The organism is Bradyrhizobium sp. JR4.3 (assembly GCF_040547695.1).
Classification (GTDB): Bacteria; Pseudomonadota; Alphaproteobacteria; order Rhizobiales; family Xanthobacteraceae; genus Bradyrhizobium; species Bradyrhizobium canariense.
Genome location: NZ_JBEPQF010000012.1, coordinates 169,024 through 225,676 on the forward strand (window position 1 = coordinate 169,024; position 56,653 = coordinate 225,676).

51 protein-coding genes and 2 pseudogenes (2 of these 53 running past the window's edge) are annotated in these 56,653 nt (G+C 62.3%); 29 read left to right on the forward strand and 24 right to left on the reverse strand.

Annotation, left to right across the window (positions count from 1 at the left end):
- The 8 genes in view from panB to ABIB91_RS20705 are tightly spaced (at most 26 nt apart) and all read left to right on the forward strand, a layout consistent with a single transcriptional unit that may run on beyond the window.
- Window positions 1-8 carry the 3' portion of a 3-methyl-2-oxobutanoate hydroxymethyltransferase gene (gene panB, locus ABIB91_RS20670; RefSeq protein WP_354165036.1) on the forward strand. 865 nt of this gene lie to the left of the window's left edge, so the window shows 8 of its 873 coding nt (coding positions 866-873); its start codon lies beyond the left edge, outside the window; the stop codon is at window positions 6-8.
- A gap of 12 nt (window positions 9-20) precedes the next feature.
- Entirely contained in the window at window positions 21-860 is an 840-nt protein-coding gene (gene panC, locus ABIB91_RS20675; RefSeq protein WP_354165039.1) for a pantoate--beta-alanine ligase, read from the forward strand.
- A gap of 24 nt (window positions 861-884) precedes the next feature.
- Window positions 885-1,646 (forward strand): energy-coupling factor ABC transporter ATP-binding protein, encoded by a 762-nt coding sequence (locus ABIB91_RS20680; protein ID WP_354165042.1) that lies wholly within the window; start codon window positions 885-887, stop codon window positions 1,644-1,646.
- 4 nt (window positions 1,647-1,650) lie between these two features.
- Window positions 1,651-2,277: a CbiQ family ECF transporter T component gene (locus ABIB91_RS20685; protein ID WP_354165045.1), complete on the forward strand. Its 627-nt coding sequence runs from the start codon at window positions 1,651-1,653 to the stop codon at window positions 2,275-2,277.
- A 10-nt stretch (window positions 2,278-2,287) separates the two neighbouring features.
- The gene (locus ABIB91_RS20690) at window positions 2,288-2,842 is read left to right on the forward strand and encodes a biotin transporter BioY (RefSeq protein ID WP_354165048.1); all 555 of its coding nucleotides are present in this window, start codon (window positions 2,288-2,290) and stop codon (window positions 2,840-2,842) included.
- A complete protein-coding gene (locus ABIB91_RS20695) occupies window positions 2,839-4,347 on the forward strand; it encodes an AMP-binding protein (RefSeq protein ID WP_354165051.1) in 1,509 nt (502 codons plus the stop codon). The genes ABIB91_RS20690 and ABIB91_RS20695 overlap by 4 nt, the downstream gene beginning before the upstream one ends.
- A complete protein-coding gene (locus tag ABIB91_RS20700) occupies window positions 4,344-5,471 on the forward strand; it encodes a thiolase family protein (RefSeq protein ID WP_354165054.1) in 1,128 nt (375 codons plus the stop codon). The genes ABIB91_RS20695 and ABIB91_RS20700 overlap by 4 nt, the downstream gene beginning before the upstream one ends.
- 26 nt (window positions 5,472-5,497) lie before the next feature.
- Window positions 5,498-5,986, forward strand: a complete 489-nt coding sequence (locus ABIB91_RS20705) for a MaoC/PaaZ C-terminal domain-containing protein (RefSeq protein ID WP_354165057.1) — start codon at window positions 5,498-5,500, stop codon at window positions 5,984-5,986.
- Window positions 5,987-7,277: 1,291 nt separating this feature from the next.
- Here ABIB91_RS20705 and ABIB91_RS20710 read toward each other — a convergent pair.
- The 3 genes from ABIB91_RS20710 to ABIB91_RS20720 form a co-directional block, all read right to left on the reverse strand.
- Window positions 7,278-7,469 carry a hypothetical protein gene (locus tag ABIB91_RS20710; RefSeq protein WP_354165060.1) on the reverse strand — a complete coding sequence of 64 codons (192 nt, stop codon included), beginning with the start codon at window positions 7,467-7,469 and terminating at the stop codon, window positions 7,278-7,280.
- On the reverse strand, window positions 7,462-7,956 hold the full coding sequence (locus ABIB91_RS20715; protein WP_354165063.1) for a hypothetical protein: 495 nt from the start codon (window positions 7,954-7,956) through the stop codon (window positions 7,462-7,464). Before ABIB91_RS20715 ends, ABIB91_RS20710 begins: the two co-directional genes overlap by 8 nt.
- Window positions 7,957-8,198: 242 nt before the next feature.
- A complete protein-coding gene (locus tag ABIB91_RS20720) occupies window positions 8,199-9,695 on the reverse strand; it encodes an OpgC domain-containing protein (RefSeq protein ID WP_354165067.1) in 1,497 nt (498 codons plus the stop codon).
- Window positions 9,696-10,252: 557 nt separating this feature from the next.
- Between ABIB91_RS20720 and ABIB91_RS20725 the strand changes: the two genes are divergently transcribed.
- Entirely contained in the window at window positions 10,253-10,915 is a 663-nt protein-coding gene (locus ABIB91_RS20725; RefSeq protein WP_354165070.1) for a response regulator, read from the forward strand.
- On the opposite strand, the gene ABIB91_RS20730 is transcribed toward ABIB91_RS20725, so the two are convergent.
- The 3 genes and pseudogenes from ABIB91_RS20730 to ABIB91_RS20740 form a co-directional block, all read right to left on the reverse strand.
- Window positions 10,910-13,030, reverse strand: a complete 2,121-nt coding sequence (locus ABIB91_RS20730; protein WP_354165073.1) for an MASE1 domain-containing protein — start codon at window positions 13,028-13,030, stop codon at window positions 10,910-10,912. The genes ABIB91_RS20725 and ABIB91_RS20730 overlap by 6 nt on opposite strands.
- A gap of 978 nt (window positions 13,031-14,008) precedes the next feature.
- Window positions 14,009-14,233, reverse strand: coding sequence for a hypothetical protein (locus ABIB91_RS20735; RefSeq protein WP_354165076.1), 225 nt, complete (start codon window positions 14,231-14,233; stop codon window positions 14,009-14,011).
- Between the two features lie 197 nt (window positions 14,234-14,430).
- Window positions 14,431-14,583 (reverse strand): annotated as a pseudogene (locus tag ABIB91_RS20740) (GreA/GreB family elongation factor); the annotation flags it as partial.
- A gap of 71 nt (window positions 14,584-14,654) precedes the next feature.
- Between ABIB91_RS20740 and ABIB91_RS20745 the strand changes: the two are divergent.
- Window positions 14,655-15,020 (forward strand): division plane positioning ATPase MipZ, encoded by a 366-nt coding sequence (locus tag ABIB91_RS20745; protein ID WP_354165079.1) that lies wholly within the window; start codon window positions 14,655-14,657, stop codon window positions 15,018-15,020.
- A 73-nt stretch (window positions 15,021-15,093) separates the two neighbouring features.
- Complete coding sequence (locus ABIB91_RS20750) at window positions 15,094-15,552, forward strand: DUF992 domain-containing protein (RefSeq protein ID WP_354165081.1); 459 nt, start codon at window positions 15,094-15,096, stop codon at window positions 15,550-15,552.
- A 327-nt stretch (window positions 15,553-15,879) separates the two neighbouring features.
- Here ABIB91_RS20750 and ABIB91_RS20755 read toward each other — a convergent pair whose 3' ends face one another.
- The 4 genes from ABIB91_RS20755 to ABIB91_RS20770 all read right to left on the reverse strand — a co-directional run bounded on the left by ABIB91_RS20755 (window position 15,880) and on the right by ABIB91_RS20770 (window position 19,149).
- Entirely contained in the window at window positions 15,880-16,050 is a 171-nt protein-coding gene (locus ABIB91_RS20755; protein ID WP_354165084.1) for a hypothetical protein, read from the reverse strand.
- Window positions 16,051-16,227: 177 nt separating this feature from the next.
- Complete coding sequence (locus tag ABIB91_RS20760; protein ID WP_354165087.1) at window positions 16,228-17,241, reverse strand: SIS domain-containing protein; 1,014 nt, start codon at window positions 17,239-17,241, stop codon at window positions 16,228-16,230.
- Window positions 17,238-18,191: an N-acetylmuramic acid 6-phosphate etherase gene (locus ABIB91_RS20765; protein WP_354165090.1), complete on the reverse strand. Its 954-nt coding sequence runs from the start codon at window positions 18,189-18,191 to the stop codon at window positions 17,238-17,240. Before ABIB91_RS20765 ends, ABIB91_RS20760 begins: the two co-directional genes overlap by 4 nt.
- 19 nt (window positions 18,192-18,210) lie before the next feature.
- Window positions 18,211-19,149, reverse strand: coding sequence for a glucosamine kinase nucleotide-binding domain-containing protein (locus ABIB91_RS20770; protein WP_354165093.1), 939 nt, complete (start codon window positions 19,147-19,149; stop codon window positions 18,211-18,213).
- A gap of 118 nt (window positions 19,150-19,267) precedes the next feature.
- Here ABIB91_RS20770 and nagA point away from each other — a divergent pair, with 118 nt between their 5' ends.
- Window positions 19,268-20,443: an N-acetylglucosamine-6-phosphate deacetylase gene (gene nagA / locus ABIB91_RS20775; RefSeq protein WP_354165095.1), complete on the forward strand. Its 1,176-nt coding sequence runs from the start codon at window positions 19,268-19,270 to the stop codon at window positions 20,441-20,443.
- 510 nt (window positions 20,444-20,953) lie between these two features.
- Here the strand turns inward: nagA and ABIB91_RS20780 are convergent.
- Genes ABIB91_RS20780 through ABIB91_RS20790 form a run of 3 tightly spaced genes read right to left on the reverse strand, consistent with a single transcriptional unit; the run spans window position 20,954 to window position 23,548 of the window.
- The gene (locus ABIB91_RS20780; RefSeq protein WP_354165097.1) at window positions 20,954-21,949 is read right to left on the reverse strand and encodes an ABC transporter substrate-binding protein; all 996 of its coding nucleotides are present in this window, start codon (window positions 21,947-21,949) and stop codon (window positions 20,954-20,956) included.
- A gap of 22 nt (window positions 21,950-21,971) precedes the next feature.
- Window positions 21,972-22,781 (reverse strand): ABC transporter ATP-binding protein, encoded by an 810-nt coding sequence (locus tag ABIB91_RS20785; protein WP_354165100.1) that lies wholly within the window; start codon window positions 22,779-22,781, stop codon window positions 21,972-21,974.
- Complete coding sequence (locus ABIB91_RS20790) at window positions 22,778-23,548, reverse strand: ABC transporter permease (protein WP_354165103.1); 771 nt, start codon at window positions 23,546-23,548, stop codon at window positions 22,778-22,780. Before ABIB91_RS20790 ends, ABIB91_RS20785 begins: the two co-directional genes overlap by 4 nt.
- A gap of 106 nt (window positions 23,549-23,654) precedes the next feature.
- Here ABIB91_RS20790 and ABIB91_RS20795 point away from each other — a divergent pair, with 106 nt between their 5' ends.
- From ABIB91_RS20795 to ABIB91_RS20805, 3 genes are read left to right on the forward strand one after another with little or no spacing between them, the layout of a single operon-like run.
- Entirely contained in the window at window positions 23,655-24,782 is a 1,128-nt protein-coding gene (locus ABIB91_RS20795; protein ID WP_354165106.1) for a mandelate racemase/muconate lactonizing enzyme family protein, read from the forward strand.
- On the forward strand, window positions 24,782-26,377 hold the full coding sequence (locus ABIB91_RS20800) for a GMC family oxidoreductase (RefSeq protein ID WP_354165109.1): 1,596 nt from the start codon (window positions 24,782-24,784) through the stop codon (window positions 26,375-26,377). The genes ABIB91_RS20795 and ABIB91_RS20800 overlap by 1 nt, the downstream gene beginning before the upstream one ends.
- Before the next feature lie 28 nt (window positions 26,378-26,405).
- Window positions 26,406-27,128, forward strand: a complete 723-nt coding sequence (locus ABIB91_RS20805; protein ID WP_354165112.1) for a GntR family transcriptional regulator — start codon at window positions 26,406-26,408, stop codon at window positions 27,126-27,128.
- A gap of 67 nt (window positions 27,129-27,195) precedes the next feature.
- Here ABIB91_RS20805 and ABIB91_RS20810 read toward each other — a convergent pair whose 3' ends face one another.
- The 10 genes from ABIB91_RS20810 to ABIB91_RS20855 form a co-directional block, all read right to left on the reverse strand.
- The gene (locus ABIB91_RS20810; protein ID WP_354165115.1) at window positions 27,196-28,986 is read right to left on the reverse strand and encodes a chloride channel protein; all 1,791 of its coding nucleotides are present in this window, start codon (window positions 28,984-28,986) and stop codon (window positions 27,196-27,198) included.
- Between the two features lies 1 nt (window position 28,987).
- Window positions 28,988-29,962: a formylglycine-generating enzyme family protein gene (locus ABIB91_RS20815; protein ID WP_354165118.1), complete on the reverse strand. Its 975-nt coding sequence runs from the start codon at window positions 29,960-29,962 to the stop codon at window positions 28,988-28,990.
- A gap of 3 nt (window positions 29,963-29,965) precedes the next feature.
- A complete protein-coding gene (locus ABIB91_RS20820) occupies window positions 29,966-31,609 on the reverse strand; it encodes an arylsulfatase (RefSeq protein ID WP_354165121.1) in 1,644 nt (547 codons plus the stop codon).
- A 32-nt stretch (window positions 31,610-31,641) separates the two neighbouring features.
- Window positions 31,642-32,352: a GntR family transcriptional regulator gene (locus ABIB91_RS20825; protein ID WP_354165124.1), complete on the reverse strand. Its 711-nt coding sequence runs from the start codon at window positions 32,350-32,352 to the stop codon at window positions 31,642-31,644.
- A gap of 70 nt (window positions 32,353-32,422) precedes the next feature.
- Window positions 32,423-33,475, reverse strand: coding sequence for an ABC transporter ATP-binding protein (locus ABIB91_RS20830; RefSeq protein ID WP_354165127.1), 1,053 nt, complete (start codon window positions 33,473-33,475; stop codon window positions 32,423-32,425).
- Window positions 33,472-34,311, reverse strand: a complete 840-nt coding sequence (locus ABIB91_RS20835; protein WP_354165130.1) for a carbohydrate ABC transporter permease — start codon at window positions 34,309-34,311, stop codon at window positions 33,472-33,474. Before ABIB91_RS20835 ends, ABIB91_RS20830 begins: the two co-directional genes overlap by 4 nt.
- The gene (locus ABIB91_RS20840; RefSeq protein ID WP_354165132.1) at window positions 34,308-35,243 is read right to left on the reverse strand and encodes a carbohydrate ABC transporter permease; all 936 of its coding nucleotides are present in this window, start codon (window positions 35,241-35,243) and stop codon (window positions 34,308-34,310) included. Before ABIB91_RS20840 ends, ABIB91_RS20835 begins: the two co-directional genes overlap by 4 nt.
- A gap of 3 nt (window positions 35,244-35,246) precedes the next feature.
- Window positions 35,247-36,641, reverse strand: coding sequence for an ABC transporter substrate-binding protein (locus tag ABIB91_RS20845; protein ID WP_354165135.1), 1,395 nt, complete (start codon window positions 36,639-36,641; stop codon window positions 35,247-35,249).
- Window positions 36,642-36,868: 227 nt separating this feature from the next.
- Window positions 36,869-37,603: an SDR family NAD(P)-dependent oxidoreductase gene (locus ABIB91_RS20850; protein ID WP_354165138.1), complete on the reverse strand. Its 735-nt coding sequence runs from the start codon at window positions 37,601-37,603 to the stop codon at window positions 36,869-36,871.
- A 10-nt stretch (window positions 37,604-37,613) separates the two neighbouring features.
- Window positions 37,614-38,654 carry a LacI family DNA-binding transcriptional regulator gene (locus tag ABIB91_RS20855; protein WP_354165141.1) on the reverse strand — a complete coding sequence of 347 codons (1,041 nt, stop codon included), beginning with the start codon at window positions 38,652-38,654 and terminating at the stop codon, window positions 37,614-37,616.
- Between the two features lie 191 nt (window positions 38,655-38,845).
- Between ABIB91_RS20855 and ABIB91_RS20860 the strand changes: the two genes are divergently transcribed.
- The 11 genes and pseudogenes from ABIB91_RS20860 (at window position 38,846) to ABIB91_RS20910 (ending at window position 51,774) form a co-directional block, all read left to right on the forward strand.
- A complete protein-coding gene (locus ABIB91_RS20860; protein WP_354165144.1) occupies window positions 38,846-40,144 on the forward strand; it encodes an ABC transporter substrate-binding protein in 1,299 nt (432 codons plus the stop codon).
- A 61-nt stretch (window positions 40,145-40,205) separates the two neighbouring features.
- Window positions 40,206-41,093 carry a carbohydrate ABC transporter permease gene (locus ABIB91_RS20865; RefSeq protein ID WP_354165147.1) on the forward strand — a complete coding sequence of 296 codons (888 nt, stop codon included), beginning with the start codon at window positions 40,206-40,208 and terminating at the stop codon, window positions 41,091-41,093.
- 4 nt (window positions 41,094-41,097) lie between these two features.
- Window positions 41,098-41,925 carry a carbohydrate ABC transporter permease gene (locus ABIB91_RS20870; protein WP_354165150.1) on the forward strand — a complete coding sequence of 276 codons (828 nt, stop codon included), beginning with the start codon at window positions 41,098-41,100 and terminating at the stop codon, window positions 41,923-41,925.
- Window positions 41,926-41,933: 8 nt separating this feature from the next.
- Window positions 41,934-42,938, forward strand: coding sequence for a zinc-dependent alcohol dehydrogenase family protein (locus ABIB91_RS20875; protein WP_354165153.1), 1,005 nt, complete (start codon window positions 41,934-41,936; stop codon window positions 42,936-42,938).
- Window positions 42,939-42,944: 6 nt separating this feature from the next.
- Complete coding sequence (locus tag ABIB91_RS20880) at window positions 42,945-44,018, forward strand: ABC transporter ATP-binding protein (RefSeq protein ID WP_354165156.1); 1,074 nt, start codon at window positions 42,945-42,947, stop codon at window positions 44,016-44,018.
- Window positions 44,015-44,974: a sugar kinase gene (locus ABIB91_RS20885; RefSeq protein ID WP_354165159.1), complete on the forward strand. Its 960-nt coding sequence runs from the start codon at window positions 44,015-44,017 to the stop codon at window positions 44,972-44,974. The genes ABIB91_RS20880 and ABIB91_RS20885 overlap by 4 nt, the downstream gene beginning before the upstream one ends.
- Entirely contained in the window at window positions 44,971-46,008 is a 1,038-nt protein-coding gene (locus ABIB91_RS20890) for a tagatose 1,6-diphosphate aldolase (RefSeq protein WP_354165162.1), read from the forward strand. The genes ABIB91_RS20885 and ABIB91_RS20890 overlap by 4 nt, the downstream gene beginning before the upstream one ends.
- A gap of 48 nt (window positions 46,009-46,056) precedes the next feature.
- A pseudogene (locus ABIB91_RS20895) lies at window positions 46,057-47,183 on the forward strand (mandelate racemase/muconate lactonizing enzyme family protein).
- Between the two features lie 764 nt (window positions 47,184-47,947).
- On the forward strand, window positions 47,948-49,528 hold the full coding sequence (locus ABIB91_RS20900; RefSeq protein WP_354165165.1) for a sugar ABC transporter ATP-binding protein: 1,581 nt from the start codon (window positions 47,948-47,950) through the stop codon (window positions 49,526-49,528).
- Window positions 49,525-50,517: an ABC transporter permease gene (locus ABIB91_RS20905; RefSeq protein ID WP_354165168.1), complete on the forward strand. Its 993-nt coding sequence runs from the start codon at window positions 49,525-49,527 to the stop codon at window positions 50,515-50,517. The genes ABIB91_RS20900 and ABIB91_RS20905 overlap by 4 nt, the downstream gene beginning before the upstream one ends.
- A 102-nt stretch (window positions 50,518-50,619) precedes the next feature.
- Window positions 50,620-51,774, forward strand: coding sequence for a substrate-binding domain-containing protein (locus tag ABIB91_RS20910; RefSeq protein WP_354165171.1), 1,155 nt, complete (start codon window positions 50,620-50,622; stop codon window positions 51,772-51,774).
- 82 nt (window positions 51,775-51,856) lie between these two features.
- Here the strand turns inward: ABIB91_RS20910 and ABIB91_RS20915 are convergent, their stop codons facing one another.
- Window positions 51,857-52,651 carry a DeoR/GlpR family DNA-binding transcription regulator gene (locus ABIB91_RS20915; RefSeq protein WP_354165174.1) on the reverse strand — a complete coding sequence of 265 codons (795 nt, stop codon included), beginning with the start codon at window positions 52,649-52,651 and terminating at the stop codon, window positions 51,857-51,859.
- Window positions 52,652-52,880: 229 nt separating this feature from the next.
- Here ABIB91_RS20915 and deoC point away from each other — a divergent pair, with 229 nt between their 5' ends.
- From deoC to ABIB91_RS20930, 3 genes are all read left to right on the forward strand, one after another.
- Window positions 52,881-53,909: a deoxyribose-phosphate aldolase gene (deoC, locus tag ABIB91_RS20920; protein ID WP_502917001.1), complete on the forward strand. Its 1,029-nt coding sequence runs from the start codon at window positions 52,881-52,883 to the stop codon at window positions 53,907-53,909.
- Window positions 53,910-53,911: 2 nt separating this feature from the next.
- A complete protein-coding gene (locus ABIB91_RS20925; protein ID WP_354165177.1) occupies window positions 53,912-56,302 on the forward strand; it encodes an aldehyde dehydrogenase family protein in 2,391 nt (796 codons plus the stop codon).
- Window positions 56,303-56,384: 82 nt separating this feature from the next.
- Window positions 56,385-56,653, forward strand: the 5' portion of a protein-coding gene (locus ABIB91_RS20930) for an RbsD/FucU family protein (protein ID WP_014494077.1). It continues 187 nt past the right edge of the window; only the first 269 of its 456 coding nucleotides appear in the window; the start codon lies at window positions 56,385-56,387; the stop codon falls past the right edge of the window.

Below are 56,653 nucleotides of genomic sequence, written 5' to 3' on the forward strand. Positions count from 1 at the left end.
CAACCTGATGTAAAGTAAAGATGCAGACAATCACGACGGTCGCTGAGCTTCGCCGGGCTCTAGCAAAGGATCGCTTGATCGGAAAGCGAATCGGTTTCGTACCGACAATGGGCTATCTACACAACGGCCATATGGCGTTGGTTGAGGCCAGCCGGGCGCAATGCGACATCACCGTGCTTAGCATCTTCGTCAACCCTGCTCAGTTTGGGCCAAACGAGGATCTCACCACCTATCCGCGCGACTTCGCTCGCGACGAGAAACTGTGCCGCGATGCGGATGTTGCGATCGTCTTCGCGCCGGGGGCTGAGGAAATCTATCCAGCTCAATTTGAGTCCTACATTGAACCGGGCGAGCTCGCGAAGCCGCTCTGCGGAGCTTTCAGGCCAGGACATTTTCGCGGGGTCGCGACTGTTGTATGCAAGCTGTTCAATATGGTGCGGCCGGACGTCGCGTTCTTCGGCCAAAAGGACTTCCAGCAGTGCGCGGTCGTGCGTCGCATGGCCACTGATCTCAATCTTCCGATCGAGATCGTCACTGTGCCAACGGTTCGGGACGCGGACGGTCTTGCAATGAGCAGCCGCAACCGGTATCTCAGCGAGGAAGACCGAGGGCGGGCCCTCGCCATCAGCTGTGGGCTACTCGCCGCAGCAGAGGAGTTCCGCTTGGGAGAGCGGAACGTAGACAGGCTGATGGCAATTGCCAAGAAGCATTTGGAAGCGGTCGATCGGCTGCAGTACGTTGCGCTCGTCGACAGCGATACGCTTAAGCCCGGCGTCAGTCCGCTGCGCCGGCCAGCGGCGCTATGCGTGGCAGCCTATGTCGGCTCGACGAGGCTTATCGACAACGTGATACTTGCGTAGCGCGACGGAGGCGAAAGAATCGGCTTGAGTGAAGCTGTCCGACGCGAAGCGCCTCCCGCAAGCCGTCGTCCCCCTTGCGGGGCGGCTGAAGAAATCATCTTCGAACAAGTGCAGCTTCGGCGCGCGGACTGTCAGGTCCTTGCCATTCCCGGGCTTTGCTTGGCTGAGCGCCGGATCGGCCTGATTGGTGACAATGGTTCAGGCAAGAGCACGATGCTGCGGCTTATGAACGGGTTGCTCCCGCCAACACGCGGCCGCGTAGAGGTGGCGGGCCTCGATACGGTACGGCATCGCAAGCACCTTCCAGCAAAGGTCGGCTTCTTGTTTCAAAATCCCGACCACCAGCTCATCTTCCCCACGGTTGTCGAGGAGGTCGCTTTTGGGCCTGCGGAGCGGGGAATGCCAGCGCCACAGGCGCGCCAACAGGCGATGGCACTGCTGGAGCGGCACGGCTGCGCGCAATGGGCGGAACGCAACGTCAATGAGCTATCCGGCGGTCAGAAGCAGCTTGTCTGCATCCTGGCGCTGCTCGCAACGGAGCCGTCGATCCTGCTGATGGACGAGCCGTTCTCCAGTCTCGACTTGCCGACACGATTGCGGATGTATCGCAGGATCACGGCGCTTCCGCAGCGGGTCGTGATGGCGTCTCATGATTTCGAACTGCTCGCGGAGTTCGATCGCATAATCTGGCTGGATGCGGGCCACATTCGCCTCGATGGCCGACCCGACGAGGTGCTGCCTGCCTACCGGGCCCATGCAACGATCGTTGGTCAGGGGACGGCCTAACGTCATGATGACCGGCGGCCTCGCGCCACAGACCTGGTTGCACCGCGTACCAGCCGGCGTCAAGCTTGCGGGGCTTGCTCTGCTCAGCGTACTTCTGCTCCCGGTCGGCGACTGGCGAATTCTGGCGGGCGCCTTGGCGATGATTGCCGTGGTCTATGCTGGCTTCGGCCGCGTCGGCATGGCGCGCCTCAGCTTGCTGCGCCCATTGCTGCCGCTGCTTGTCGTCGTTGGCGGCGTGCAGACCGCATCGGTTAGCTGGAATGCCGGCGCCGTCGTCACCATGCGGCTCCTAGCGATGCTTCTGCTTGCTGATCTCGTCAGCATGACCACCGCGATGAGCGCTCTGATCGAGGCGTTGGCGCCAGTGCTCCGCTTGCTGCGCCCGCTTGGGGTCAATCCTCGCAAGATGGCGCTCGCAGTCGCTCTTGTCCTGCGTTTCGTCCCCGTCCTGATGACGCGGTGGCGCGCCCGCGAGGAGGCCTGGAAGGCACGCACACACCGGCGTATTCCGCCGCGACTGGTGGCCGCTTTCGTCGCCGACATTCTGCAGCTTGCCGACCGTGTCGCGGAAGCGCTCGATGCGCGCGGTTTCGACCGGTCGACCGTCGATCGTCACTCATCCCCGTTGTAGGAGACATCCCGTGGAGTCCCGCGCTATCGTTCGTATCGCCCTGCTGGCGGCCGTCATCGCAGCGCTTGGCATGGTGCCCAGCATCGTCTTGCCGATCGCCGTGGGGGTGCCGATCACGGCCCAGACGCTCGGCGTCATGCTGGCCGGGATCGTTCTCGGCCCTCGCCACGGCGCACTGGCGGTGCTGCTGTTCCTGTTCGTAGTTCTGCTCGGAGCGCCACTGCTGTCAGGCGGACGCGGCGGGCTCGGCGTACTTTTCGGACCGTCCGTTGGCTTCCTGCTGGGCTGGGCTCCCGCTGCTTTTGTGTCGGGTCTCATAATGGCGCGGCTGAAGGCTTTGCCGGTGTTCGCGGCGGCGCTCGTTGCCGCGATCACGGGCGGTATCGTCGTGGAGTATGCTTGCGGTATTCTCGGCCTGATGGCGATGGCAAGGATGAGCTTGCCGCAGGCCTTGGCCGCAACCGCCGTGTTCGTGCCGGGCGATCTTTTGAAGACGCTGGCCACCGCCTCTGTCGCGGAGGCGTCGCACCGGAGCTATCCGGCCGCAATCGTCAGCCGTTCATGACCGTGGCCTCCACCATCACTGCAACGCTGTCGCGGCATGCGCGCAAAACGCCGGACCGATTGGCCGTCGTTTGCGACAATCATGCAGTGAGTTGGAAAGATCTCGATCAGGCGGTGAATCGTTTAGCCGGACATCTGGCGAAGGTGGTGCCGGCCGGCCGCGGGGTCGCCTTGCACCTGCCGAGCGGGCCGGCACTCGTGCTGCTGTTTCTCGCAGCCTGCCGCGCAGGTCGGGAAGCGCAAATTCTTGATCCCTCCTGGCTGACGGAGACGGCGCGGCTTGCGATCACGGCGCTGACGCCGGGGATCGTCGTGAGTGGCGATGCAACATTGGCCGGGGACACAGAGGTGTTCGCGGTTGTCGATCCTTACGGCCCGTTCGAGTCCGTCGCGGACGCCATTGGCGCCGGTCCGTCGCCCGAGGCGATGGTCGAGCCAGATCCGCTGACGCCGTTCTATGTCGGCTTCACCTCGGGATCGACCGGAACGCCGAAAGGATATCGCCGCCACCATCAATCGTGGATCGAGAGTTTTCGGGCGGGGGACCGCGAGTTCGATATCGGCGCCCGCGACATCGTTCTCGCACCGGGCGCGCTGACGCATTCCTTATTCCTCTACGGTCTTGCCCATGGGCTCTATGTCGGTGCGACCGTCATCCTCTGTCGGCATTTCCGGCCCAATCTCGTCAACCGCCTGATCGTTTCGCACCGTGTGAGTGTTATTTACGGCGTACCAACCCAACTCGAAATGATGATCGAGGCCGCCGTGCGCGATGGCCTGCCGCCATTCGTAAGCGTGCGGTGGACGCTGTCATCTGGTGCGAAATGGCAGGGTCGCGCGCTTGCCGAGTTACGGCAGCAATTTCCGTCAGCGCGCTTTGCCGAATTCTACGGCGCCTCAGAGTTGAGCTTCGTGACCGTGGCGAAGGACGACGAGGATGTCCCACCGGACTCCGTGGGGCGTCCATTCGCAGACGTCAGTCTCACCATCCGTGACCATCTCGGGCGACGCCTACCGTCTGGAGAGGCCGGTCAGGTATTCGTGGCAAGTCCGTTCCTCTTCATGGAGTATGCCTGCGGAAGCGAAACGCTGCTGCCACGTCATGGCGACGCGGTGTCAGTCGGCGACATCGGCATGGTCGACGAGCGCGGTTTCCTGCGGCTTGCCGGCCGTGCCAGCCGCATGATCATCACGGCCGGCAAGAATGTGCATCCGGAGGAGATCGAGCGTGTGATCGAGGGACATCCTGCCGTGGTTGCGGCGGGAGTCCTGGGTGCCATCGACGAGCGTCGGGGCGAGCGGCTGGTGGCACTGCTCAGGCTCGGTCCGGATGGGCGCCTGGGGTCTTCCGATCTGATCAGCCATGCTCGCATGAGCTTGCCGCTCTACAAGATCCCGCGACGCTTTGCCGTGCCATCGCGCTGGCCGATGACCTCCTCCGGCAAAACCGATTTCCACGCGCTGCGCCAAATCTGGGAATCCGGTGCCTACGAGTTGTTGCGATGAGGGCCGCATATCTCGTCGCCGCACGCCGCACGGCGGTCGCTCCTCGGGGTGGCGCCTTCAGGGCGGCGGAGGCCGACGAACTTGGCGCGGCGCCGATCCGGGCTGTGCTGGCCGATACCGGCATCGCGGCGGAGGCGATCGACGACGTGATCTTCGGCAACGCGCTGTACGGCGGCGGAAACCCGGCGCGGCTAGCCGCGCTGCGGGCGGGTCTCCCCGATTACGTTCCGGCGCTGACCATCGACAGCCAGTGCTGCGGTGGCCTCGACGCGATTATGCTCGCCGCCGAGCGCATCGCGAGCGGAGGTGCGGACGCGGTCATCGCCGGCGGTCTTGAGAGTTTCAGCCGCGCGCCGCTGCGCGCGCGGCCGCCGCATCACGCCGGCGAAGTGCCGCAACCCTATGACCGTCCTCCGTTCGCCCCGTGGCCGGAGCGGGACCCCGACATGATCGCTGCCGCCGTGACGTTGGCTGAGAGGCTTGGCATTTCGCGTGCACGGCAAGATGAATTTGCGATCGAAAGCCATCGCAAGGCGCTGCAAAATCCCTCCTTGGCGGCCGAGATCGTGCCGCTCGCCCAGCTTTCGCACGATGCCTTTACCCGGGCCCTGACGGGGGCCACCTGCGCACGCCTTCCGCCGCTTGCAGGCAATGCTGCGTTTGGCGTGACGCGCGCGACGGTGGCGGTCGAAGCCGATGCGGCGGCAGCCCTCCTCGTCGTGTCGGAGAGGTTGATCCGACGCCTCAACGCGAGGCGGCCTGTGCGGATAATATCGGCGGTCCGCCGCGGTGGGGATCCGGCTGTGCCGGGTGCGGCACCTATTGCAGCGGCCGAGAGCCTCCTGGCAGCGGAACGGATCGCGCCGACACGGATAGCGGTTAGCGAGGTCATGGAGGCCTTCGCCGTTCAGGCTATCGCATGTGTCGACGGAATCGGGCTGCCGTTGTCGTCGCTTAATCGTAGGGGCGGTGGGCTAGCACGAGGGCATCCGATCGGCGCATCGGGCGCGATCCTGGCGGTACGCCTCTGGCATGAGATGCAATCAGAAACATCCGGAGCGGTCGGGCTGGCGGCTATTGCGGCTGCGGGCGGGCTCGGCAGCGCGCTACTTGCGACGATCTAAGAGAGGGACGGGCCAGGATGATCCAAATGCCAGGGGGCCCCGAACCGCTGACACAGGCGAAGGTGTTTCGTGTCGCGCGGGCAATCGATCTTGCTGCCTTCGTGGGCACGGAACTCGCTCCTGGGCGCTGGCGTTCGGTGACCCAGGAAGAGGTCGATCAGTTCGTCGTGCTGACGGGTGATCGGAACTGGGTTCATACCGATGTTGACCGCGCCATGCACGAACTCGACGGAGGAACGACGATTGTGCCCGGCCAATTGCTCCTGGCGCTCGTACCAGCGCTCTTGCAGGAGGCGTATGTCGTCGTGGGTGCCGCGCAAAGCCGTGCGGCGACTCTCCGCGCAGTTCGATTCCGTTTCCCGGTACGTCCCGGCGATGTGTTCCGGCTACGGGCGCGATTGATCCTCGTGGAGCAACGGCCGCGTTTCGTCCAGGTGGACGCATCGTGTGACCTCGAACTGAAGTCCGGACAACGGGCACTGACGTCTCAACGTACGGACGTCTTTTTCGACTGAGGCAGGCGCCATCCCGCCCTACGGGCGGTCTCGTTCAGACCCTCGCAACGAATTGGGTGAAATGACCGTGAACAAAGCGTGACGGAAACGCCCGTCGTTATCAGTAAAATCAATAGTTTAGAAGGTGGTCACTGCGTTCGAGTGGCAGGGGCGCGCCTCGGTCAGATCGCAACCTGAACCGAATGTCGGTATCGGTGGTTGCGCCTCCGGGATTTGAACCTGTGGGCGCACAGCGTGCCCTGCGAACTGGGCGAGCGACGCATACCGAGCCCGTTGGAACGTCTCCCATTTAGACCAAGGCTGCTGCTATCGTTCTCCCTGAGAACGCCGCAACGAAATCGCAACGAATTGGGTGAAACGACCGTGAACAAAAGGAGACGAAAACACCTGTCACTGCGAGAAAAATCAACAACTTAGAAGATATTCACTGCGTTCGGGACGCCGGGTTCGTAGGACGATCCCGATTCACCATCCATATCCTTCGCAACCTTGACCAGCATCACGTAGCGCGAATGACGCTCGACAAGTGTTGCGACATAACTATTCTATTCCCCGATCCACCGATCAGGTCGCCCAACTTTCTTTCACTTCATTCCCCACGACACGACCGACGCGGACCCGAACAAGCCTCCGCCGCCACCCAAATGGCTGTTGAACGTCACTTACAGCTGGTACCGCGATTTCTACAGCGGCCGAACGTTCGAGCATTTCAACATTGGCCTTACTCTCGGTTACGAGAGCGGCAGGATTGAACAGACTGGGAAGAAGGTGGACCTGACCACGATCAGCCTGAGCGTCAAGAATTAAGATGCGGAAAAACAGAAATTTGACTTGCGCCGTCGGGCAAAACGGTGGTTCATAGGGTGCTGGTGCAATAAAGCCGGAACCAGCCCATGTCAGACGTTGAACCTTCTTCAGAGCTATCGAAAATCGCCAGGTTGAACGGCGACTTTCGCAAGAACTACGGGACGTTCTTAGGCGCGTTCCTGTATTTGCGGTCGATCAGTGCCGCGCGCGGCCGTTCCTGGTTCTTATTTTAAGAGCGGCCACCCGGCGCGGGCCGCGGATCGTCGCGCCGAATGTGCCGTAGGGTTCAAAAGCTGAGGTGAGCACGTCCATCAGCGAGGGTCGCCCTCCGTAAACCGACATCTCGATCGCCGTGCGCTGTCAACTCAGGCGTCAACAGGCAACAAGCATTTCGAAATGAAGGAAGACGCTGTCATTGCGTTCTCTGGCCCGAGCAAATCTGATGCAAACAAAGATCGCTGAAAGAAGAGGGCACCTGAAGCGCCTAGTACTCGTTCCCGTCGCTGTGATGAAGATCAAAAGCTCGATCGTACCTGTCGCGGGCTTCGGTACCTACGCTGTATCGGCCGGGCCACCATGAATGCGGTGGATTGTAGTTGTCGTTCTCAGCGTCTTCCTTGGCCTTTCTGCTTAAATCCTCGGGCGTCCAGAGCGACATTGATTTATCTTTACTCATGCCCAGGTCCTCCGAGTGTGCTGCGGCCTATCGCACCGGCAGCAATTTGAAACGAAGTGCCAGTCGCCCAACAGCATCCCACCAGAACTCTGAATCCATCGCCTACGGTCTCATCGAGGACAATCATGCTGACGGACAGAAAAAAAGCGAGCGCCGCAAAGAAAGTTCCGGCCGCGCTGGCGAGCGCCGCCGCGTCGTCGGCACCGAAGCTCAATTCTTCCGGCCGTTGGAATCTTATTGTGTGTGCAATACGGCTTGGCAGATCGATGCCCATATAGAAACCAAAAGCCCCGTAAAGCACAATCAAAAGGACCATCCATTCATTTCGAAACAACTCGGTTTCCATGCGCATCAGTCCTACGCCCACGTACAGGCCGCCTGCGCCGCCAACCATGGCCAGTCCGGTCCTTTCAAAGATGTGTGCCACCTTAACGACAACGGAACGGCCCAGCCACGTTGCGAGGGTGACGTAAGCGTACTTCGCCAACTGTTTCTCCCTAGTGACAAAGCGCACGGCTCTTGGGGCGAGACTTCGAGACCGCCTCCAATAGAGCCCTGACCAGCTATTGATTTGGTGGCTAGTTCAGCCTGAAATCGGAGTGGCAACTAGGCCGTTATGAGCGGCAGAAGAACGATCGGTTTCTTTGAATCTGATGCGGTTTCGGCAAGGGTGAGATTTGTTGAGGTCCCTTCTGGTGCAAGGGTTGCGGCCCTCTGGCTAGCGCACGGCTACGGGCTGGCCGAGCTGGAAGCGACGACATGTCGGATATGGGACGATCTTTCAGAGCAGCTCTGGTCTTTGGGAAGTGTCCGCACCGACGTGTCAACAGCTATACTACGACTGTAGAACCGTGCGGTTGCATTGTTGGCCACCATGGTTGCAGTCGCCGGCGACGCTGCGATGACATCTGCCTTGAGCGCTACCAATTCGTCTGCGACGCGAAGCACCCCGTGGGATTGCCTCTCCCCGAACCGGCAACCGATGATGACATTCTGGCTGGCGGCCCATGCGAGCTCGCGCGGTCCTCGTCGAAACGCTTCCAGGGGGCGCCAGCCAACAGTGTCGCGCACACCCATAGGCGGGACAGCGGTCGGCTGCGGCCTGGGTTTGATCTTGATCAAGTTCAGCAGCGTCGCCGCCACGATCATCGTTAGGACGCCACCAACGCTGAGCGTGATGTGCATCGCAAGCCCCTCAGATATGTCGAGCAGCGCCAGGAGGCTGACGAGCGTGAGCAGAACGCCGAGGCAGAAGATTGGCAATGAGTGCTTGCCACAGAGGATGGCGCCGCGCATCACCGCAGTCGTCAATGCTTGTCGATTGGGTGGCACGAACCATACCGCTACAACCGCAAGAGCCAAGAAATGCAACAGACGCAACGGATCGAGATTCGATTTGTCCATCGGGTAAGCCAAGTTCGTCAGGCCCTTCGGTATCAACGCTTCCAGCGGCTTGATTCTCCAGCTCAATACGATGGCGAGGCTGAAGACCAGATAAAGAACAGCAGGCACAAGCACCATGCGCGACGTTAGCCAGGGGCGCACTCTTTCGCCCTCGATTATCACCCACGCGCCAAGGACCACGAGCAGTTGCCAGGCCAGTGGATTGAAAGCCCAGTGGCCGTTCGGCCACGCCGGCAAGGACCAGCCGAATATATGCACCAGCGTATAAAGCGCCAGCGAGGCGCCAAGCGTCACGTTCGGCAGTCGCAGCAGCAACCACAGCAACGGCGCGAACAAAAGGTGGAGAAGCACGAAGATCGGCAATACGTCTGTATTGACCGGACGATACTGCAGGATCGCCGCGTGCGCGAGCGTCGCGCCGGGCTGATCCAACAGAATGCGCGTATTGCTCTCGTCAGCAAGGCGTTCCACGCCAGCGATGTGGACTAGAAGGGCGCAGGCGAGCGTGAGCAGCAGAAATGCGATATAGATGTCCCAGCTTCGCCGCAGCGTTCGGCGGATCACGAGACTCCATCCCTCGCACCTCAATACCTTTCCGTAGGCCAGTGCGCAGGTGACGCCCGAGACGAACATGAACAGTTCCGCCGCATCGCTGAAGCCGTAGTTTCGCGGCGTCAGCCAGCTTCCAATGTTATTGGGGACATGATCAAGAAAGATGCACCAGAGCGCGATGCCGCGGCAGGCGTCAATCCGCAGGTCGCGGCCGTTGGCTTTCAGCTCCGGCAGTGCGGCCGCTGATGGCTTCGGGGTGGCGGTTAGCATTGGCTTGCCTCGTCTAGCGTGCGCGCACGCTTAAAGAGGAACGATCGAAAGCGACCGATTTGACCAAAAGCGCGGCCCTGCTCCGGTCGTGACAGCGCCGCAGTCCAGTGTTGCTTCACGTCGACCTGGCCACGACACCAATCGCGACAATGATCATATGGCCGCGCTTGAGTAAAACGCTGGTGGAGAGGGTGACCGTCGACATCATCGTTTAAGTTGCGCAGTGTGTAAATTGGCCGCAGGTCGGTACGAAGAGGTGCCTAGGTCCTATGACGAAGGTACTGTCGGGGCGGCGGCATCTATTTGATACCTTCAACCACGCGATGAGCAATTCATCGCGCGCGTGGACGGTGGGGCAGCGAGGACCGCGCTTCATGTAGTCCTTGCTCATTACGATTGTGTGTCGGTTGCAACCATAACGCACAGCAGCACTCGGCTCCTACTTTGAGTGCCTGACGGCGAACCACTGGACCAGAGATAGAAGGTGAACGGTTTCCAAGGTGGGTGTATGATTTTTTCATTGATCTCCGGGCGGTCATTGGACGGAGAGCATTTTTATGAAGGTTCTTGTTGTTGACGATCACACATTGATCCGCGAGGCGTTGCACGGCGTCCTGAAGCAATTGAAGCGAGAAGCCGTGATATTCGAGGCTTCGAGCAGTCGAGAGGCCATGCGCATCGTCGAGGAGCATCCCGATATCAGCCTCATTTTGCTCGATATCAATTTGCCTGACCGCGACGGCTTCTCTGTCCTTTGCGAACTGCGCCATCGCTATACGACGATTGCTATCATCATTCTCTCGTCCTCCGATGATCAGGACACGGTCAGGCGCGCTTTCAAACTTGGCGCGCTGGGTTTCATTCCGAAAACCACGGAACGTGAAGTGATGCTCAATGCTATTGAGTTGGTGTTCTCCGGCGGAGTTTACATTCCCTCGGAGATGCTGGAGGAAACGGCAGGTCCGCGGTTTGCGGATAAACCATTGGCTCGCGACTCACTCAAGGGGCGAGGATTGACCGATCGTCAGATCGACGTACTTGCGCTCCTGATGAAGGGAAAAAGCAACAAGGTCATTGCCAGGACGCTCAATATGGCAGTGCCGACAGTGAAGAATCACATGACGGTCGTTCTCAAGGCGCTCGGCGTAGCGACCCGCACGGAGGCCGTCATAAAAGTCGGAAAAATGGGCTGGGAATGGCCGCCGAAGTCTGAATCATGACACTGCCCCGGTGCCTCCTCCACCATCATGATCCCTGAGGAGCTCATGCATGACAGCGCGGAGCCGCATCGGGTCGACCGGCTTGTGCAGCAAAATGTAGCCTCTGTCCCTAGCGTCCCGCAGAGGTTCAGCTGCGGTATCGCCGCTGATGAGAATGGCGGGAATTGACGAGCCAAACGCCGCATTGATTTGTTCAATTGCCCGGATGCCGGTCTTCCCGCTTGCGAGATGATAGTCCGAGATTATGAGATCTGGGCGCTGTTCGCGCTCGGCAAGTTGGACAAGTGCAGGTTCGTCGGATCCGGAGGCAAGAACCGAGTATCCCCATTTGCTAAGCAATCCGCCCGTTCCCTCCTGCACGATCGGAGTATCGGCAACAACGAGAATTGCCTTGCCGTCGATTGCGAAGGCACCGGGGTATGGTAAGTCGGCGGGCGCCGCGGACCTGACGCATTGATCGATTTTCGGAACCAGGATCGCAAATCGCGAACCTCGGCCCATAGTCGAAGCCAGGTCGATTTGATGGTGGAGAAGCACGCGAAGCTTGTCGACGATAGCGAGGCCGAGGCCCAGTCCGCCGGACCGGTTCTGTTCGGCGGTGGGGATCTGAAAAAACTCACCAAAGATATTGTGCTTTTGGTCCTCGGGAATGCCAGGACCGGTATCCCATACTTCGATACGCAACATTTCACCACGCCGACGACATCCGACCAGGATACCGCCCCGCAAGGTATAGCGTACCGCATTTGATACGAGATTCAGCATGATGCGTTCGAGCAGCATCGAGTCGCTTCGCACCCATGCGTCACTCGGCCTGACGCGTAGCCGCAGACCCTTTTTTTGCGTCGCCTGGTCAAACGCCGTCTCGATTTTTTGCAACAGGCGCCCGAGCGGGAACTCGGTGATTTGGGGGATAAGCATCCCGGCATCCAGCCTGGAAATGTCCAGGAGCGAATTGAACATTTCGTCCATTTCCTTGCGGGTGGCGTCGATTCGTTCGACCGTTTTTGTCCTTTCTTCCGGTTTGAGCGGCGTGCGCAGCTGGGCGACGAACAACCCCAACGCATGTAAGGGCTGCCGCAAATCATGGCTTGCCATGGCGAGAAAGCGCGATTTCGCTGCGTTGGCGAGCTCCAGTTCCTGCGTACGCTCTGCGACTTTCTGCTCGAGTTCGACGTGCGCGCGGCGCAGGCTTCGTTCCGCTTTCTTGCGGACCTCGACATCAGCGCTCAGCAGCAAGCTTGGAACGGTAATACTGATCAAGAACATCAACACGAGCAGGAATGACGCATTGGGATCTGGCGTCGCGAATGGGCCGCCGCCCGTGTGCGTTCCCCAAATCGTGATACCCGCAAGCACGAGGGCAACCGTTGCGGTATCGCGTGGCCCGCCACGCAGCGCCGCCCATAACATGGGCAGGATGGCGAGAAAACCGAGTGGATCTCGGCCGGGCGTCTGCTCGATCAGGGGGCTGAATGCAATCAGCCCAACAACCGACGCTGTCGTGAGCACGCCGACCGTCTCCAGAAGTTCACGGGAATTGAAGGCATGATAGCGGCTCGATGTCCAAAGCACGATCGCGGGGGCAATGACCAGCGCGCCAGTCACGTCGCCCAGCCACCAGGTGATCCACGCGTCCGCGAAATTCTGCCGTTCGATGTACCCGAAGATTGCCAGACTGGTCAGTCCAATGCTGGCACTGATCGGTGTCGCGATCACGACGCAAATCACAGCAAACTTCGCGACAGAGTCGGGCTTTGAAAACGTGTTACACCCACCCGACCATCGATTAATAAGATAAGCGCCAGTAACTGCTTCGAGAGAGTTACCGGCCGCAATCGCAATTGCGGTGGCAACGGAGCCTGCCGTCGTAACATTAGCGATCATCGCGGCCGCAAAAATTGCTGGCCAGGTCCGATATCCCCGCAACAGCACCGCCGCCAGCGCGACACCCGTCGGTGGCCAAATTGGCGTTGCACTGGGATGAATGGAGGCGAGAGTAAGCCCGCCTTTTGCCAAGACGAGATAGATGGCTCCAATTGCGACCAGATCGATGACGTAGCTGATAGCTCGGCTAGAATTTGTCCTGAGAGCTAATGATCGTGGATCGGACATTGTCGACGCCTGGACCAGGCAATTGGCTCGTCCATCGAGACTGACTTTTGATCGCTGGTCGAAGATCAAAGATCACAAGGTCGATACGGCAGATGCGCTCCGATCGAATTGATCACCGCGGTCTGCTGGCGGACTAAGAGACGGCGCGTGCGATGGAGCATTTGGCCGACTTGCTGTTTAATCCCGCGAATTGCCTCAGAACCAGTGGGACGTTGCGCCCCCGAATTCGCGTCGTCTCCCCCCGAGCTTTGGGGGGACGCATCGTACGACGAAGATAGGCTCTCCGAAAGTCCGGATTGGGATCGGGATCAGGTCGGTCTCTACGTCGAGAGCCCTATCTCTCGTTGGAGTCTCGGGACTGAACTACTTGCACGATAAGTCTGCGTACGGCGCGACGAGGGCGCGCAAGCTTCACTCAAAAATGGAAGCATCGGAGGCGTAGCATGACGCTGCCGCCCCGGTCCGCTTGTAGTTCAGCCCCAGCGGGGCGCCTGTCAGGAACCTTCGCATTAAAGGTGCGAGCGTCTCGAGTGATTCCGTTGGCAAGGAGAGGAATAATCGGCCGGGTCACGGCAGAAATCTTCGAAATTGAATGTGCTTAAGTTCGAGAGGCGTTGTGGCCACGGATCGTCGCACCACTGAAGCGCCTGCGCGGCGGTCGAGAATACGGGATGGCGTGTCCGTGGCTCCATTGCCAGCAGGGCACGAACGCGGTTTGTAATGCTATCGCTGCGGAGTAAATCTAGATGCTTCTTGAGCGCCTCGTGATCGCCAATCAATGCGGAAATCGCGGCGTGGGATCCTTCGTGACGAGTGCGATCCTTTGCGCGGTAACGATCACGTCGGCGGCACGTTTCGGTAATAGGCGCTTTCAGCACTCGTAGCTCTGCGCAGCAAGCATCTTCCTCGAGCACAATAAGCACTTTGCGCGCCTGCCGGTTGGCCCGGGGCCAGGCCATGATGGTCGACAGATAAAGTTCAGTAAGGGAAGGCGCCAATCGCCGGCGACTTGCAGACCGTCGTGACGAGATCGATCTCCGACATCCTCAGCCTAAGAGCCGCCACCAGAGGCAGGCGGACCGCGATGCGATCTTCGAGGGCAGGCCGCTTCGGTTCGTGACGGCGCCAGGAGACGTGGGAAGACAAGCGCGCGATGAAGTCGTTCACGCGCGACGAGAGGCGCCGGCCGATGACGCGGTTCACGTGAATCGGCTGATCCAAGAACTTCGGAACGAGGGAGTATTGGTTGTACAAAGAGGGATGGTCACGCTGAACGATGCGGCGCGGGTGGAGGAGATCAGCGGCTTCGACAAACTACCTTCACCCGCTCGAATGAAATGGAGATGCGCGGATCCAGCCGAGGCCATTACTTGTTCCCGCCATATGGGCCGGCACTCAGCTTAACGCCATTCCACGCTGGTGATCCTGTAGGCCTTCGCCCCGCGAGGCGAAAGAACCTCTACAGTGGCTTCTTTCGTCTTTCCGATGAGCGCGCGAGCAAGCGACGAGAAGACAGAGATCTTGCCCTGTTCTGCATCGGCCTCGGGCTCGCCGGTCGACGTGCTGGGGAAGCTCGATGCCGTGACGCTGGGCGTCGTTGGCGTATGGGGAGCTGGTCCGCGAAATGCGTCGCCATCGCCGGTCTGTCGATGGCACGCTCATCGACTGGGTCGTGCTGCGCAACCGGTTTTCCCCCGATCCGGTCTCAGCTAAAGCGGTGCTCTCTGAAAGCTTGAACGAACTGGGGTTGACGCTGGGCTTTCGAACCAGCGCCGGGCTGCCTGAGCGTCCGGTTTACCGGAATCTCTTTCCCCGCGGCCTTTCGGGGCTGGACGGCAATACGCCCGGTATCGACGCCGATGCGGCGCATCCGGTCGCTGAGCGCGAGGTGCAGAGCGTCGTAGATGCATTGAGATCAGCGTTTCGTGATCAGGCGAGGGATCGACCAGACGGTCTTGCATCTCTTGCAAGGTGTCCGCCTCCGTCGTAGGCACGTTGAGCGAAACAGGTCCGTTCGCTTTTATGGGATCATTAGGGATCCTTGAAGGCCCTGACGCTCACACTTGGCATGGTGCCGGCAGCTGCCCAGGGACGCAGCGCGAACGCGAGTCGGTACGCTCACCTGTAGCCTGTCGCCCGGAGTCGGAATGATTGTCGCAGGACAGCGGCAACTGAGCTGCAAGTACAAGTCGGCGAAAGGCAGGGCCCGCGAGGCTTATGTCGGGACCGTTACTGCACTGGGCCTCGATATCAGCGCCACGTCCGGTGGCCAGCTCACTTGGGCCGTTTTTGCGCCGACCACGCTGGGCCGGGCGGCATTAGCCGGAACCTATACTGGTGCGACCGCCGGTAGCACCGTGGGGGTCGGAGTTGGTGCCAACATCCTGATGGGAGGCTCGAATCCTACAATCGCCCTGCAGCCGATGTCCTTGCAGGCGCAGACCGGTATGAACATTGCCGCGGGTGTATCCACGATGGAGCTGCAGCCGACCACTGCCCCTCCAAGTCGCGGAGCTCAGTGAGTTGCGCAGATCGGATCGGCGAACGGGCTTCTGCATCACGCAGCCCGTGCACTTTCTCCGGGTCTTGCAAAGGAAGCCGTGCCGCCGTCAAGATCGATCAGCGCATCAATGGCTTCATTGAGCTCCGAGGCCGCACCCGACTGCATGCCTTGCTTTGCGGGCGCTACGAGGCGGTATGCGTCTAACGCCCACCGGCGGAGCAGATCTCGCTTCTGCTCCTCGCATGATGTCGGGGCACGCAGAACCTCGCCTGGTCGGGGTAGCCAAAGCGCGCCAGCGTTATCGATCTTGCGGTCAAATGTTCAAGGCGAATTTCGGAAGCCGCGGTCAGCGGCGCTTCTTTTCCTGCTTTCGCTTGGCCTTCAGCACGTCCGCTTGACTGCGATACGCCCCTGCCAGGTTCAAGAAGTTTTCCGAGATTTCCGGGTCGGCGGTTGCTTTCGCCATTCGCTCGGCCTGGTCAGCGTGCTTTCGCAAAGGTTTGGTTTCCTTTGCCATAGTGCACCCCGCATCGTGATGAACCCTCAAGCTCTGATATGGTTCAACATTCATGATCGCACCAGAAAGATCGGCGAGCCGCTTCCCGTAACCGGCCCGAGCCGATCCAAGCCAGCCCACCACCCGGCTCGAATTGTGCGAAGTGCTTTCGGTGGCCCGCTATCGATTGGTCAGCCGTCAGAAGGTTTCGGTAATCTTGCTCAGGCGAGGGGGATGATCTGGGTCAAACCCGCAGGCCCGCGCCGTCTGCTCGATCATCCGATAGGCCGGAACCAGCATGGTGATCGGGTCGGTGGCGGGGTCATCCTCGGCCAACCAGGGTAGGGAGCCATGCGGTCCGCCGCATAGATGTAGCGCGATGTTTTGTTCGCGCAATTCGTCTGCCAGCGCGTCCACTGTGGCCGCCGTTTCATCCAAGAGGCGCATCATGATAACCGGCGTGCGCGACGATAACGCAGCGCGTGGCCCATGCTGCAGCTCGGCGGCGCTCAGACCAATGGAAGGAAGGCGCAAGATTTCCGACAGTTTGAGCGCGATCTCTCGCGCCGAGCCCAGGCCCAGGCCCCGCGCCGCCACAAACACAGCTGACGCCTTGGCGAGACCATCGGCAATCCCGGACCAGTCGAGTGCCAGCGCGCGGTGCAGGCGCTCGGGCAGTCTGTCGAGGCTTGACCGCAGCGCTTGATCTCCCGCCAGCTCAGCAACAAGTTCGGCGCCGGCGGCCATCGAGCCGATCACGGTCTTGGTCGCCGCTACGGAGTGCTCCTGGCCGGCCTCGATCGGAACGACGAATTCCGCTTCGTCAGCCACCGGCGACGACGTCGCATTGACGATGGCGATGGTGCGGGCGCCCGCGGCGCGCGCCGACCTGGTCGCCGCGACAAGATCCGGGCTGCGCCCGGATTGCGAGATCACGATGAACAGCGCATGGCGCAGCATCAACGGCGTGCGAAAAGCCGTGATCACCGAAGGAGCGCTGGCTGAAACGGGAAGGCGAAGCCGCGTCTCGACAAGGTATCTCAAGTAAACCCCGGCATGCCCCGAGCTGCCCCGGCCGCACACGACGCACAGGGGCGCACAGCCAATCCCAATTCGCCGCGCGATGTCGCGCGTGGCCGGGCGATTACCAAGGCTTTTGGCAACAACATCCGCGCTTTCCCCTATTTCGCTCGCCATCGCGGATGTCGTCACGGCTCGCGCGCTCCGCCTTGCTTCCGCGCCGCTTGCTTGGGATGCCGGTCAGGATGCGAGTCACGATCCCCGGCGAGCTCGGCAAACACGCGCCGAAGATTGCCGTCACATTTTTTCAGGATGGTCTCGGCATCGACCCTGTCGACACCCAACGCCAGCAGGCCAGCCGTCTTGATGTCTCCCTCGGCCTGCTCAAGCCAGTGTGCCGCGTGCGACGGATCACAGTGCGCGATTTGCGCCACCATGGCCTCGGCGCGCCGCTTCAGCTTGGCATTCGTCGGCTGCATGTTCACCATCATGCCGCGGTACACCCGGCCAAGGCGCAGCATGATTCCTGAGGAGATCAGGTTCAGCACGACCTTTTGCGCGGTGCCCGCCTTCATCCGCGTGGAGCCGGCGATCAGTTCGCGGCCGGTCGCGATCAGCACCGGAAACGTTGCCGACGCCAGCAGTACGGTGCCAGGATTGTTTGCAACGCCGATCGTCACTGTACCAAAAGAGCCTGCCTGCTGCAGCGCCGCGACCGTGAATGGCGTTGTTCCGCTGGCGGCAACGGCGATCACAACGTCGTGCGGGGTGAGCCGCGCGGCATTGATCTGTGTGACCGCGTCATCGATATCGTCCTCAGCACCTTCGATGCTCGTGACGAACGCGCTGTCTCCGCCGGCGACGATGAAGTGAACGCGCTGGCTGGGCCATGCGAAGGTCGGCATCAACTCGGCGCCGTCCTGGACCGCCACGCGGGCCGAGGTGCCGGCGCCGACATACACAATGCGTCCATGATCACCCAGCGCCGCTTTGGCGGCCTCGGTCGCTGCAGTAATCGCGGGAAGGGCATGGCCGATCGTCGCGACTGCCGCAAGCTGGCCCTCCCACATCGCTTCCATCGCTGACGCGAGCTGCCATGCATCAAGATCGGCAAAGCGGGGATCGACTTCTTCGGTGGCCATATAATTGATCCATGCTCCATCAAACGCGGAACTTTGAAGCCTGCTCCTGGTCAGCTTCTCTCTTGGGCAGGTCTTTGTTGGGCACCTCAAGCCGCCCTCGCGCCACCAGTAATGCGCCGGCCGCCGCGTCGGCATCAGGACACCTCAGGCGCGCGCGCAGGTCTGGCGTCAGCCACGGCGTAATGGCATCCGCGAGCCCGCCTACGAGCGAAAGCTGGTCAATTCCTCTCGCCAGGAAAAGATCAAGCAGATCGCCAATGGCATCGGCCGCGCGTTCGACAATGCGACGGCCGACCGGATCGCCCTGATTAGCGTGCCGCATCACGATCGGCGCGAACGCTGCGTAGTCTGTGGCCCTGGCTTCTTCAGACCAGGCCACCGCCTGATAGGGATCATGATCGAAGGCGCCCAGCACCTCTGAAAGCAATGGGGTCAGCTCGCCGCGGCGATCCGCGGCCCGCAGCGCCAGTCGAACAACCTGCAGGCCGATGTCGGCACCGCTGCCTTCGTCCGACACGGGAAAGCCGTAACCGGCGAGACGGACTTCGCGGCCGTCGATCAGGCCGACACCCACCGAGCCCGTGCCGGCTACCACGATGGCCCCGTCCGCACCGCTATGGGCGCCGAGACAGGCCGCCAGGCCGTCGCTGATGAAGATGACCGATGCAAAGGGATGCGCGATCTTGTTGAGCGCCGCTTCCGCACCGCGGCGACCGAGACCGGCAAGGCCAATTCCGGCGTGCATCCGCGCGAAATCCTCGCGCGTCAGTCCGGCCTGTGCGGCTGCCGCTTCAGTGGCTTCCATGATGGACCGCCAAGCATTGTCAAAGCCAATCCGCGTCGTGGCAGGCCCCGCGCTTGCTCCACCGAGTACCCTGCTGCTTTCGTCCTCGATCCGGGCGCGGCAGCGGGTTCCGCCGCCATCAATGCCGAGATACGTGGTACCTTTTGTTCCCATGGAAAGTTAACGCGGAGGTTTCTTTCCAGGTCCCGCCGAAGCTGCCTGGTGTACATTTGAGGGCCTTCTACGGGACTCGCCTCACGAGTCCGTGACTGCCCTTCTCGGGTCAATACAGATGGGCAACGCTGGTTATTCCGCTCCCACGATTTCCGCGCAGCACATCTTTGATGGTGCCGACATGCGCGGGCCGGGGTCGGTCAGAATCTCGCAGGGGCGGATTGAAAGCATCACCTTCGGCGAGCCGGAGGCGCGCGCCTCAATCCAACTTCCCGCAGACGCGATCCTTGCACCCGGATTCATCGACATCCAGGTCAACGGAGGCGGCGGCGTTCTTCTCAACGACCAGCCTACGGAGGCTGGCGTTCGACGCATCGTGGAGGCGCACCGCAAGGCGGGGACCACGGGCTGCTTGCCGACCTTCATCACCGATCGCAGCGAGGTCATCGAGCGATTGGCTGCAGTCGGCCAGGCTTGCCTGACGATTCCCGGCGTTCTCGGCTTTCATCTGGAAGGACCGGCCCTCAACAGGTCTCGCAAGGGCATTCATCCGGAAGCCGAGATACGCGTGCCGGACCGGCGCGATCTCGCGGCAATCAAAAGTTTTGGGGGGTGCGGCCGCTCCATGGTGACCTTGGCCCCGGAATGCGTGCCCGCATCCATTATTGATGAATTGATCGACGCCGGATTGCGTATCGCGGCCGGCCACAGCGACGCCACCGCAGCCGAAATCGGGCAGGCGGTCGATCGCGGTGTCTCGGGGGCGACCCATCTGTTCAACGCCATGTCGCAGTTGAACCCCCGGGAGCCGGGCCTGGTCGGCGCCGCGCTTGACGATGACCGGCTGTTTGCAGGGATCATCTGCGACGGCATCCACGTTGATCCGGCCTGCTTGCGCGTTGCGTTCCGCTGCAAGGGGCGTGATCGATTGATGCTGGTCACCGATGCCATGTCATTGGCGGGCACCGACGACCGGCAATTCATGCTGCAAGGAAGGCAGGTCACGTTGCACGAAAATCGCCTGACGGGCCCCGATGGCACACTCGCTGGCGCTCACCTCACCATGATCGAGGCGCTGCGCAACGCTGTTAAGCTGCTCGAAATCTCCCTTGTCGATGCCCTCATCATGGCTTCTCGGACTCCCGCGGTATTTCTGGGCCTTGAGTCCGCGCTTGGACGGATCGCGCCCGGATACCGCGCGGACCTTGTCGCCTTCAATCCGAACTTTGAAATCGTCGGCACATGGATAGGCGGTGTCGGTTCGACGGGCAGAGAACTTCACGCTGAAGATTGAAGGAGAGGACGCAAGTCGGCGGCCCGGTTCATAGCGGACCACCGACTCGCAACCGCGACACTGAAGCGGGCGATGTCGGCATCTCTTCCGCTGGTGCTTGGGAGAGCCTCCAAGAGACCTGTCAGGCAACAGTGGCGGCCGTTCTCTCTCAGAACTCCGCAACGAAATCGCAACGAATTGGGTGAAACAACCGTGAACAAAACGGCATGGAAACGCCTGCCACAGCGAGAAAGATCAATTACTTTGAAGAGGTGCACTGCGTTCGGGGCGCAATGGTCCAGTCTGCGGAGTTTCTCCGAGAAGCTTTCAATGCTATCAATTCTGATAGCGCGACATGAGACGGATCCAGTAGACAGCCCCTAACAGCATTTCGGTGAGCGCTAAGTGGAACCGCGGGCCGTACCGCCACATCATCGAGATTAACTTCCACACGCAAGCTTATTCCATGATTTAGAGAGCGCGGGCGTGGTGACGTCTTTGCAGCGGAGCCGCCAGCCTACGCGATCAAGGTCATACAATTGTTTTTAGATATAGGGTGGAGTCAAAATATTTACTTGCTGGCGTAGAGTCCTTGATGCCGGCATTAGCCATGAAAAAATCTGTCGATTGCTGCAGCCAGTTGGTGACCGTCCCGTCTGAATACATGCGTTTCCAATCCTTGGACGTGAACATCTTCTGGGCCTTGAATGACTCGTTGATGTCGGCCAGCGGTGTTTGGCTATAGTGGCCCTTCTGTAGTTTATCCATCGCTTCGGTGCTGTTCGCGACGATGTAGTCGTTGGCATCCGCCCAACCACGGATGAGCTTCGCCAGCGTTTCCTTGTTTGGTTCGTAGTAATCGTTGGCCGCCGCCCAGCCGCCGATGATGGCGGCCTTTGGATAGTAGGCTGATGCATCGGCGAGCTTGACCGCGCCTGGCACCTTGTCGCGAACCGTGACGTTGAAGGGTACCCAGAGAGCGACGGCCGGGACCGCGCCGGAGATAAAGGCGGTCACGGCGGCCGGCATGGTCTGGTTGACGAGTTCGACCTCCTTTGGATCGACCTTGTTGGCGCGAAGCGCGGTATCCAGGAACACATGCGCGGTGGTACCGGTCGCGGTGGCGATCCGCTTGCCCTTCAGGTCCTCGAACGACTTGATGCCCTGGTCGCCGCGAACCCAGAGCTGTGCGGTCGCGACCTCAATGTCGTTGATCAGGAACACTTTGCCCTGGCCCCGAGCCGGGAAGTTCGAGAGCACGGCGCCGGTGGCCAGCACGTCGAGGCTGCCGCCGATCAGCGCCTGGAAGATCTCCAGGCCGGTGTTGAACTGCCGCAGCTCAAGGTCGAGCCCCTGTTTCTCGAAGGAGCCGCGATCCATGCCTGTCCAGATCTGGCCATCGACGGCGACGGTGTGGAGATAGCCGACCCGTACCTTGGTTTTCGCCTGCGCGATCGCGGGCGCTGCGAGCGTGAGAGATCCCAGAGCAAGGCCCGCGGTGGTTGTCAGAAATTGTCTGCGATCCATGGTGTATCCTCCGTTTTGCTTGTTATTCCGAGAATGATGCTGGACGCATTTGCGCCTGCTGGGCGCGGTACTCGTCCATGACGAGTTGCCTGATGTAGCTTCGCAGCTCGCCGAATTCGGGCCGCTCCTGGATCGATTCATCGCGCGGATAAGCGAACGGCACGTCGATGATCTCCCTGATCCGTGCCGGCTGCGCGGTCACCACCACGATGCGGGAGGCGAGATAGATCGCCTCTTCCACGGAGTGGGTGATGAGCATGACCGTCTTGCCTTCGGTCTCCAGCACCTTGAGCAGCAGGTTCTGCATGTTGGAGCGTGTCTGGGCGTCGAGCGCGCCGAACGGCTCATCCATCAGCAGGAATTGCGGCTTGACCGCATAGGCCCGTGCAATCGCGAGCCGTTGCCGCATGCCGCCGGACAGATGTTTCGGATAGGAGTTGGCGAAGTCGGACAGGCCCATCAAGCCAAGATAGTGATCGCAGATCGCGTCGCGCTCGGCGGTCGGAACACGGTTGGCGTTGAGCGTCAGGCCGAAGGCGATGTTCTGCTTCACGGTCAACCACGGGAATACGCCATATTCCTGGAAGATGACACCGCGCTCGGGGCCGGGGCCGGCGACGGGACTTCCGTCGAACAGGACCTTGCCAGTCGTCGGCTTCTGGAAGCCCGCGAGCATGCTCATCATCGTGGTCTTGCCGCAGCCGGACGGGCCGATCACGGCAATGAAGTCGCCGTCGTTGATGTCGTAGCTGATGTCCTCGACGACGTTGAGGCGGCCCTTCGCAGTCTCGAAGGACAGGCAAACGTTTTCGAACTGCGCACGCTTCGTCATGCGATGGCCCGATCCTGCCACACCAGCAATCGCGCCGTGATCTTGCGCAGGATCATGTCCATGATCAGGGCGATCAGGCCGATGCAGATGATGCCGACATAGATGACGTCGAGCAGGAAATAGGTCGAGGCATTCTGGATCATCGCACCAAGTCCGCGCTGGGCCGCGATCAGTTCGGACGCCACCAGAGTCGCCCAGGCCACACCCAATGCCACCCGCAACGCGGTGAGGATATGCGGGACGGTGAGGGGAATGATGACCTTGCGGAAGATTTCCGCCTGATTGGCGCCGAGCGTCTGCGCTACGCGGATGTAGAGAGGCGTGATTTGCGAGACCCCCTCATACATCACGATCACGCCGGAGAAGAATGATGCGTAGACCAGGATGACGAGTTTCGCGACCTCGTCCACGCCGAAATAGACGATCACCAGCGGGATCAGCGCGATTGGTGGCAGCGCGCGGAAGAAGTTGATCATTGGATCGGCGAAGGTGCGGGCCGGGCGATACCAGCCGAGCAGGAAACCCACCGGCACCGCGGCGAGAATCCCGAGCGCGACGCCGAAGAAGACGCGTCTGGTCGAGACGAAGATGTCGACGAGGAGGCCTTCTTTCGTGAGAAGCTCGAAGAACTTGGCGGCGACCTGGTGCGGGGCGGGGATCAGCGAGACATTGACGAAGCCGCTCCAGCGCACCGTGTACCAGAGCAGGATTGCACCGATCCACGGTATCAATCCGAGACCAAAGCGTCTCACGCCAGCTCCGTTCATTCGACGCGTCCACCCAGATTGCGGTTGATGTTTTTCGAACTCATATTATAAATAGGATGACCAGACAAGAGCGCCTTTGGTCATAGGCATCGCAGGCCTTCCGCGCATGACATCGCCGCCCTTCACCATTCGCAGCGTCCAGGCTTTCGGCTATCGCTATCCGTTGACGACACACGTCATCACCTCGTTCGGGCGGATGGCGGATCGGCCAGCCGTTTTCGTTCGAGTCGAGGATACGGATGGTCACCTGGGTTGGGGCGAAGTGTGGTGCAATTTTCCAGCGCCGGGCGCCGAGCATCGTGTCCGGCTGGTCAACGAGGTGCTCGCGCCGGCCCTTGTCGGATTTAAGGCGCAGGAGCCGCCGGCCGCTTTCGAGCGCCTGACGCAGGGAACCTCGGTGCTCGCACTGCAATCCGGCGAAGCGGGTCCGTTCGCGCAGGCGATCGCCGGCATCGATCTTGCTATCTGGGATCTCCACGCGCGCCGCCAGAACGTTGCGCTGTGGAAGCTGCTCGGCGGATCCGGGAGCAAGATCAAGGTGTACGCCAGCGGCATCAACCCAGCCGGCTCAGAGCGAGCCGCAGAGGCAGCCCTCGCGCGCGGCTACCGCGCCTTGAAGCTGAAGATAGGATTTGATCCGTTGGCCGACCGTGCCAATCTGGCGGCCCTACGGCGGCTTGTTGGCGAAGGCCTGCTCGCCGCTGACGTTAACCAAGGCTGGACCATCGCGCAGGCGCTTGAGCTTGCTCCGCAGCTGGAGGCGTTCGGCCTTGGCTGGCTCGAGGAGCCGATCCGCGCCGACCGCCCGCGGCAGGAGTGGAAGCAGCTCCGCCAGATAATCAGCTTTCCGCTCGCGGCCGGCGAGAACATCGCCAGCCACGCCGGATTTGCCGAGGTGCTGAGTGAGCCGGTTCTCGGCGTTGTCCAGCCGGACATCGCAAAATGGGGTGGACTCTCGGCTTGCTCGGGCATCGCCCGCGATATCCTGCAGTCAGGCAAGATGTTCTGTCCACATTATCTTGGTGCCGGCATCGGACTTCTCGCATCGGCCCATCTTCTGGCTGGCATCGGTGGCGACGGGCTGCTGGAAGTCGATTGCAATGAGAACCCGCTGCGCGATCGCTTCTGTGGCCCCGTGCTTGATGTCCGGGACGGTGCGATCGAACTCGGCGACGGGCCAGGTCTTGGGCTCACGCCTGATCTTGCGTCGATCGAACAGTACCGGGCCGCGTGATGTCATCGCAGGGCTACGATTACATTATCGTCGGCGCGGGCTCGGCGGGCTGCGTGGTCGCAAACCGGCTGTCGGCCGATCCCGCCTGCCGCGTGCTGCTGCTGGAAGCCGGTGGATCGGACCGGAATTTTTGGCTCAGGCTTCCGGTCGGGTACTATCGGACCATCTACAACGAACGTTTCTCGCGCCTGTTCAGGACGGAGCCGTCGGAAGGCAGCGGCGGCCGCGCGATCGTGTGGCCGCGCGGCCGTGTGCTCGGCGGATCCTCGTCGATTAATGGCCTGATCTTCATCCGCGGCCAGCACGCGGATTTCGACGACTGGGAACGCCTTGGCGCCGATGGCTGGAGCTATCGTGACGTCCTGCCGTATTTTCGCCGCTACGAACGCTACCGCGGCGGCGAGAGCCAGTTTCACGGCGGCCTCGGCGAGTTCGAGGTCTCCGATCTCCGCAATGACAATCCGGCATCCAGGGCCTGGGTCGAGGCGGGCGCGCAGTTCGGCCTGCCACGCAATCCGGACTTCAATGGCGCAACCACGCTTGGCGTCGGCACTTACCAGCTCGGAATCGGGCGCCACTGGCGGACCAGCTCCGCCTCTGCGTTTCTGCAACCGGTTGCCGGCCGTCGGAACCTCTCCGTCATTACCCATGCGCACGTCAGCAAGGTCGTTTTTAACGGTAACGTCGCGACCGGCGTCGAATGGGTCAGCAAGGGACAGGTGCACCGCGCGACAGCCGATCGCGAGGTGATCCTGTCGGGCGGGGCGCTGCAGTCGCCGCAGATCCTCCAGCTCTCCGGCGTCGGTCCGGCTGATCTACTGCGCAAGCTAGGCATTCCCGTCGTTGCCGATGCTCCGGAAGTCGGCGCCAATCTTCAGGACCATTATCAGGCCCGGCTGATCGTCCGACTGAAGGAGCGGATCTCGCTCAACGATCAGGTCCGAAATCCGGTCGAGCTTGCGAGGATGGGCCTGCAATGGATGCTGGCAGGCAGCGGCCCGTTAACTGTTGGCGCAGGGCAGGTGGGCGGCGCAGCCTGCACCGAATACGCGGTCGGCGACCGACCGGATGTGCAGTTCAACGTGATGCCGCTGTCGGTCGACAAGCCTGGTGAGCCCCTTCACACCTATTCCGGATTCACGGCTTCGGTCTGGCAATGCCACGGAAAGTCGCGCGGCCGGCTTGCGATCAGCTCAACCGATCCATTCGAGCAGCCGCGGATCGCGCCGAACTACTTCGCCGAGGAAATCGATCGCAAGACCATCGTTGCGGGCCTGAAGATTTTGCGCGAAATCTATCAACAGAAGGCGTTTCGTCCGCTGTGGGACGTCGAGGTGGTACCAGGAGACGCAGCAAGAGATGATGCCGGGCTGTGGGATTTTGCGCGCACCACGGGTGGCACGGTGTTCCACTGTGTCGGGACCTGTCGTATGGGCCGGGACGAGCGAGCGGTGCTCGATCCGCAGCTGCGCGTGCGCGGCGTCGAGCGGCTCCGCGTGATCGACGCCTCGGTGATGCCGCAGATCACTTCGGCCAACACCAATGCAGCCAGCTTGATGATCGGCGAACGTGGCGCTGCGCTGGTCATGGCCTGATGGCGCGGCTCTGAATCGGGAGGACGAGATGGAATTGAGTTCCGACAGTCACGTCCCCAAATACGCGCAGATCGCCGACATCTTCCGCCAGCGGATCGCGCGCGGCGCCTGGACCCATGGCTTTCGCCTGCCAGCCAACGAAGACCTTGCGGCCGAGTTCGGCGTGTCGCGTGTCACGATCCGTCAGGCGGTCGAGCTGCTTGCCCGCGACGGCGTCATCGAGGCCCAGCAGGGACGAGGCACGTTTGTCACGGGCACCGTGCGGCAGGATCGCTGGCTCAAGGTCGAGACTACGCTGTCCGATCTTGCGGACATGTACCGCGACACCTCGCCGGAGATCATCAACATCTCGGAGAGCCGCAGTAATGCGCCGCTGCTTCCCGAAGACGGCAAGCCGGCCGAGAAATACGTCTTCATGCGCCGCCTGCACTCACGCCGGAAGCTGCCTTACTGCGTCATTTCCATCTATCTCGACGAGAAGATCTTTCGCAGGTCGCCAAAGCGTTTCCGCAATGAGACCGTGATCCCGATCCTCAACGATCTCAGGGATCCCGCGATCGCCAGCGCCCGTCAGACGCTGACGATCGGCACCGCGGATCTCGAGGCGGCGCGGCTGCTGCGCGTGCCGCTGAACTCGCCCGTGGCCGAAGTCCGTCGTGTCTTCACAACGAGCGACCGCACCGTGATCTATCTCGGCGAGGTCACCTATCGCGGTGATTTCGTGCGTATCGACATGGACCTGCGGCCGTAGAGCCTAATCCGCAAGAGCGCGGAGCGGCTTTCGGGCAAAGTCATGCTCAAACCCGGACTTTGACCGTCTACCGGGAAAACAATTCCTGGTTCCGACGTTCAAGTTCTTCGCCATAGGTCCGCAGCACGTGGGATTCGCTTAGCGTTCCGATCGCTGTCCGACTGTCAGCGCGGTCAACGACTGCAAGGACATCTGCCTCGCTGCGTTCGAAGGCTTTCAGGATCTCGCGAACCGACGTAGTCGGAAACAGGCATTCATCCTGTTGCTGCGCCAGCAATCCGAGCGGCTCGTCATCTCTGTTGGCGGCCGAATGCAGCGTGGCGGCCGGAACGATGCCGGCATAAGTCTCGTTGGGATCACGCAGCACGATCTGGCGTACCAGTGCCGGAGAAAACAGCCTTTGTGCCTCGCCGATCGGCATTGTCGTCGGGGCGTTCTCGAAGTCCGTCCGCATCAAGGAGGCAGCGCTCATTTGCCTGGCCCAGCCGATGTCTTGGGGGCCACGGATGACCTCGCCCCGCAAATGGAAGCGCCACGTCGCAAAGCTGTAGCCGAAAAGCTCGCGGACAATGAGCGCGCAGACGGATGATGCGACTACCGCACCAACGGTGACGGAGAAGTCGCCGGTGATTTCGAGCGCGAGACAGACCATGCTGAACGGCGCGCCCAGTACGCCGGTGCCCAGTGCAGCCAGCGCGGCAATGGCAGCGGTACCCGGTTGCAGGGCGAGCGTAGGAAAGAGGCCAGTCAGCACGATGCTGTAGAGTTGCCCGATCAACGCGCCGAGCAGCAGCGAAGCGAAGAAAAGTCCGCCACGAAACCCAGAACCGAGCGAGATGGCTGAGGCCAGGATCTTGAACACGATGGTCGTGGTGAGCAGGAGCCAGGTCGGATTGCTGACAAGCAGGATCTGCATCGCGCCGTGGCCGGCGCCCAGCACGGTCGGCGTCAGCAGAGCAAAACCGCCGAGCAGCAAGCCTCCGAGGATCGGCCGCATAAACCCCTTGAATGCCGCGATGCGCTGAAAGCACCGCTCTGAGAACGCGACTGCGAGCATGACGAGGATGCTGGCAAAAGCGCAGATGACGCCGATCAGCACGGTTTGCCCAATCATCTCGACGGACACCGGCGAGGGGAAGCCGGGCACCATCAGGAACGATTGGTGCGTCAATTGCCGCGCGACCAGCCACGCAGTAACAGCGCTTGCGGTAACGGGAACGAGTGCGGCGGAGGTATACGCGCCCAGCACGACCTCGAAGGCGTAGAAGGCGCCAGCCAGAGGTGCAGAGAATGCGGCGCTGATCGCGCCGGCGGCGCCGCAGGCGACCAGGAGCCGCATGTCGTTACGTCGGGCGGCCAGGCGCTGGCCGATATGAGAGCCGAACATCGCGCAGATCTGGGTATAGCCAGCTTCCAGTCCGACCGACCCGCCGAAGCCGTTGGAGAGCAGGGTCTGGACCGAGATTAGCAAGCTGCCGCGAAACGATACCCGGCCGCCATAGAGCGCGTTCGCCTCGATCGCGTCGGCGAGCTGCTGGCCCTTCACGCGCCGGGCGAAGTACAGCCCGATCAGCGCGAGCACCAGGCCGCCGAGCATTGGGATCAGCAGCGTTCGCTGCCAGGAAATCACACCGGTGGCGCTGAGATGTGCGTCGAAGGGAATATCGAACAGCAGCGCATGTGAAACCTGGCTGAGGCCCGAGATTGTGGCGACGAGAACGCCGCTGAGCAGTCCGACGACAATGGCGACCAGCACAAGGCCGGTCTCGCGATTGCGCACGAAGTTGCGCAGAAAGAGCGGCAGCAAACGGGTGCCGGGAGCTTGAGCCGGCTTAGCGGCATGTGGGGCTGGCGCCATCCTATACCGGATCCCGCGGCGGTTCAGCGCGCACGACACGGAAGCCGATGTTACTCGATGACGAATCGGGTGAATTGGAACTTCGCGCCGCGACGCGGTAGCGGTTGCAGTAGGATGCGTGGCAAAGGAAGGATCCGCCGCGCATCGAGCGGTTCGGGGCTAGTTCGCGGTTCAAGGGATCGTGAGATGTTGTGAGGCGGTGAGAACTCGGCGAAAAATAGTCCTCACACCATTCCCAGACATTTCCGGCGACATTGTGCAGGCCATACCCGTTCGGCGCAAAGGCGTGGACGGGCGACGTGCCGAGGTAGCCGTCGTCCAGAGTGTTGCGGCTCGGAAAATCGCCCTGCCAGATGTTGCAGCGGTGCTCGCCGCCGGGCTGAAGCTCATTGCCCCATGGAAAGGTCGCGCTGTCGAGGCCGCCACGCGCGGCCATCTCCCATTCCGCTTCGGTCGGAAGCCGCGTGCACGACCACGCACAATAGGCCTGAGCGTCATTCCAGGAGACATGGACGACCGGATGATCGAGCCGGTCCAGAATGTTGCTCGACGGGCCCTCCGGTTGCGCCCAGTAAGCATGCAACACCCGAATCCACCAGGGCGTTTCGCGAATGCGCGCCGTTTGCGCCGTGTGCGTCTCTTCCGGCAGGAGCCCCTCGAAGACGAAACTCCAGCCGTAGCGTTCGGCTTCGGTTGTGTAGCCTGTGGCACGGACGAAGTCGCCGAACTGCAGGTTACTTACGGCGTGACAGGCAATAGCGAACGGCGACAGCGTGACGGGCCGCACCGGGCCTTCGCCATCTTCAACGAAGCCCCGGTCGGCAGATCCCATGTGGAAGGTCCCCCCAATCGGTGAGCTCCAGCGGCGCGGAATCGCAGTTGAACTCGGAACGATCGCCGGTTGTGCATCATCGGCCGACGCCGGGCCTTTGCCGGTGGCGCCTTGCGGGCAGCAATGCGAGCGGTCCTTCGTCATGTCCTACGTCTGCTTTTCTTCCTCCCAGAAGGCCGTGCCGCCCTCGGCCTTCATCAGTTCGAGAATCTTCTCGCGCGGGATCACGCCACAGCGATTGGCCCATTGCTGATACTGCGCCGCCATCTCGCGGACGCGATCCGGATGCTGCGCAGCCAGATCGTTCATCTCGGTGCGATCGGTTTCCATGTCGTAGAGTTCCCAGGGGCCGGGATATTTCCGCACCAGCTTCCACTTGCCGACGCGCACGGCCGCATTGCCTTCATGCTCCCAGAACAGCGGGCCGCGATTGCCATAGGCCGCCGCGAAAGATGGCACCAGGCTCTCGCCCTCGCAGGGCAAAATAGTGTTGCCGTTGTATTCACTGGGGTAGGTGGCACCGGTGACGTCGAGGATGGTCGCCATCACATCGGTGAGCTGGCTTGGATTGTGCCGCAGGCCGCCCTTCTCGGAGATGCCGCGCGGCCAGTGCACAATGAACGGCGTGGCGATACCGCCCTCGTGGACCCAGTGCTTGTAGAGCCGGAACGGGCTGTTGGAGAGATTGGCCCAGGCGGTGCCGTAACTCTGGTAGGTGTCTTCGCCGCCAGGCATAAGGCTTGGATCGTTGCCGAAGCGCACCGGCCTGCCGTCGCGGGTCTTTGCCTGAGCGATCATGAGCTGGTCGACCAGCTCCTTCGCGGTGACGCCTTCCGGAATGTCTTCGGCGCACGCGCCATTGTCCGAGAGGAAGATGATCAGCGTGTTGTCGATCTGGTCGGTCTCTTCCAGCGCCTTCAGGATTCGCCCGATGCCCTGGTCCATCCGGTCGATCTGGGCCGCGTAAACCTCCATGCAGCGCAGCGTCCATTCGCGCTGCTCGGCGTCGGTCCACGCGGGCTGGGTCGGATCGCGGTCCGTCAGGCGCCAGTTCGGATGGATGATGCCGTCCTCGACGAGGCGCTTGAGGCGTTCCTCGCGCAGCTTGTCCCAGCCGGCGTCGAAGCGGCCCTTGTATTTTGCTATGTCCTCGTCATGGGCGTGGAGCGGCCAGTGCGGGGCGGTGTAGGCGACGTACTGGAAGAACGGCGCGTTGGGCTTTTCCGCCTTGTGCTGACGGATGAAGGCGGCAGCCTGGTCGCTGATCGCATCCGTATAGAAGAACGACGGGTCCTTGACGGCCTCGTGCTCGATATTGTCGTTGCCGCGGGTCAGCGTATTCGGGTGATAGAAGCTGCCGGCGCCGATGATGGTGCCATAGAAATGGTCGAAGCCACGCTGCATCGGCCAGGCATCGGTCGGAGCGGTGAGGCTGCTTGCGATATGCCACTTGCCGCTGAGATAGCTCGTGTAGTTCTTGCTCTTGAGCGCTTCCGCGATTGTCACGCAACTCTTGTTCAGATTGCCCGCATAGCCTTCCGGACCGTTGCTATAGGTGAGGATACCGATGCCGGTCTGGTGCGGATGCAGGCCGGTGAGCAGCGAGGCGCGAGACGGGCTGCAGCGCGCGGTGTTGTAGAATTGTGAGTAACGCAACCCGTTCGCCGCAAGACGATCGAGGTTCGGCGTCTGGATCTCGCCGCCGTAACAGCCGATGTCCGAAAAGCCCATGTCGTCGTTGAGGATGAGCAGGATGTTGGGGCTGTCGGGAGTTTTGGCGCCATTCGGCATGTTTGTATCCTCGTTAGTGACGTTTGGCTTCGTCAGGAATGGCGGCGCGTCAGGCTGATGCTGAGGCTGAAATATTTCGGCAGATAAACGGCGCGGAGAAGCTCCAGTGCCCGTTCGTCCTTGCCGAAGGTGACGCGCTCGATCGCGAGCAGGGGCGAGCCGACCTTCACGCCGAGCAGTTTTGCGCTGCTGGCATCAGCGAGATCGGCGCTGATGGTCTGCTGTGCGTCCTTAATGGCGAAGCCGAGTTCGTCCTCGAAAACGCGATACATAATGATCGATATCAGATCCCGCTTCTCGAGCTCGAGACCGATGTCCGGCGGATAGAAGGCGTGCTCGATCGCGATCGGTATGTCATCCGCGAACCGCAAGCGCCTGAGTTGCCAGACGGCGCGCTCGCGCAGCTGCTCGCGAACGGCGGGATCATGGCGGTTGGTCATGCCCTGCTGCAGGATCTTTGCACCGGCCTGGTAGCCAGCGTCGCGGATGGTTTCCGAAAAACCCATGAGGTGGCCGACCCAGTTTTCGGGCTGGTTCGAGCGCAGAAAAGTACCGCGACCGCGCGAGCGGTCGAACATGCCTTCGTTCACCAGGGGAGCGATCGCATTGCGGATGGTGATGCGGCTGACGCCGAAGTGACGGCCGAGCTCGGCTTCGGTCATCAGGCGTCCGGCCGCGTCGATCAGCTTGCCGTCGCGCACCTGGCTGCGGATGGATTCGCGGATCCGGATGTGCAGGGGCATCGATGCCTCTGTGGCCACATCGCTGCCGAGCGGAGCGGGTTTCTTCTTGCGCGTTTGAACAGCCATGGTGTCAGAGCCGCATGCGGGTCGTGGGATCGAACAAGTGAATGTCCTGGGGACGGGCGGTGATCGAGATCGTGTCGCCCTCGCCGGGAATGTTGCCGTCGCTGACGCGCATGCGGATCATGGTGCCGGCGCAGTCGAGATCGAGCACGGCGGTATCGCCGAGATCCTCGATCAGGTCGACGCGTGCACCTAGTCCGCCTTCCGTCATACGCAAGGCGCCCGGACGAATGCCCACGACCACATCGCGCTCTCCGGAAATTCTGGCCGTAGTCTTGAGACGATGCCCGGCAATGATCACGTCGCCGTCGACATATCGGGCAGGAACGAGGTTCATCGGGGGATTGCCGATGAACCCGGCGATATCGATCGAGTTCGGACAGGCGAACACTTCTGCGGGCGTGCCGACCTGTTGTATTTCGCCACTCATGAACACCGCCATGCGGTCGGCGAGCGTCATGGCTTCTTCTTGGTCGTGGGTGACGTAGACGGCAGTCACGCCAAGCGAGCGTTGCAGCTTCTTCAGTTCGGCACGGGTCTCCAGCCGAAGCTTGGCGTCGAGATTAGAGAGGGGCTCGTCGAGCAGGAACAGGCGCGCCTTGCGCACGATCGCGCGAGCGAGCGCGCAGCGCTGCTGCTGGCCGCCCGAGAGCTGACCCGGCTTGCGATCCAACAAATGATCGATCTTCACTTTTCGCGCGGCATCCTTGACCGCGGGGGCGATCTCGGACTTCGGCAGCTTCGACATCTCCAGCGGAAAGGCGATGTTTTGGGCGACCGTCATGTGCGGGTAGAGCGCGTAGCTCTGGAATACCATAGCTATGTCGCGGTCGCGCGCATCGGTCGAGGTGACGTCCTTGTCGTCGATCAGCACGTGGCCGGCGGTTGGCGCATCTAAACCGGCGAGAATACGCAGGGTCGTGCTCTTGCCCGAGCCGGAGGGACCGAGCAGGGCGAAAAATTCCCCCGGCTTGATGTCGAAGTTTACGCCCTTGAGCGCGGTAAATTCGCCATGCATCTTGACGATGTTACGAAAACTGACCTGACCCTGGCCGCTCATCGGCGCCCTCCGCCTTTGACTGCACCGACCGTCAGGCCCTTCACGATATGCTTCTGCGCGACCACGCCAAGCACGACGACCGGAAGCATGGCGAGGACCGAGACCGCTGCGAGCTTGGCCCACAGCGTCTGCTCGACGGAGACGAAATTGAACATGGCGACCGTGACGGGACGCACCGTGTTGCCGCTCAGCACAACGGCGAACAGGAATTCATTCCACGCATTGAGGAATACGAACACGACGGTCACGGCTATGCCGCCGCGTACCTGCGGGATGATGATCCGCCACAGGGTTTTTAGCCGGCTGGCACCGTCTAGGTAGGCGGCCTCTTCCATCTCGAAGGGAATGTCTTCAAAATAGGAGACCAAGAGCCAGATCGCGAAGGGCAGGGAGAACGACAGATAGATCAGGATGATGCCCTGATAGGTGTCGATCCAGCCGATGTTTCGCAGCACCAGAAAGTAGGGGATAATGATGCCGACCGGCGGCAGCATCTGCGTCGCCAGGACATAGAAGCCCGCGAATTTCTTGCGGCGAAAGCGCAGGCGCGCCAGCGCATAGGCCGCAGGCACCGCCATCAGCATGGTGACGATGGTGGTGCCGACTGCGATGATTGTGCTGGAAAGCAGGTTCGGCAGGATCGATCCCGAGCCGAACAGTACATCGCGATAGGCGTCTAGCTTCGGCGTGAACACCAGCTTGGGCGGGTAGGCGAGCACATCGGAATCGGTCTTGAGCGAATTGAGCACGCTCCAGATGATCGGGAAGGCCCAGGCCAGCAGGAAGACCATGGAAATCGCGAGCAGGGCGATAATGCGAAGGCGCTTTGCCGTCACTTCGCCCTCCGCATCGCAAATAGGATACCGGAGATGATGATGGTCACGATCAGCAGCGCCACCGCGAGCGCCGAGCCGTAACCGATCGACAGCTCGGTGAAGGATTTGCGGTAGGCGTAGAGATTGAGGATCTCGGTCGCTGTGCCGGGGCCGCCAGCGGTCACGGTAAAGATCGCAGCAAACGCAGTCAGCGCCACCATGGTTCGCATGATGATGACCATCACGATCGCCGGACGGAGCAAGGGCAGGGTGATGCGGCGGAACCGCTGCCAAGCCGAGGCACGATCGAGCCGCGCGGCCTCATAGATGTCCTCGGGCAGTGACGCCAACGAGGCCAGCAGCACCATGAACGCAAACGGCGTCCATTGCCAAGTATGGATCGCGATCACCGAGACCATCGCAAGCGTGGGATCGCCGAGCCAGTTCTTGCTGCCGAGACCGGAGTTGATGGCGAGGTAATCGATAATGCCGAACTCCGGTGCCAGCATGAAGGTACGCCAGATCATGCCGACCACGGCCGGCGACAGCACGACGGGCAGGATCGCGATGACTCTGAACCAGCCTTGCCCGCGCTTCATGTCCATGACCAGCAGCGCCAGCGCCAGCCCGATGACGACCTGGAACGCCACGGTCGCCCCGGTGTAGACGAGGCTCACCAGCAGTGACGACCAGAAGCGCTCGTCGGAGAGCAGCACCTGATAGTTCTCGAATCCGACGAAGCCGTTGGTGAACGGCATCGCGAGATCCATCCGGAACGTGCTGGTATAAACCAGAAAGATCAGCGGAAACGTCGTCGTGGCGAGCAGCGCGAGAAATGCCGGCGCGAGCAAGGCTGCTGCAAACCGGCGCTCCCGCTGCTCGAGCACGCGGCCGTAATCGCTGCGAGGCGCATCGCTTGCAATATCGGCCGATGTCACCGCGGACGACGTCATGGCTCAGCCGCGCATCATCGGTTCGATGCGGCGTTGCGCATCGTCAAGTGCAGCCTTGATCGTGGCCTGGCCGGAGAGGGCCGACTGGATCGCGGTCGCCATGGTGTCGCCAATCGCCGGCCATTGCGGCACGCGCGGACGCCAGTCGACGTCGGTGTCGTCCTGCAGAGCGCCCATCGTGGCTTCGACAAAATTTTCGCCAAAGCCGTTCATCAGCTTGATGTAGTCCGGATCCTTCCAGACCGAGGTGCGGTTGACGCCAGAGCGCTTGGTCGGACCTGCAAAACGATGCGCGGTGCGCGCCTGGGTCTCGGCGCTCGCAGCCCACTGGATGAAAAACCATGTCGCCTTTCGCTTCTTCTCCGGCAGCGCAGAATTGATCGGAAAACCCCAGTTCCAGATCGACGTAGTGCGCTTGCCCGAGGGGCCCTTCGGCCAGCGCGCATAGGCGACCTTGCCAATGACCTTCGACTTCTCGGGATTGTTGATGACCGAGGCCGAGGAATGCGCGTCGATGTAGCTGGCAACAGTGCCTTGCGAGAAGGCGTCGGCAATGTCGGGCCAGTTCCAGTTCGCGGCCGCCGTCGGGGCGTACTTTTTCAGGAGATCGACGTACCAGGCCAGCGCCGTCTCGGCCTCGGGGCCGTTGACGGTGAGCTTGCCGCCCTTCATCCAGTCGCCGCCGAACTCGCGGAAGATCGACGGATAGATGTACATGTTCTGGCCGGCACCGGCGACGCCGCGCAGCGCCGCGCCCCACACGCGATCGTTCGGCGTGTTCAATGCCGCTGCGTTGGACATGTAGGCCTCGAGCGTGTCGGCGGGCTTCAGGCCTTTGGCGTCATAGAGGTCCTTGCGATAGACCTGAATCGTAACTTCGCCGTCATAGGGCATGCCATAGAGTTTGCCGTCGATGCCGTTGGCGCTGCGCCAGGCCGGAATGATGTCGTCGAGCTTGAACCAGGCCGGATCGGTCAGCGACTTGTCGGCGAGATAAGTATCGAGCGGCTCCACCCATTTGTTCGCGGCATAGAGTGCGTAATACATGGGATCCGCGGCATGGGTCGCGTAGGTGCCGGTTTTCGAAGTCAGGTCGATGACGCTCTTCTGCCGGATCTGCGCCGGTGGGATTTTCTCAAAGCGAACGTCGATTCCGGTCAGCGCCTTGAACTGTGGCGCCAGCGCGATCAAGTTCTCAAAATAGCTCGCCGGGATCACGGCGACCGTGATGGTCTCGCCAGAGACCTGCTGCCAATCGATCTGCGCGGATTTGTAGGGCGCGAGCTCAGCGTCCTGTGCGGACGCGTGCTTCAAAATGCCGGGCCCAAACGTCGCCAGCGCCGCAGCCGCGGTTCCGGTCTTGAGTAGCGTTCGTCGTGTCGGCTTGCATGACGTCATCGCTGTCCTCCCGAAAATCCGGATTCTGGGTTCCGGTTAGTTAGGACTTTTGCGGAAATGTTATAACAAGTCAACTGCGGCAAAGTTGCCGCGCGTCGTTGCCATTGGAACGTCATCTTGCGTGCCTCGGAACTCCGGCGCTCGCCTCCTGACCAGAGATGGTTTGAAGCCGACGATGCGCCGCTTGACGTATTCGTCGATGTCCAGCCGCCGGTGCTCGCGCAACGTCAACCTGCTAGAAACCCGCCATCCACAGCAAAGACGCTACCAGTCGCATATTGCGACGCCGGCATGCACAGGAACGCGACCGCGCCGGCAATATCTTCCGGCTGTCCCCACCGCTTGAACGCGGTGCGGTCGGCGATGCGCTGGTAGTGCGCGAGATCAGTCCGGCCGGCGGCGTTGATCGCGGTCTCGATATAGCCGGGCGCAACGGCATTGACGCGGATGCCCTCTTCGGCCCACTTCAAGGCCAGTGCTTTGGTCAACATCACGACGCCACCCTTGCTGGCGCAATAGGCGGGGATACGCGGCAGCGCCAAAGTCGCGTTCATCGACGCGATGTTGACGATCGATCCCTTCGCCTCCGCAAGCAACGCGCGAAAAGCCATGCAGGTCCGGAAGGTGCCGGTGAGATTGACGTCGAGAACCTTCATGAAGGTCTCGATCTCGAATTCCTTGTCGCGCGCCAGGATGCCAGCGCAATTCACCAGCGCGTCCACGCGCTTGTGCTGCCGGGCAAAGGCCGCGACGGCCCCGTCATCGGTGACATCGAGCGTGGCGAGCGTGAGACCCGCGCGCGGCTTGAGCAGTGTGCGCGCGAGATCCGCCTCGTTCGCGCCGGTTGCGGTCACTGTCGCGCCGAGATCGCAGAACTGGTTGCTGATCGCAGCGCCAATGTCGCCGACCCCGCCGATCACAACGGTATGAAAGTCGGCTGCGAGGGAAAAATTCGAACTCATCAGGAGGGTCTCACTTCGGGGATTTCGGAGGCGGAGCCGTGGATTCACGGACCACCAGCGAGAAGTCGATCTCGCGATGCATGATGGTCTGCTCGCCGGCGAGGCTCCGCACCAGATATTCTCCGGCGCGCTGCCAAGTCTCTCCGGTCGGAACGTGGATCGTGGTCAGGCTGGGCCGCAAATGGCGACTCCAGTCGAGGTCGTCGAAGCCGATGACCGATAGATCGCGCGGCACCGTAAAGCCGCTGCGCTCCGCTTCGAGCAGCACGCCGTAGGCAATGACGTCGTTGCCGCACACCACGGCCGTTGGACGGTCCTTGAGACTGAGGAGATAACGCGCCGCCTCGCGCGCGTCGTCCAGCGTATAGGGCACTTCGACATGCCATTGCGCGGGAAGTTCGAGATTGTTCTCGCCCAGTGCGCGGCGAAAGCCCGCCACGCGGGCACTGGCGCGGTCGTTGTTGCGCTGGAGTGCCGAGACGATCCCGATCCGGCGATGGCCGAGCTCGATGACATGGGCGGCGGCGCGATGGGCGGCGGCTTCGTTATCCGTTCCGACGCAGGGGTAGGGCCTGTCCGGTTGGTAGATGCCGACGTTGATGAACGGCACCGCGTTGTCCGCGAGCAGCTTGCGCAGCCCGTCATGATGGCAATCGCCACGCAGCACGAGGCCGTCGACACCGCGACTGATCAGATTGCGCGCCTGCTGCAACTCGATCTCGAGGTCATATCCACTCGTGGTGAGGAACAGCATGTATCCGACCGACGACAGATATTGTTGCAGCGACGCGATGCCGCGCGCGAACATCGTGTTGTCGATCGTCGGCACGATTGCGCCCAGGGTACGCGAGCGGCGCGACGACAGGATGCGCGCCGGCGCATGCGGGATGTAGCCGAGCGCGTCGATGGCCCGCTCGATGCGGGCGCGCAGAGACGGGCTCACCGCATCGGGATTGTTGAGGACGCGGGAGACCGATGCCGTCGAAACGCCGGCGCGGGCGGCCACCGCGCGGATACCCTGTTTCACAGATTTGGCGTCGGTCAGCCGCATGAATGTAACGTTACAAGTTGCCGCGCGAGCCGCGTGGTAGCGGCCAGTCGTAAATCTGCCGTAGATTTCGCGGCTTGTCCACCGCTTGACACGGCGGACGCGAGGTCTATTTTGTAACCGTTTTCATATGGTGCTCAGACGTGTTCAAAATGGTCCGCCAGCTTAAGGCGGCCGGCCGGGAGGAGAGTTCGATGAAGGCCAGGATGCTCGCGACGCACGTCGCGTTGTCCGTTCTTGCGATTGCCGTCAGTGCGCAGGCGCATGCCGCCGATTTTGACTGGATGAAGTTCAAGGGCAAGACCGTCACCTTTCTCGCCAACAACAATCCGGTTTCGCAGGCTCTGCTGACCTACAAGGCCGATTTCGAGAAGCTGACCGGCATGACCCTGAAGGTTGACGGTTATCAGGAACAGCAGATGCGCCAGCGTCTGGTCACCGTCATGAATGCGAACAGCGATGAGGTGGACGTGTTCATGACGCTGCCCTCGCGCGAGGGCGAGCAGTTCGCCGCCGCCGGCTGGTACGGCGATCTCACGGCGATGGCCAGGAACGAGGTCGCTAAGGAATACGACCCGGCCGGGCTGAGCCAGGCCTTGCTGAAGGCCGCGACCTTCAATGGCAAGCTCACCAGCATGCCGATGAACATCGAGGGTCCGATCCTCTATTACCGCACCGACATCTTCAAGAAGTGCGGTCTCGAGGCGCCGAAGACCATCAAGGACGTCGAGGCCGCCGCCGAGAAGATCAAGACCTGCGACAGTGCGGTGACGCCGTTCGTCTCGCGCGGCCTCAAGCCCGCGGTCGCCTACACCTTCAGCAACATGCTGCACAATGTCGGCGGCACCTATATCGCCAACGGCAAGTCCAATCTTTGTTCGGCCAAGGGCAAGGAGGCGCTCGACACCTATAGCCGGCTGCTGCGCGACTTCGGTCCGCCCGGCGTCGTCAATTACAGCTTCCAGCAGATTTCAGCGCTGTACCGCAGCGGCCGTGCCGCGATGGCGTTCGAATCCTCCAACGAGCTACGTACCGTCATGGACGGCGGCGCGCGCCTCAAGGACACCGGCCTGTTGCCGTTCCCGGCGGGCGAGGCCGGCCAGGTGCCGACCACGATCGGCTGGGGCATGGCGGTGTCCTCGCACAGCAAGCAGCCGGATGCCGCCTGGTATTTCGTGCAGTGGGCGACCAGCCCGGAAGTGCAGAAGAACATGGCGCTGCAGGGCATCGCGCCGCCGCGCCCGTCGGTCGCCAAGGATCCTGAATATCGCAAGTGGATCGATGAGGAGCCGGTGCGCAAGGAATGGCAGGCCGCGCTCGACGTGCTCGCCACCAAGGGCTCCTCCGAAGTCGGCTACCCCATCGTTGCCAATCCGCAGTCGCGCGAATTCATCGGGCAGGCGGTGCAGGATCTGATCCTGAAGCAAAAGCCGATCGATCAGGCCTGCGCAGATGCCGACCAGGCGCTGGACGCGCTGATCGCGCTGAACTGACCACCCGGTGCCGGCTGGCTCGCGGCCTGCCGGCACCTCACCCGATCGAGGACAGGAACGCATGTCTGATACGGCTGCGCCACTCACGCAGGACCGGCAGAAGCCGGAGATGGCGGCGCTCTCGGCGCCGGCCGTGTTCTTCACGGTCGCGATGATCGCGTTTCCGGTCGTCTATACGATCTGGCTCGGCTTTCAAACGTTCTCCTCGACCGGCAAGCAATCCTTCGCCGGCCTCGCCAATTATTCCAAGCTGATCTCCGATTACGAATTCTGGCACGGGCTGTGGATCACCATTGCGCTGTTCGTGCTGTCGCTGGTGCTGCAGCTCGTCTTCGGCATCTGGCTCGCGATGGTCCTGTTCAGTGCCAAGCGCCTGCCGGGCATCGTGCGCTCGCTGTTCATCTCGCCCTTCATGATGCCGCCTGTCGTGGCGGGCATGATGTGGTTGGTGATCCTCGATCCGTCGCTAGGTGCCGCCAACTATATCCTGCAATCGTTCGGCCTGCCGCCCTCGGACTGGCTGGCTTCGCCGACATGGGTAATTCCGACGGTTGCGCTGATCGATAGCTGGCAGTGGACGCCGTACGTCGCCTTGATCGTGCTGGGCGGCCTGCAATCCCTGCCGCCGAGCGTCTACGAGGCCGCGCAGATCGACGGCGCATCCGCGTTCAAGACCTTCCAGCGCATCACGCTGCCACTGCTGCTGCCGACCATTGTCACTGCCGCGATCCTGCGCAGCGTCGATCTCCTGCGCTTCTTCGACATCATCTACATCACCACCCAGGGCGGCCCCGGCAACGCCTCGAACACGCTCAACATCTACGGCTTCCGGGTTGGCTTCGAGTTCTTCAACATCGGCTATGCCAGCGCGCTGATGCTGACCTTGACCGCGATCGTGTTCGGCGCCGTGCTCGCCTTCAACCGCCTCCGCGGCGCAGTGGCGTGGTGATGCCATGAACGATGCCGTCAATACCGACCGCTGGATCCGCTGGCTCAACACGGTGCAACTCGTGATCGCCGGTGTGCTCATCATGGCGCCGACGGTCTGGATGGTGCTGTCATCGTTCAAGCCGTCCTTCGAGGTCACTGCCTATCCGCCGACGCTAGTCTTCTCGCCGACGCTGGCGAACTACGCCGAGCTGACAAGGACCACGCCGTTCCTGAGCTACGCGCTCAACAGTCTCATCGTCACCGTCGGTTCGACCGCGCTTGGGTTACTGTTCGGGATTCCCGCCGCCTTCGCCGTCTCCTGGACGCGGATCACGTGGCCCGCGATCCTGACGCTGGCGGCGCGCATGGCGCCCGGCACGCTGTTCCTGCTGCCCTGGTACGTCATGTTCCGGCAAGTCGGCATGATCGGCTCCTACACCGCGCTGATCCTCAGCCACGCCGTCATCACGCTGCCGATCGTGATCTGGGTTCTGCTGCCGTCGTTCGACGCCATTCCGCGCAGCGTGTTTGAGGCCGCGCAGGTCGACGGATGCAGCGTCACGCGCATCCTCTGGCGCATCGCGCTGCCGCTGGTGGCCTCCGGCGTCGCGGTCTCGGCGATCCTCGCCTTCGTATTCTCGTGGAACTACTTCCTGTTTGCGCTGGTGCTCTCCAATGGCGACACCAAGACGCTGATCGCTGCGGCCTTCAACTTCATCGGCGAAGGCTCGACGCAATGGGGCGCCCTCATGGCCGCGGCGACGCTGATCGCATTGCCGCCGCTGGTTCTGGCGGCCCTGGTTCAGCGCTGGCTGGTGTCCGGGCTGACGCTCGGTGCGGTGAAAGGCTAGGTATTTTGATGAATGTATCCCCCCGCCCGAACTCGATCATGCAGGCCGCGGTCTTCCACGGCAACGACTGCATCACCATCGAGCGCGTGGCGATGCCCGATGTCGGCGCCGGCGAGGTGCTGGTCCGTGTCTCGCGCACCGCGTTGTGCGGCTCCGACTTCAAGCTCTGGCACAAGGGCGCTGGATTCACCGCCGGCCATGAAATCTTTGGTGTCGTCGAGCAGCCCGGCCATCGCCTGCATGGCCGCCGTTGCGCCGTCTATATCCCTTTGCATTGCGACCACTGCGCCGCCTGCAAGCGCGGCGATACCCAGATGTGCCTGGAAGTCTCCAGCCTGATCGGCTGGAACAGACCGGGCGGCTATGCCGAATACGTGCCGGTGCCGGAAAACTGTCTGCTGCCGGTCCCCGATGATATCGAGAACAGCCTCGCGCCGCTGCTGCTCGACACCATCGGCACCTCAGGCCATGCCGTACGCTTCGTCAGTCGCGTCGTGCCGCCAACCGAAGCCGGGCCGGTGCTCGTGATGGGCGCAGGGCCCGTCGGTCTCGGCGTCGTGCTCGCGCTTCGCGCGCTCGGCTACGACGACATCCATGTCGCCGATCCCAATGCAGCGCGCTTGAAGATCGCGCGATCCTTCGGCGCCAAGGCGCATCCCGTCGGCGATACCTCGAAGCGCTTTGCCCTGATCATGGAATGCTCGGGCGCCCACGCAGCGCGCAACCTCGGCATCGAGCTGGTGCTGCCGCGCGGCGCCTTGGTGCTGGTCGGCGAAAACGCCGCGCCCTGGACCATCGAGGAAGGCAAGGTCTTCCGCCGCAAGGATTTTTACATGATCCGGACCTTCTACTTCCCGGTCTCCGATTTCGAGCCGAATGTCGAGTTGCTGCGCAAGTACAAGGAGGAATACCGCGTCCTCGTCGACGGCGAGTTCGGCCTGTCGGCTCTCCCTGCGAATTTCGCCCGCTTCGCCAAGGGCGAGTTGATCAAGCCTGTGCTGGCGCTGGACTGAGTGAACATGGCCTCGATCTCGATCCGCAACCTCACCAAACGCTACGGCAATTTCACCGTGATCCCCGATCTCAATCTGGAGATCGCGGACCATGAATTCGTCGTGTTCGTCGGCCCGTCCGGTTGCGGCAAGTCCACTCTGCTGCGCATCATCGCCGGCCTCGAGCCGATTTCGGGGGGAGACCTCTATATCGGCGACAGGCGCGTCAACGGCGTGCAGGCCGCGCAGCGCGACATCGCGATGGTGTTCCAGGATTACGCGCTCTATCCGCACATGCGCGTCTACGACAACATGTCGTTTGCGCTGGAGCTACGCGGCACACCGAAGGCGGAGATCGACGCGCGGGTGAAGCGCGCCGCTGCGCTGCTGCACATCGAGCCCTATCTGGACCGCAAGCCCAAGGAGCTGTCCGGCGGGCAGCGCCAGCGCGTCGCCATGGGCCGCGCCATCGTGCGCAATCCCAAGGCGTTCCTGTTCGACGAGCCGCTGTCAAATCTCGATGCGAAGCTGCGCGGGCAGGTTCGTGCGGAGATCAAGGCACTGTCGCAGCAGCTCAAGACCACCATGGTCTTCGTGACGCATGACCAGATCGAAGCCATGACCATGGCCGACCGGATCGTGGTGCTCCAGAGCGGTACGATCCAGCAATACGACACGCCGGAGACGGTCTACGAGCGGCCGGCCAACCAGTTCGTCGCCGGCTTCATCGGCTCGCCCGCTATGAACTTCTTCCCGATCGAATGGCGTCAGGAGCGGGCAGTTCTCTCGCAAGGCGGAACGGTGGTGCCGCTTGACGGTGAGGCCGCGAGTCATCTGAGCAAGGCCGGCAACGCCGTGCTCGGCATTCGCCCCGAACATTTCGTTGTCGCCGTGGATGCGGCCGACGGCATTCCCATCAACGTCAAGCTGGTCGAGCCTTTGGGCTCAGATACGCTAATTCATTTCGATCTCGCCGGCGCGTCCTCGATCGCGCGAGTCGATCCGTCGCTCCGGCCGAAGGTCGGCGATCGCCTCACGCTGCGTCCGCAATCGGGCAAGACGCATCTGTTCGATGCCGCCAACGGACAGGTCTTGCGGTGAGCGCGTCGGTCAATGTCGGCGATCTCTCGGCGCTGGCGGACGTCGCGTCCAAAGCCAAGCTCGTGCACGTGATCTGCCTCGGCCTATCGGCGCTCGACCAGGTCTGGCGCGTCGATCGGCCGTTTGCGGGCGGAAGCGAAAAGATCAAGGCCGTCGAGTACGGGACGCTCGGCGGCGGCATGGCCGCCAATGCGAGCGTCGCGGTCGCAAAGCTCGGTGCGTCCGTCGCGTTCTGGGGGCGGGCGGGGAATGATGCCGCGGGCCACGAGATGCGATCGGCGTTCGCCGCCGAAGGCGTCGATGTCAAGAATTTCCGGCTGTTTCCCGATGGCCGCTCGTCCGTCTCCGGGATTATCGTCGATAGTTTTGGTGAGCGGCAGATCGTGAACTTCCGGGGCGCCTATCCCGAGGCCGCGGATTGGCTTCCGCTCGAAACCGTCGCGCGCGCATCGTCCGTTCTGGCGGATCCGCGCTGGGTCGAGGGTGCCGCGACGCTGTTCGGGGAAGCACGAGTGCGTGGCATTGCGACGGTGCTCGACGGCGATGTGGCCGATGCCGCGGTGTTCGAGCGACTGTTGCCGCTGACCGACCACGCGATCTTCTCCGAGCCCGCGCTCACGGCCTTTGCCGGCTCGGCCGAAGATCAATCTCTGGCCGGTCTTTCGTGCTTCGGCTGCCGCGTCATCGCCGTCACGCACGGCGAGGGCGGCGTCAGCTGGTACGAGAACGGCGGCCTGCACCGGCAGGCCGCTTACGCCGTCGATGTCGTCGACACCACGGGCGCGGGCGACGTCTTCCACGGCGCCTATGCGCTCGCGATCGGCGCCGGGCTCGAGGTGCGCACCGCCATCGCGTTTTCGGCAGCGACGGCCGCGATGAAATGCCGCCACGCCGGCGGCCGCAACGGTATCCCCGGTATCAACGAGTGTCTTGCATTCATGAGGACGAAGCCATGAGAACGATTGGAAAAAACCGCGGCCTGGCACGGCTTGCTGACGCGGACGGCCATTTTCGCATGGTCGCGCTGGACCAGCGGCCGCCGCTGTTCGATGCCATCGCGAAGGCCAAAGGCATCACGCGGGAGCAAGTCGAATATTCCGACGTCACGGCGGCCAAGCGCCTCCTCGTCGAAAATCTCGCGCCGCATTGTAGCTCGATGCTGTTCGACCCGAATTTCGCAGTGCCTGCCGCGATCGATCTGTTGCCGCCGCGCTGCGGCCTGATCATGACGCTGGAAGAGCACCGCGTCGAGGAAACCATGGGCGGCCGCAAGTCGCGCGCGATCACCAACTGGAGCGTGGAGAAGATCCGCGCGATGGGTGGCGACGCCGTCAAGGTGCTGGCCTGGTACCGGCCGGACGCCGATGCCGCGGTGAACGAGCATCAGAAGCGCTTCGTGCGCGAGATCGGCGAGGACTGCGCCCGCCACGACATTCCCTACGTCCTCGAATTGCTGGTCTATCCATTCCTCGGCAGCGCCAATCACACCGCCGATTATGTGGAATCGCCGGGCAAGCTCCCAGGTCTCGTCATCGGCAGCGTGCGCGAATTTGCCAAGCCCGAATACGGCGTTGATCTCCTGAAGCTGGAAAGCCCACTAGCGGCCAACAGCCTGCCGGCCCGCGACGGCAGTGCCGAGGCACAAACCGCGCAGAGGGAATTCGATGCGATCGGCGATATCTGCCGCGAACGGAGTATCCCCTGGGTGCTGCTGTCGGGCGGCGCGGCGCCGGAAAAGTTCGAGCGCGTCCTCGATTACTCCTATGCCGCAGGCGCGAGCGGCTTCCTCGCCGGCCGCACCATTTGGCTCGATGCCGTCTTGAAGAATTTCCCCGATCGCGCGGCGGTTTCGGCAAGCTTGCGCAGGGATGGCCTTAACGTGCTCGAACGGCTCAACGAGTTGACCACGGCCAAGGGGACGCCATGGAAGGCGCGCTTTCCGGCGTTCGCTGATATCAAGCAGGAAGGTGACTTCGCGCGCGCCTACTGAGATGGTGGCGGCTCCGCGTGGTCCAGGATTGATCGCAGGATCTGCAAAATGACGACTGACAACTTCATCATCCGCTCGATCGAGGCGTTCTGCTATCGCTATCCACTGGCAACGCCGGTGGTGACGTCGTTCGGCAAGATGCTCAATCGTCCCGCCGTCATCGTTCGCGTCGTCGACGAAGAGGGGGTCGAAGGATGGGGTGAGGCCTGGTCGAACTTTCCTGCTCCAGGCGCGGAGCATCGTGCCCGGCTCGTCAACGAGGTGCTGGCGCCGCGTCTTGTCGGGCGCAAATTCGATGGTCCTGCTCAGGCGTTCGAGGTCCTGACCGAGGGCACCGAGGTGCTGGCGCTTCAATGCGGTGAACCCGTCCGTTTGCGCAGGCGATTTCGGGCATCGATCTCGCTCTGTGGGACATCTCAGCGCGCCGTCAGCGGGTGCCGCTGTGGCAACTCCTCGGCGGCCAGTCGAACAAGATCAAGGTCTATCCGAGCGGCATCAATCCCGGCGGGGCCACGCGGACGGCGGAAGCCGCGCTCAAGCGCGGCCATCGCGCGCTGAAGCTGAAGGTCGGCTTCGGCACCGAGACCGATCTCGCCAATTTGGCCGCGCTACGCGGGCTCGTCGGCGCCGGCATGCTCGCCAGCGATGCCAATCAGGGCTGGTCAGTCGCGCAGGCGATGGAGATGCTGCCGCGGCTTGCCGAATTCGATCTGCGCTGGCTGGAGGAGCCGATCCGCGCCGATCGCCCGCGCGAGGAATGGCGCAGGCTGCACGTCCTGGCGAAGATGCCAATTGCCGCCGGCGAAAACATTTCGAGCCTCGAGGTCTTCAAGGACGTTCTGGTCGAAGGTGTCATCGGTGTGGTTCAGCCGGATATCGCGAAATGGGGCGGCCTCAGCGTCTGTGCCCGGCTGGCTCGCGACATCCTGAAAGCGGGCAAGACGTTCTGTCCGCACTATCTCGGTGGAGGCATCGGCTTGCTTGCGTCCGCGCATCTGCTTGCCAGTGTCGGAGGCGATGGCTGGCTGGAGGTCGATGCCAATGACAACCCGTTGCGCGATCTGTTTTGTGGTCCGATTCTCAATGTGAGGGAGGGCATGGTTGAGTTGAACCAAGCCCCAGGACTCGGAATAGCGCCTGATCTTTCATATATCGAGCGCTATCGCAGCATCTAGTCTTGTGGGGAGGCCTGTCGGCTTCTGATCGCTGTGGGTCGCGCTTGATTGACCTCGATCTCCTTGGCTACGACTGGCTCAATTTGGCCCATAATGGATTGGAGCGGTTCAATATTTTCAGTCGATTAGAGGGCGGCGTGTGCACGATGTGTGTGCCCGGGGTTCAAAATCTCATGACAGCCGATAGGAGCGGGCTCTGGTAAGCCGCGGCTCGCGCGAGGTGGGTGCTTTTATCGAGAGCGATCAGCCCGCGCCATAGGAGTAGGTAGCGCTGCCATATCGCCTCCTGACGGGCTGATCTGTGTTCCGCTGCGATTTCCCAGGCGGGCTAGTCACGCCTCCGCCAAGCGATGCGGGCGGCAGTTATGCAGGGGACCCACAATTGCGAATTACTTGCGGAAGTTAGCCATTATCTTGGCAATTCGCTCGCTTTGGGGAGCGTAATCTCCGCCCGTATGATCTGGCAAACCATTCTTCTCAAGCATGGGCGATCGGGTGCTTGCCACCTCGGACGGGGCGGAGCGTGTCGTGAGCTCGGGTCGTCCTTGATGTTGAGCAGATCCCCCGCTGGGAACGCCGGCTCTCCGACTCGCGTTCGCGACCGCACGAAGTGTGGTGGGCTGGCGGTCATTCGAACCGGCTGCTCCAACGTGATCTGCCATTGACAGCCTGCCCAATGTGATAGAATTATAACAACGTAAGTTGCAAAAGTAACAATATGTCACCATCGTACCAGCGTCTTGCAGGGCCGGCGGGAGGAAAGCTTGGAATTGTCCGGTTCGGTTTCAGCAGAACCTCGGCCGCCGACCTCGCTTGTGACGGTCAGCGGTATCAACAAGCGCTTTGGCGGCGTGCGGGCGCTACGCGACGTTGACCTCGAGGTCCGGGCCGGCGAGGTGCACGCGCTACTCGGCGAGAACGGCGCGGGAAAATCCACGCTGATCAAGATCCTCAGCGGTGTTCATACTCTCGACAGCGGCACGATCGAGATCGCCGGAAGGTCGGTGGAATTCGACAGCCCGGCGAAGTCGCGCGAAGCGGGGATCGCGGTCGTCTATCAGGACCTCAGCCTCGTTGAATCCTTGAGCGTTGCCGACAATCTGTTGCTCGGTCGCGAGCCGCGCGCAGCTCTAGGCTTTGTCCGGCAACGCGCGCTGATGGCCAGGGCCGAGGCGTTCCTGAAAGAACTCGGCATTCCCCTGGATACGAGAGCGACCGTCGGCTCGCTGCCGTTCGCCTATCGCCAAATGACGGAGATTGCAAAGGCGTTGATGGGCGAGGTTCGGCTCCTGATCCTCGACGAGCCGACCTCCTCGCTGACATCTGATGAGGTCCGGATCCTGTTCGACGCGATCGGGAAGGCGACGCGCCGCGGAGTCGGTGTGATCTATGTGACCCACCGGCTCAATGAGGTCTTCGAGATCTCGCAGCGCGTCACGGTGCTGCGCGATGGCGCCAACGCCGGCACGTTTGTCACCGCCGAGACCGACATGAAGCGGCTCGTGAACGCGATCGTCGGAACGGATCGATCGGCAGCCACGGGCCCGCGCACCGAACCTGCTGCGAAGCGTGAACTGGATCCGTCGCCGGTCTTGTCGCTGTCGGATGCGTCCAACGACCGGCTTCGTGCCGTCGATCTGTCCGTGCTGAAGGGCGAGATCCATGGGCTCGCCGGGTTGATCGGCAGCGGACGCACAGAGATTCTGGAGACTGTGTTTGGCCTCAGGCCGCTCGAGAGCGGCGCAATCGAGATCGAGGGCCGGCGATGGCTGCCGAGTGGGCCTGCCGATGCGATAGAGCAGGGCATCGCGCTGGTGCCGGAAGACCGGCACGTGCAGGGTCTGGTCCTGGACCATTCGATCGAACGAAACGTCACCTTGCCGCGAATTCCCCACTTCTCGCGTTGGGGCTGGATGCAGCAACGCGCCGCCGCCAGGCGTGCGGAAACCGCGGTCGCCAGGCTTTCGGTGAAAGCGCCCGGCGCGTTCAGCCTGGTCAGAACACTCTCCGGCGGCAACCAGCAAAAAGTCGTGTTCGGAAAATGGAATGACCCGCGGCCGCGCGTGCTGCTCCTGGACGAACCGACGGTCGGCGTCGACGTGGGCGCACGCGAGGAAATCTATGCCGTGATCCGGAACGCCGTCCGCGACGGCAGCGGGGTCCTGGTCGTTTCGTCCGACCTCGTCGAATTGATCGAGCTCTGCGACCGCATCTCCGTGATCGTCAACGGGCGCGTGGCTCGTACGCTTTCGCGCGGCGAGATCGATGATGCCGAAGAGCTGCATCATCTCCTCCAGATGTACCAGGCCTCCGGGCCCGGCCACTTGCAAGAGCTTCCCGCATGACCGAACTGACCGCTCCCAACGTGGTCGCCTCGTCGACCCGATCCGATCGCCGCCGCAAGATTCTCCAGAATCTGCTGCGGGGCGAGCGGCCGTACATGCTGTACATCGCCTTTCTGATCCTGTTGGTCGTGTTCAGCCTGTCCTCGCCCTGGTTCCTCTCGGTCGACAATTTCCTGAACATCGGGCGCCAGACCACGCTGGTGTCGATCATCGCCGTCGGCATGACCTTCACTATCATCGCGCGTCAGATCGATCTGTCGGTTGCCTCGACATTGGCGCTATCAGGCATGGCGGCCGCTCTCGCGATGAGCCAGATCAATAACAGCTGGATCATGGGCGCCGTGGCCGGGCTCGGCACCGGCGCGCTGGTGGGGCTGCTCAATGGCGTCCTGACCACGCAGCTCTCGATCCCGTCGTTCCTGGTGACGCTAGGCTCGCTGAGCATGGCGCGGGGACTGGCGATGATGGTGACCAACACCAAGCCGGTGATCATCACTAACGAGACCTATTTCGCGATCTTTGGCGAAGGCACGTTCCTCGGCATACCTGTTCCGATCGCCTGGACGTTGGCGGCGATGATCGTCGGCATCCTGCTGCTGCACTACAACGTGTTCGGCCGGCGCATCTATGCGGTCGGCGGCAATCCGACTGCGGCGCTCTATTCCGGCATCAATACCAAACGGATCACGACAGCGGCCTTTGTCCTGACCGGCACGCTGGCGGGACTCGCGGCCCTGGTGCTGTCGGCGCGTTCACACGCCGCGCGTCCGGATGTCGTGCAGGGCATGGAGCTCGACGTCATTGCCGCGGTGATCCTCGGCGGCTGCAGCCTGTTCGGCGGGCGCGGCTACATCCTGGGGACGCTGTTCGGCAGCTTGATCATCGGCACGCTCAACAACGGCCTTGTTCTGCTCGGCGTGAGCTCGCCGATGCAGCTCGTGATCAAGGGCGCGATCATCGTTGCCGCGGTTGCTTTCACGAAACGCTAGTCGAAGTCAGGCGCTGCGAATGAGGGTCAGTTTGATCGCGCCGCGTGGGTAGGGGCAAGGTCGCTGGCCCTCCGGAATCGGCGACCAAAAATGGAGGAAACAATGAAATCAATCTTGCGACAAGCCGTGCCTTTGACTGTGTTGATGGCTGCCGCTGCGGCCGTCTCGATCGTCCCCTCGGCTCGCGCCGAAGTGCCCGCGACCTGCGTCAAGGGTGTCAATCTCGCAACGCTCGGGCCGAAATCGATCGTCGGCCAGGGACCCCACGGCGAGAAGGCGGCTTCCCCCGAGGTGCTTGCGCTGTCGGAGGCCGATGCCGCCAAGGTCAAAGAGAAGCATTTCAAGGTCGGCATCTCCATGCAGACGGTCAATCTCGACTGGTCGCAGCTCCAGATCCAGGGCATCACCGATACGCTGAAGAAGTACGGCGTGACGGTGACGGGCGTTGCATCCGCCGAGTATCAGGTGGACAAGCAGATCGCCGATATCGAGAACACCATCCAGCAGCATCCGGACGGCATCATTTCGATCCCGGTCGATTTCACCGCGACCGCTCCGACCTACAAGAAGATCGCCAAAGCCGGCATCAAGCTCGTGCTGATGGACAGCATCCCGACCGGCCTGAAGCATCCCGAGGAATACGCGACGATGGTCTCGGCCGATAGCCAGGGCAATGGCCAGATCGCGGCACAGATCCTGGCGTCCTGCGTGGCGCAGGGCGGCACCATCGGTCTCGTCAATTTCGGCGTCGACTATTTCAGCACCAACGAGCGCACCAAGGGCGTGCGGGAGTGGATGAAAGCAAACCGGCCCGACATCAAGATGAAGCAGGTCGATTTCACCGATCCGCCGAAGGTCTCACAGATCGCGGGCGACTTCCTGACCGGCAATCCCGACGTCAAGGGACTGTACGCGGTGTGGGATCAACCGGCGCTCGACACGCTGAGCTCGATGCGGGCTCAGGGCATCGATATTCCCATGACGACGGTCGACCTCGGCCTGCAATCGGCGATCGAAATTGCCAAGGGCGGTCCGCTGAAGGCGACCGGCTCGCAGCGTCCTTACGACCAGGGCGTTGCCGAGGCGTTGGCGATGATGAATGCGCTGCTGGGTAAGGAAACGCCCGGCTGGGTCGGTGTGCAGTCGTTGCCGGTGACGCAGTCGAATGTGCTGGAGTCCTACAAGACCGTGTTCAAGAAGGATCCGCCGGCCGAGCTGACGGATGCCTGCAACAAGGCGAAGCCCGCCTGCAACTGAGCCTGTCATACCGATGCGCGGTTCCGCGGGACCGCGCATCGTTTCGGCCCACCTGATCCGGGCGAACCAGCCCCCGTCCGGATCAGGCCGCGCTGGTGACGTATTCGACGGGAAGGCTGCGGAAGTGCTTGCGCGTGTCTGCCGACACGGAGCCACCGACGATGATCCGCGAGAACGAGCTGACGTCGGAGAAAGACGCCGGCTTGAGGCTGCCGAGCTTGCTGGCGTCGACCACGAGGATGCTTTCCATAGCGGTCGCGATGACGGCCTGCTTGATGGCGACTTCGTGAAAATTGGAGCAGCTGGCGCCTCGGGTCCAGTGCAGGCCGCCGGCCGAGACGAAAGCCTTGTTGACCCCGAGCCGCCGCAAATAGGACAGGCCGTCATCCGACGAGAACGATTGCGATGACGGATGGTAGAGCCCGCCCATCAGCATCACCTGCGTCGCCGGACGGTGGGTGACGATCGAGGCGACGTTCAGCGAATAGCAGATCACCGAGAGAGGCATGTCCTCAGGCAGGCAATCCGCCAGCGACTGCATCGTGGTGCCGCAATCGATGAAGATGGTGTCACCTTCTTTGATCGAGGCGGCTGCTGATCGGCAGGCGAGGAGCTTGTCCTGCGTATGCTGGTCGATTTCCTGTTCGAATGTGTACTTGATCCCGGTCGGCGACGCCGCGTTGACGACGTAGCCGCCGAGCAAAGCGAGCGCCGCCTCGGGTCCGGCAAGGTCGCGCCTGACCGTCATCTCCGACACCTTCAGCAGCTCTGCGGCGTCCTTCAGATGCAGTGCGCCGCTCGTCTCGACGGCGCGTCGCAGCCGTTGCAGTCGCTGGACGCGGGTCTCGCTGGGGCGTGCGGTCGGTGTTTCAGTCATTTTCGTCACCGAGCTTGCTTATCCGGTTGACAATGATCTTACAATGATGTGAGTTTAGCAACGTCAATCTGTTACAATAATAACATCTGGCCTGAAGGACGTTTCGCTGTCCGCGATAGCAGGCAGCAGAAGCTCCAGCCGGCAAGAGATGGGAGGATCGCATGTTGCAATCGGCACATTCAGTCTATCTGCCGTCTCAGTCGATTCGCTAGCATTGCGCGGCGTACCGATGGCGCAGGGCGTCTTGATATCGAATCCATCCGCAGTGCCGGCGCAGCCACCTGCGCGGGATCACAATCATCCGCATCCGATCGCGCGCAACTGCGGCCGCGCGCTCGAGATGGATTGGCTCGATGAGATCAGGATCAATCTATCCGCTGCCGAGCGCCGGGTTGCCAGCCTGCCGGGCCGGCGTACCGTGAAGAAGGACGCGCAGGCGGCGTGGTTGCTGAAGGCGATCGCCTGCATCGACCTGACGACACTCAACGGCGACGATACAGCCGAGCGGGTGAAGCGCCTTTGCGCCAAGGCGAGGGCGCCGATCCGAAACGACCTTCTCGAGGCGCTCGGCTTTGCCGGGCGCGGGCTGCACACGGGCGCGATCTGCGTCTATCACCGCTTCGTCGCAACCGCGGTCGAAGCGCTCGATGGGCATGACATTCCCGTCGCTGCGGTCTCGACCGGATTTCCTGCGGGTCTCGTGCCGCACGATCTGAAACTCAAGGAGATCGAGGCGTCCGTCAGGGACGGTGCGCAGGAGATCGACATCGTCATCACGCGTGAGCATGTGCTGACCGGAGACTGGCGCGCTCTTTACGCCGAAGTCCGGGATTTCCGCGCGGCCTGCGGTGACGCGCATCTGAAGACGATCCTGGCAACCGGCGACCTCAAAACGCTGCGCAACGTCGCCAAGGCGTCGATGGTCTGCATGATGGCCGGCGCCGACTTCATCAAGACCTCCACTGGTAAGGAAGGCGTCAATGCCACGCTGCCGGTGACGCTGGCGATGCTGCGCATGATCAGGGTCTATCAGGAGCGCACCGGCTTCAAGATCGGCTTCAAGCCGGCCGGTGGAATCTCGACGGCGAAGGATGTGCTCAACTACCAGTTCCTGATGAAGGAGGAGTTGGGTCGCGATTGGCTCGAGCCCGATCTGTTCCGCGTCGGCGCCTCGAGCCTGCTCGCCGACATCGAGCGTCAGCTTGAGCATCACGTCACCGGCCGCTACTCGGCCTTCAACCGTCATCCCGTGGGCTGAGCATGAGCATCGCACATTACTACGAGACCATGGATTATGGTCCCGCTCCCGAGGCGGACGGCGAGGCGCGCGCCTGGCTGAAGCGGCACGACGCGACATTCGGGCATTTCATTGCCGGTAAATTCCTCACGCCGGCTTCGGCCAAGCATCTGACGACGATCGAGCCGGCCACGGGCAAGACGTTGGCCAAACTCGCGCAAGGCATCGCTGCGGATGTCGAGGCTGCCGTCGGCGCCGCGCGATCGGCGCAGTCGTCATGGGCAAAGCTCGGTGGCCACGGTCGTGCCCGTCATCTCTATGCGCTGGCGCGCATGCTGCAACGTCATGCTCGTCTGTTCGCGGTGCTGGAAGCGATCGACAATGGCAAGCCGATCAGGGAAACCCGCGATCTCGACGTGCCACTTGCTGCGCGCCACTTCCTGTATCACGCCGGCTGGGCCCAATTGCAGGAGCGCGAATTCGCCGACCATGTCCCGGTCGGTGTGATCGGCCAGATCATCCCCTGGAACTTTCCGCTGCTGATGCTGGCCTGGAAGATCGCGCCCGCGCTGGCGACCGGCAACACCGTGGTGCTGAAACCGGCGGAGTTCACGTCGCTTACCGCGCTGCTGTTCGCCGAACTCGCGGCGGAAGCGGGCCTGCCGCCCGGCGTGTTGAATGTGGTGACGGGTGATGGCGCCACCGGCGCTTCTCTCGTCGAAAATCCCGGTGTCGACAAGATCGCCTTCACGGGATCGACCGAGATCGGTCGGTTGATCCGTCAGTCGACCGCAGGCAGCGGCAAGTCGCTGACCCTCGAGCTCGGTGGCAAGTCGCCGTTCATCGTGTTCGATGACGCCGACATGGATGGCGCCGTGGAAGGCGTGGTCGATGCGATCTGGTTCAACCAGGGCCAGGTCTGTTGCGCCGGATCGCGACTGCTGTTGCAGGAGGGCATTGCGGAGACATTCCGCAAGCGCCTGATCCGCCGTATGGAGACGCTGCGCGTGGGTCCGCCGCTCGACAAGTCGATCGACATGGGCGCGGTGGTCGCACCGGTGCAGCTCGAGCGGATCAAGGCGCTGGTCGAAACCGGCGTCAACGAGGGCGCCGAGAAGTATCAGGCGCCGGGGCCGATCCCCGCCGAGGGATGCTTCTATCCCCCGACCTTGCTCTGGAACGTGCATCCGTCATCGACCGTGGCGATCGAGGAGATCTTTGGTCCGGTGCTGGTCGCGATGACGTTCCGTACGCCGGACGAGGCGGTGATGCTCGCCAACAACACGCGCTATGGCCTTGCGGCCAGCGTGTGGAGCGAGACCATTGGCTTGGCGCTCGATATCGCGCCAAAACTTCAGGCCGGCGTGGTCTGGGTCAATGCGACCAATTTGTTCGACGCCAGCGTCGGCTTCGGCGGCTATCGCGAGTCCGGCTTCGGCCGCGAGGGCGGCCGGGAAGGCCTCTACGAATACCTCAAGCCGAAGGCATGGAGCGGGCGGAAGGCGCGGGCGAAGGTGCCGCCGCCATCCCCGGCGGCTTCTGCCGGCGGCGCAGGATTTGGCACGCCCTCGATCGACCGAACCGCCAAGCTGTTCGTCGGCGGCAAGCAGGTCCGTCCTGACGGGAATTATTCGCGCACGGTGCTGTCGCCGAAGGGGCGGCACCTCGGCGAGATCGGCGAGGGCAATCGCAAGGATATCCGTAACGCGGTGGCTGCCGCGCGCTCGGCCGAGGGGTGGGCGCGGGCAACGACGCATAATCGCGCCCAAATCCTCTACTACCTTGCCGAGAATCTGTCCGCGCGCGTCGACGAGTTTGCCCGGCGCATCGGTGATATGACCGGCGTTTCGCCCGCAAAGGCGTGCGTAGAGGTCGACGCGAGTATCGAGCGGCTGTTCAGCTATGGGGCCTGGGCCGACAAATACGAGGGGACGATCCATGCGCCGCCGTTGCGCGGCGTGGCGCTTGCCATGCACGAGCCGATCGGCGTGGTCGGGGTGGCCTGCCCGGACGAGGCCCCGTTGCTGGGCTTTATTAGCTTGGTGGCACCGTTGATCGCGATGGGCAACCGTGTCGTCGCCGTCCCGAGCGAGCGGCATCCGCTTGCAGCGACTGATTTCTATCAGGTGCTGGAGACGTCGGACGTGCCGGCAGGCGTCGTCAATATCGTCACCGGCGAGCGCGATGCGCTGGCAAAGGTCCTCGCCGAACATGACGACGTCGATGCGCTCTGGGTGTTCGGCTCGCAGGAGGCCTCGACGGCCGCGGAGCGGCTATCGGTCGGCAATCTCAAGCGCACGCTGGTCGACCATGGCCTGGCGCTCGATTGGTACGACCGGGCGGCGAGCGAAGGCCCGATCCTGCTCCGCCATGCGGTGCAGGTGAAGAATATCTGGATTCCCTACGGGGACTAAAGACGTCACCTTGCGGTGATACTGGTTGGCGCCCGAACCATCAGAGTTCGGGCGATTCTTGAAGACAAGGGAGGGACGCAACATGCTCAAGGGCATCAATCCACTGCTCAATGCCGACGTGCTCTATGCCTTGCGCGCAATGGGGCACGGAGACCGCCTCGTGGTGTGCGATACTAATTTCCCTGCTGACTCGATCGCGCGCCAGACCGTGTTCGGCGAGCTGCTTCGCATTGACAACGTCAGTACGGCAAAGGCGATCGAAGCCATCCTCTCGGTGCTGCCGCTCGATACGTTCGTCGACGATGCCGCGATCCGCATGGAGATCGTCGGCCAACCCCAGGAGGTGCCGCC

Excerpts from the sequence above, each read along its gene's own strand:
- deoC (WP_502917001.1), top strand. The coding sequence starts at position 52,881 with ATGGCGCAGGGCGTCTTGATATCGAATCCATCCGCAGTGCCGGCGCAG.
- ABIB91_RS20780 (WP_354165097.1), bottom strand. The coding sequence starts at position 21,949 with ATGGATCGCAGACAATTTCTGACAACCACCGCGGGCCTTGCTCTGGGA.
- ABIB91_RS20770 (WP_354165093.1), bottom strand. The coding sequence starts at position 19,149 with ATGGGAACAAAAGGTACCACGTATCTCGGCATTGATGGCGGCGGAACC.
- ABIB91_RS20795 (WP_354165106.1), top strand. The coding sequence starts at position 23,655 with ATGACATCGCCGCCCTTCACCATTCGCAGCGTCCAGGCTTTCGGCTAT.
- ABIB91_RS20730 (WP_354165073.1), bottom strand. The coding sequence starts at position 13,030 with ATGTCCGATCCACGATCATTAGCTCTCAGGACAAATTCTAGCCGAGCT.
- ABIB91_RS20870 (WP_354165150.1), top strand. The coding sequence starts at position 41,098 with ATGAACGATGCCGTCAATACCGACCGCTGGATCCGCTGGCTCAACACG.
- ABIB91_RS20705 (WP_354165057.1), top strand. The coding sequence starts at position 5,498 with ATGCCAGGGGGCCCCGAACCGCTGACACAGGCGAAGGTGTTTCGTGTC.
- ABIB91_RS20890 (WP_354165162.1), top strand. The coding sequence starts at position 44,971 with ATGAGAACGATTGGAAAAAACCGCGGCCTGGCACGGCTTGCTGACGCG.
- ABIB91_RS20790 (WP_354165103.1), bottom strand. The coding sequence starts at position 23,548 with ATGAACGGAGCTGGCGTGAGACGCTTTGGTCTCGGATTGATACCGTGG.
- ABIB91_RS20860 (WP_354165144.1), top strand. The coding sequence starts at position 38,846 with ATGAAGGCCAGGATGCTCGCGACGCACGTCGCGTTGTCCGTTCTTGCG.
- ABIB91_RS20755 (WP_354165084.1), bottom strand. The coding sequence starts at position 16,050 with ATGGCAAAGGAAACCAAACCTTTGCGAAAGCACGCTGACCAGGCCGAG.
- ABIB91_RS20865 (WP_354165147.1), top strand. The coding sequence starts at position 40,206 with ATGTCTGATACGGCTGCGCCACTCACGCAGGACCGGCAGAAGCCGGAG.
- ABIB91_RS20840 (WP_354165132.1), bottom strand. The coding sequence starts at position 35,243 with ATGACGTCGTCCGCGGTGACATCGGCCGATATTGCAAGCGATGCGCCT.
- ABIB91_RS20725 (WP_354165070.1), top strand. The coding sequence starts at position 10,253 with ATGAAGGTTCTTGTTGTTGACGATCACACATTGATCCGCGAGGCGTTG.
- ABIB91_RS20855 (WP_354165141.1), bottom strand. The coding sequence starts at position 38,654 with ATGCGGCTGACCGACGCCAAATCTGTGAAACAGGGTATCCGCGCGGTG.
- ABIB91_RS20845 (WP_354165135.1), bottom strand. The coding sequence starts at position 36,641 with ATGACGTCATGCAAGCCGACACGACGAACGCTACTCAAGACCGGAACC.
- ABIB91_RS20685 (WP_354165045.1), top strand. The coding sequence starts at position 1,651 with ATGATGACCGGCGGCCTCGCGCCACAGACCTGGTTGCACCGCGTACCA.
- ABIB91_RS20720 (WP_354165067.1), bottom strand. The coding sequence starts at position 9,695 with ATGCTAACCGCCACCCCGAAGCCATCAGCGGCCGCACTGCCGGAGCTG.
- ABIB91_RS20850 (WP_354165138.1), bottom strand. The coding sequence starts at position 37,603 with ATGAGTTCGAATTTTTCCCTCGCAGCCGACTTTCATACCGTTGTGATC.
- ABIB91_RS20785 (WP_354165100.1), bottom strand. The coding sequence starts at position 22,781 with ATGACGAAGCGTGCGCAGTTCGAAAACGTTTGCCTGTCCTTCGAGACT.
- ABIB91_RS20910 (WP_354165171.1), top strand. The coding sequence starts at position 50,620 with ATGAAATCAATCTTGCGACAAGCCGTGCCTTTGACTGTGTTGATGGCT.
- ABIB91_RS20825 (WP_354165124.1), bottom strand. The coding sequence starts at position 32,352 with ATGCCCCTGCACATCCGGATCCGCGAATCCATCCGCAGCCAGGTGCGC.
- ABIB91_RS20765 (WP_354165090.1), bottom strand. The coding sequence starts at position 18,191 with ATGGCCACCGAAGAAGTCGATCCCCGCTTTGCCGATCTTGATGCATGG.
- ABIB91_RS20695 (WP_354165051.1), top strand. The coding sequence starts at position 2,839 with ATGACCGTGGCCTCCACCATCACTGCAACGCTGTCGCGGCATGCGCGC.
- ABIB91_RS20915 (WP_354165174.1), bottom strand. The coding sequence starts at position 52,651 with ATGACTGAAACACCGACCGCACGCCCCAGCGAGACCCGCGTCCAGCGA.
- nagA (WP_354165095.1), top strand. The coding sequence starts at position 19,268 with ATGGGCAACGCTGGTTATTCCGCTCCCACGATTTCCGCGCAGCACATC.
- ABIB91_RS20880 (WP_354165156.1), top strand. The coding sequence starts at position 42,945 with ATGGCCTCGATCTCGATCCGCAACCTCACCAAACGCTACGGCAATTTC.
- ABIB91_RS20745 (WP_354165079.1), top strand. The coding sequence starts at position 14,655 with ATGCGTCGCCATCGCCGGTCTGTCGATGGCACGCTCATCGACTGGGTC.
- ABIB91_RS20830 (WP_354165127.1), bottom strand. The coding sequence starts at position 33,475 with ATGAGCGGCCAGGGTCAGGTCAGTTTTCGTAACATCGTCAAGATGCAT.
- ABIB91_RS20875 (WP_354165153.1), top strand. The coding sequence starts at position 41,934 with ATGAATGTATCCCCCCGCCCGAACTCGATCATGCAGGCCGCGGTCTTC.
- ABIB91_RS20805 (WP_354165112.1), top strand. The coding sequence starts at position 26,406 with ATGGAATTGAGTTCCGACAGTCACGTCCCCAAATACGCGCAGATCGCC.
- ABIB91_RS20710 (WP_354165060.1), bottom strand. The coding sequence starts at position 7,469 with ATGAGTAAAGATAAATCAATGTCGCTCTGGACGCCCGAGGATTTAAGC.
- ABIB91_RS20700 (WP_354165054.1), top strand. The coding sequence starts at position 4,344 with ATGAGGGCCGCATATCTCGTCGCCGCACGCCGCACGGCGGTCGCTCCT.
- ABIB91_RS20925 (WP_354165177.1), top strand. The coding sequence starts at position 53,912 with ATGAGCATCGCACATTACTACGAGACCATGGATTATGGTCCCGCTCCC.
- ABIB91_RS20810 (WP_354165115.1), bottom strand. The coding sequence starts at position 28,986 with ATGGCGCCAGCCCCACATGCCGCTAAGCCGGCTCAAGCTCCCGGCACC.
- ABIB91_RS20820 (WP_354165121.1), bottom strand. The coding sequence starts at position 31,609 with ATGCCGAATGGCGCCAAAACTCCCGACAGCCCCAACATCCTGCTCATC.
- ABIB91_RS20815 (WP_354165118.1), bottom strand. The coding sequence starts at position 29,962 with ATGACGAAGGACCGCTCGCATTGCTGCCCGCAAGGCGCCACCGGCAAA.
- ABIB91_RS20800 (WP_354165109.1), top strand. The coding sequence starts at position 24,782 with ATGTCATCGCAGGGCTACGATTACATTATCGTCGGCGCGGGCTCGGCG.
- panC (WP_354165039.1), top strand. The coding sequence starts at position 21 with ATGCAGACAATCACGACGGTCGCTGAGCTTCGCCGGGCTCTAGCAAAG.
- ABIB91_RS20905 (WP_354165168.1), top strand. The coding sequence starts at position 49,525 with ATGACCGAACTGACCGCTCCCAACGTGGTCGCCTCGTCGACCCGATCC.